The following is a 49,680-nucleotide window of genomic DNA, read 5'->3' on the forward strand; positions in this document are numbered from 1 at the left end:
CAGAGCTGTTCATGCCGCCAATTACGGCGGCATCCTGTCGCTCCCCGTGCGGGAGCGTGGATTGAAACATCACCGCAACATGACCACGCCCGCCCGCCTGTGTCGCTCCCCGTGCGGGAGCGTGGATTGAAACAAACCCTGTCACGGCCACGGGCAAAAACGGCATGTCGCTCCCCGTGCGGGAGCGTGGATTGAAACTGCCTGCGCCAGCACAAATTTTGCCGCAGTTTCGGTCGCTCCCCGTGCGGGAGCGTGGATTGAAACTTTCCGTTGGTCTTCCATGACCACCACTCCTTGCGTCGCTCCCCGTGCGGGAGCGTGGATTGAAACACCAGATGGCCACACAAGGCTTCCTGCTGTCCTGTCGCTCCCCGTGCGGGAGCGTGGATTGAAACAAATCAGCTATGTACCGGGCTGAATATTCTGGGGTCGCTCCCCGTGCGGGAGCGTGGATTGAAACTCCACCGCCAACTTTTGGCGCGCGCTCCACACCAAGTGGATCAGTTGTGCCCCTCTTTGGCCATATCTCGTCGTTCTGGCTGATGATCCAGTTTTATCAATTAATATCGATTAAATTCTTGCATGTTAGCTTGATTAAAAAGGTTGACATGCGAATATTTGCTATATATCAACTTATCCAGATATTGTGATAATAAACGGAAGGCAGTGAGAATCTGCCGCGGGCGCGCCACTGTAACCGGCATTACCTGAGTCAAGGCCACTGTTTGTATTTGCAAATGGGAAGGCCAGACTGCCACAGGCCGGAAGCCAGGAGACGACTTGTCACAATTGCTGCGATTGGTGCAGCACGGCAGTACTGTCTCGCGTACAGGCAAATGCCCGGCCTATCGAATGCTCACGCATGCGATTCTGGACGAACGTGAAATGGACTGCTCTTTCAACATTTATTGAAAGGAGCATCCCTATGAAAACCCACATTCTCGGGTTCCCCTCTATCGGCAGACAAAGAGAGCTGAAACAGGCTCTTGAGTCTTTCTGGAACGGCTCCCGTTCTGCACAATCCCTCATTGCAGTCGCAACTGACCTGAAAATGCAGCACTGGAATATCCAGCGCCATGCTGGCCTTGCCTACGTGACCACTGGGGATTTTTCGTTTTACGACCGCATGCTCGACATCACCTGCATGCTCGGCGCGACGCCAGCGCGTTTTGCTGCAAGCCGTGGCGATTCTCCTCTGGAGAAGTACTTCAGCCTTGCACGCGGCGATGCCCTGCGCAATGTTCCGCCCATGGAAATGACCAAGTGGTTCGACACCAACTACCACTACCTCGTGCCCGAAATTACGGACAACACTCCATGGCAGCCGGGTGAACATCCTGTGCTTGCGGACACTCTCCTTGCACGTGACCTGAGGTTTGCGCCCAAGCCCGCCCTGATTGGTCCGTTTACCTGGCTGGCACTGGCAAAATCTCAGGATGATGACCACAAGTGGTCGCGTCTTGACGGCATTGTAAAAGTGTACGCCGAACTTCTGGCTTCGCTTGCCCCTCTTTGCGAAATCATCCAGATTGAAGAACCCGTGCTCAGCACAGACATGCTGGCCCCTGCTGCGGTCAGCAGCTTTGCGGAAATATACACTACCCTCAACGCCGCCAGCGGCAACAGGCTGATGCTGACAACGTATTGACGTGGGTTCAGAAAGCTTGATGTCGAATTTTTTGCTGCTTCTGTATTTGTTAAGGGCGTCTGCATCCAGCATGTTCTTGCCCCAAATAAGGTCAATCTCGCCCTTTTCCAGCGCCATGATACGGGTCTGATTGTCGGGAATAACCTTTACTATAATGCGCTTGAGCTTGGGTTTTTCACCCCAGTAGTTTTCGTTGCGCTCAAAAATTGCGTATTCGTCTGTTACGGACTGCTTCAAAACCCACGGGCCCGTGCCTATGTAGGCAGCCACGCCGTCCTTGGTCGAACCGTTTTTCATGGCCTTGGGCGAAATCATGGCAAAGGGGCGAGTTACGCCAAGCTCGGTAAGCATGGGGTAGTAGGGCCCGCTCATGACAATACGGAAGGTTTGCGCGTCTGGCGCTTCCACCTTTTGCAGCAGGCGCATCATCTCAAGCCAGCTGTGGCGCTTCTGATTTTCAATAATTGCATCAAAGTTAGCCTTGATGGCATAGGCATCGCAGGGTTCGCCATCGCTGAACTTCACACCCTTGCGAATGGTAAAGGTGTACACCTTGCCATCTGTCGAGATATCCCATTTCTCGGCCAGGCACGGCTTGTACCCGTCGGCGGTTATGTCTATCAGGGTTTCAAACAGCATCTCCTGAGCGTACATTTCACCCGCGTAAAGATGTGGGTTCAGGTCACGGATATCACGAAAATTCACAAAATTAAGCGTGTCGTGATTTTCAGCAGCCTGTATCGCTGGCTGATTGCCCATAAAAATTCCGCTTGCCAACAGGCAGCAAGACAACAGCTTCTTGACTCCAAAAATCTTTTTCATTGAGATCCTCGTCGAATTTGAAATGAAATTTCTTTTTCACATCATTACTCAAAACTCCGTGTCTGGGTCAAATGCTAATAACGCATGGTCGGGTATGCCCAATCGGCATAGTGAAGATAGCAGTTCAAAGGAAGTCGCTTGATAGGCAACACTTATTGCGGTGGCATCTGTAGCGAGGCTCTACCGGCTCTACCGGCTCTACCTCAAAGACGGAGGGAGCAACCCCAAAAACGAAAAACGGGTTACATCTTTCGATGTAACCCGATATTTCTTAATTGGCGTCCCCAAGGGGATTTGAACCCCTGTCGACGGCGTGAAAGGCCGTTGTCCTGGGCCGGCTAGACGATGGGGACGCGCTATGAAGGGTGTATTTACGGCAATGTCCCCCAAGTGTCAAGCATATGTACAAAAAATTCTGAATTTTTTCCATCAGGACCGGTGGGCGGGAGTAAATTAATGTCCCCAGACGCAACATTTTTTTACCTTCTGCCCAGCGCTTACCCCCCACACACATTGCAAGTTTACCCCGGCCTGGGATATAAGCAGCCCATGCAAAAATCTGGCAACACAACTCCCCGTCCCGGCAACGCGGCGCGCTCTTCGGCCAACGCAGACAGCCACCGCGAAGAACAGCTGCGCCTTCTTCTGGACCTTTCCAATGTGGTCAACTCTGCCACTGATGTGGGTGTTGCCTTAAACAAGGCGCTCCAGCTCATGGCAGAGCATCTGCACATGATGCGCGGCGCCATCACGCTCATTTCGCCCAACAGTGGCGAAATCCGCATTGAAGCGGCTTACGGGCTCAAACCCGCCGAGGCCCGCCGTGGCCGTTATGTGCGCGGCGAGGGCATAACCGGGCGCGTTATCGAAACCGGGCGCTCCATGTACATATCCAATGTATCCGAGGAGCCGCTGTTCCTGAACCGCACCCGGTCGCGCGATCTGGGCAAGGAGGGCATCTCGTTCATCTGTGTGCCCATCCGCCTCAACGATCAGGTAGTGGGCGCGCTGTCGGTAGACCATCTGCTGGTGGACGACGCAACGCTTGAAGACGAAATGCGCCTGCTCACCATCATATCCACCCTGCTTGGGCACGCCGCCCTTGAATCCCAGGGCCGCATGGATGAAGAAACATCCTCTCCCCTTCGGCCACGGGGGTTTGTGGGCAATTCAGAAGTGATGCAAAAGGTGTATGCGCAGATTGCGCAGGTAGCCCCATCGAGCACCACGGTTTTTTTGCAAGGCGAATCGGGCACTGGCAAAGAGCTGGCGGCACGATCCATCCACTCTGGCAGCACGCGCGCCAACAAGCCCTTTATCTCGCTCAACTGCGCCGCTTTGCCCGAAAATCTTATTGAAAGCGAGCTGTTCGGCCACGAGCGCGGAGCCTTTACCGGCGCAAACGCCACGCGCAAGGGCCGCTTTGAACTTGCCAACGGCGGCACGCTGTTTTTGGACGAAGTGGGCGAGCTTTCGCTCATGACCCAGGCAAAACTGCTGCGCGTGTTGCAGGAACGCGCCTTTGAACGCCTTGGCGGCATGGAAACCCACTATGTGGACGTGCGCTTTATCACGGCTACAAACCGCGATCTGGAAAAAATGGTCGAGGAAGAAACCTTCCGCCGCGACCTTTTTTATCGCCTCAATGTCTTTCCCATTTTTTTGCCACCGCTGAGCTTCCGCCCAGAAGATATTCTGCCACTGGCCAACCATTTCATAAAAAAGTACGCGCAGGCCAATGGCCGCAGCAATGTGCGCCTCTCCCTTTCTGTTATGGATATGCTGCAACGCTACACATGGCCGGGCAACATCCGCGAGCTGGAAAACGTCATGGAGCGCGCCGTGCTGCTGCTTGGCCGCGAAGGCCTGGTATTGCCGCAGCATCTGCCCCCTGCCCTGCACGGCAGCCGCGCAGTTGTGAGCCCAGGGCACACACCGGGCCTCATCCGGCAGGGGCTTTCCGGCAGCTTGCAGGAGCAGCTGGACGAACTGGAGCGCGCATCCATCACCGAGGCTCTGGAGTTCAGCCAGGGCCAGATGGGCAAGGCCGCAGCCAGCCTTGGTTTGACAGAAAGAATCATGGCCCTGCGCATGAAAAAGTACAACATTACCTACAAGGCATTTCGCCCGGTTTATCGCAAGGGAGAGGATGAGTAGAAAATGATAAATCTACACATCGGTATTTTTTAAAACAAGCCGTTTTGACCAGATTTTTGTAAAATTATAATTTAATTTTGGATAGTTATATAAACAGCTCCGAAAACATACAAAGTAAGGCAGATTATTTCTACGATTATGTATTTTTTTGATTTTTTCATATAACAACCTAAAATTTAACGATATTATAAAAGCCCCTCCGCATGTACTCCTAGAGCGCATACGGAGGGGCTTTTTTTTCAACATAAGCGTAGAAATTATTCAGCCCACCCAAGGGCCTGCAATCATATCCCTTCGCGTGTAAAAATATAAAGTTATTATAAATCAGCATATTGAACGATTTTAATGCTATCTGAAACAGGTTTGGCACACTTCATGCCTATACAGGGCATTGCTGCGGTGCTGTACCGCAGCGGTGGGCATGGCGCCGCCCACGAGGATGAGGTTCTTTTTTAAACGCGGAACGGAACGACGGAGACCCAGCCAGCTGCACTGTGCGGCTCACTGCCTCCCTCGCCGGTCCGACTACGCTGAAGGATGTCCGTATGAACGCCTCGGATACTGCATTTATTCTGATCTGCGCCTCCATGGTCATGCTGATGACCCCGGCGCTAGCCCTCTTTTACGGTGGCCTTGTTCGCTCCCGCAACATTTTGTCCACGCACATGCACAGCTACGGCGCACTGGCGCTCATCTCTGTACTGTGGGCCGTTGTGGGTTACACCCTGGCTTTTGGTGAAGACGTGGGCGGCATAATCGGCGATCTTTCCTACCTCTTCCTCAAAGGTGTAGGCGGCGAGTCGGCTCCTGCGGCCACCCAGCTGCCCCACACGGTATTTATGGGTTATCAGTGCATGTTTGCTGCTCTTACCGTGGCCCTTATTTCAGGTGCTTACGCTGAGCGCATCCGCTTCTCTGCCATGCTTGTGTTCTCTGGCTTGTGGCTGCTCTTTGTTTACTCCCCCATGGCCCACTGGGTGTGGGGCGGCGGCTGGATGAGCAAGATGGGCGCCCTTGACTTTGCTGGCGGCGCAGTTGTTCACATGTCTTCTGGCGCGGCGGCTCTTGCCTGTGCCCAGGCCCTTGGACCGCGGCTTTCCACCGGCAGCTCGCACGCTACGCCCAACAATCTGCCCTTCACCCTGCTTGGCGGCGGCCTGCTGTGGTTCGGCTGGTTCGGCTTCAACGCTGGTAGCGCCCTGGTTTCCGGTCCTCTTGCTGGTCAGGCCCTTGTAACCACCCACATGGCTTCTGCCTGCGGTATTCTTGGCTGGATGCTCGTTGAATGGATTCGTACCGGCAAGCCCACAAGCCTTGGTGCCATCTCTGGTGCGCTGGCCGGCCTTGTGGCCATCACCCCCGGCGCGGGCTATGTGGAAGTGCTGCCCGCCATGCTCATCGGTTTTGCTGGCGGCATCATCTGCTACGGCGGCGTGCTGCTGAAGAACAAGTTTGGCTACGACGACGCCCTTGACGTGGTCGGCATCCATGGCATCGGCGGCACCTGGGGTGCGCTTGCCACCGGCCTGTTCGCCTGCGCCGCCATCAACAACACCGACGGCCTGTTCTACGGCAATCCCGAACAGGCTTGGATCCAGATCGTGTCCATTGTGGCTACCTGGGGTTATTGCTACATTGTTTCCCGAATCATCCTCTATGTGGTTGACGCTGTTGTCGGCCTGCGGGTTACGCCTGAGGAAGAATTCACTGGCCTCGATTTGAGCGAGCACAACGAACGCGGCTACTCCTTGTAGTCAACGGGAAACAGCAAAGGAACGACCTATGAAAAAGCTTGAAATCATCATCCGGCCCAGCATGTTTGACAAGGTTAAGGACGCACTTACCGACATGGGCATCCACGGCATGAACTACGTTGAAATCAAGGGATTTGGTCGTCAGCGTGGGCACACCGAAGTGTATCGCGGCACCACCATGCAGGTAGACTGCCTGCCCAAGATCAAGGTGGAAGTAGTGCTGCACGACGACATGCTGGAAACTGTTCTGAATGCTGTGGTTTCCATCTCCCGCACGGGACAGGTTGGCGACGGTAAAATTTTCATCAGTGATGTTATGGACGCCATCCGCATCCGCACTGGTGAACGAGGCGACGAGGCTCTGTAATCCGGGTATAAGCCTGTGTTAAGCAACAAAATGAGAAAGGAGACGAGGGTATGAGTTCCCCCCGTAAAAAGGCAATCTTCAAGGCAGTGAACACTGCTGCGGTTACCCCCAGCAGTGCAGATGAAGTAGGCCGTAGCGCAGAAGACATCTTTGGCCGTTATGTGTTTGGCATCTCTACCATGCGCAAGCGCCTTCCCAAGGATGTGTTCAAGAAGCTGGCCAAGACCATCCGCGACGGCGAACGTCTGAATCCCGAAATCGCCGACGTTGTTGCCAATGCCATGAAGGATTGGGCCATTGAGAACGGTGCCACGCACTACACCCACTGGTTCCATCCCATGACCGGCCTCACTGCCGAAAAGCACGACGCCTTTCTGTCGCCCACCGTCGATGGTCAGGTCATCAGCGAATTCTCTGGCAAAATGCTGATCAGCGGTGAGCCGGACGCCTCCTCCTTCCCTTCTGGCGGCATCCGCTCCACTTTTGAAGCCCGTGGTTATACCGCGTGGGATCCCTCCGTGCCGGTGTTCATCATCCCCTCTCCCTATGGGGCGGCCCTGCACATTCCGACGTACTTTTACTCGTATTCGGGCGAAGCTCTTGACCGCAAGATTCCGCTCATTCGCTCCATATCGGCCCTGTCGCGTCAGGCCTCGCGTATTCTCAAGCTCTTTGGCAACACCTCGTCCAGCTACGTGCGAGCCAATGTGGGCCCTGAGCAGGAATACTTCCTGGTCGATAAAAACCTGGCCGCCCTGCGTCCCGACCTTCTGCTGGCTGGCCGCACCCTCATCGGTGCCACCTCGCCCAAGGGTCAGGAAATGGAAGACCACTACTTTGGCTCCATTCCTCCCCGCGTGATGAGCTTCATGCAGGATCTGGAAAACGAGCTGCGTTCGCTGGGCATTCCGGCCAAGACCCGCCACAACGAAGTGGCCCCCGGTCAGTTCGAAATCGCCCCGGTGTACGAAGAAGCCAACATTGCCTGCGATCACAACATGCTTTGCATGAACATGATGCGCCACATGGCTGGCAAGCACGGCTTTGTGTGCCTGGTACACGAAAAGCCCTTTGCTGGCGTAAACGGCAGCGGCAAGCACAACAACTGGTCCATCAGCGATTCTGACGGCAACAACCTGCTCAACCCCGGCTCCACCCCGGTGGACAACGCCCAGTTCCTGGTCTTCCTGGCCGCCGTGCTGCGTGGCGTACACATGCACAGCGCAGCCCTGCGCCTGGGTACTGTGGGTGCTGGCAACGATCACCGCCTTGGTGCCAACGAAGCCCCGCCGGCCATCCTGTCCGTCTACCTTGGCGAACAGCTTACCGACGTGCTCGACACCATCATCAACGGCAAGGGCTCCAAGAACAAGAAGAGCGCGGTCATGGAAGTGGGCGTTTCTACCCTGCCTCCCCTGCCCGTGGATCTTTCCGACCGCAACCGTACCAGCCCCTTTGCCTTCACCGGCAACAAGTTTGAGTTCCGCGCCGTGGGCTCCTCGCAGTCCGTTGCTCCGGTCAACATCGCCCTTAACGCGGCCGTGGCCAGCGCTCTGGACGACATTGCCACCGAACTCGAAGCTTCCGTTGCCGCTGGCACCGAGCTGAATGCGGCCCTGCAGGCTCTGCTGCCCCGCCTGTTCAAAGAACACATGCCCATCGTCTTCAATGGCAACGGCTATGCTGAATCCTGGGCCGAAGAAGCCGCTCGTCGCGGCCTGCCCAACTACAACAATACCGTGACCGCCCTTGAGCACTACAGTGATCCCGATGTCATGAACGTGTTCCTGCGTCACGGCATCCTGACCGAACGCGAAATTCTTTCGCGCCAGGATATCTTGCTGGAAAACTACAGCAAGACCGTGTGCATCGAAGGCAACCTCATGGCCGACATGATCCGTGCCTCTGTGCTGCCGCCCAGCCTCACCGCCCAGAACATTGCTGCCGACGCGGTTGTTAAAACCCGTGCAGTGCTTGGCGACAAGGCTGCTGCCAGCGAAGAGGAATACTTTAACGAACTGCGCGGCCACATCGTTGCACTCCAGAAGGGTGTAGTGGTGCTGGAAAAGGCCGTGGAAAAAGCCCTGTGTACCGAAGGTGCGCTGGAACAGGCCAAGGCCGCCCGTGACGGCATTTTGCCCGCCATGAGCGAATGCCGCACCCATGCTGACGCTCTTGAACGTCTGGTGGCTGATGACCTGTGGGTTCTGCCCAAGTACGCAGAACTGCTCTGGGCTCACTAGGTCGTTAAGAAATAGTTGGGGGCAGGGGGTCTCATCCCGGGGGGGAAGATGGTCTCCTTGCCTCCGGCCCCTGCGGTTCAGCCGCAGGGAGCCACAGGCCTCGCCGTTCGCCGCAACGGACGGCGAAGGCCAGTGGTCATCAAGCGGAGAGTCTGGCGGCTCTCCGCTTTTTTTGCGCCCACGGCGCACGAACTTCGATGGATATTGCCGGGCAGATGCGGCAATACGGGTATGCTGCCGGGTGCGCAACCGGCGCTTCTGTAACGGGCAGCCAGACAGAGCATGATGATCTGCACCGGTCAGGCCGCACTGTGTTTACTTTTGCCTTGAATCAGAATAAATACGTAATTGTGATACTGCCAAGATAATCATGGGCAGCCTGTTTCGGCCCCCCGTATGATAAGGAGTATATATGGCTGCAACACTGCGCTTTACAAAAATGCAGGGCATCGGCAACGACTACGTGTATGTGAACGGCTTTGAAGAACGTGTGGAGAACCCCAACGACCTCGCCCGCCAGATCAGCGACAGGCATTTTGGCGTTGGCTCAGACGGTCTTGTGCTTATTTTGCCCTCTGGAACATCGGACGTGCGCATGCGCATGTTCAATTCTGATGGCTCAGAGGCCGAAATGTGCGGCAATGCCATTCGTTGCGTGGGCAAATATGTTCACGACCATGGCATTCTCGCCAAGGATGTTATCCGCGTTGAAACCCGCGCTGGTGAAAAAATCGTTCGGCTGCTGTTTGAAGGCGGCGAGGTGTGCGGTGCAACCGTGGACATGGGCGAACCAGTGCTGACCCCGGCCAACATTCCCGTGCTGGTGGAGGGCGACACAAGCGCCCAGCGCTTTGTGGGCCGCCCGGTAGAAGTTGACGGCGCGGGCTATGAGATTACCGCTGTTTCCATGGGCAACCCGCATGCGGTTGTTTTCATGAAAGGCATAGACGACCTCGATCTGCCCAAGATCGGCCCCAGCTTTGAGCACCACAGGCTTTTTCCGCAGCGCACCAATACCGAATTTGTGGAAGTCATCTCTTCCACCAAGGTGAGAATGCGCGTGTGGGAGCGCGGCGCAGGTGAAACCCTGGCCTGCGGAACCGGCGCGTGCGCCGTGGCCGTGGCCTGCGTGCTCAACAAGCTCACTGGCCGCGAGATCGACGTTGAACTCAAGGGCGGCACACTGCACATCCATTGGGACGAAATTTCCAACCACGTTTATATGACCGGCGGGGCCGTCACCGTCTTCACCGGCACTTACCACATCTGATTCAGAGGAATGTGATGACCAGCGTAAACAGCAATTTTCTCAAGCTGCAAAGCAACTATCTTTTTGCGGAAATAGCCCGCAAGGTCGCCTCCTTCAAGGAAGCAAACCCCGAAAAGCGCGTTATCAGCCTGGGTATCGGCGACGTAACCCGCCCGCTCGTGCCTGCAGTTGTGGCTGCACTGCACAAGGCTGTGGACGACATGGGCGACGCCCCCACCTTCCACGGCTACGGCCCGGAGCAGGGATACGCCTTTTTGCGCGAAACCATTGCCGAGCACGACTACAAGGCACGCGGTGTTGACCTGAGCCCCGACGAAGTGTTTGTGAGCGACGGCGCCAAATCCGACGTGGGCAATTTTCAGGAACTGTTTGCCGCAGAAAGCATCGTGGCCGTCACCGACCCGGTTTATCCCGTCTATGTGGATTCCAATGCCATGGCGGGCCGCTCTGGCGAATTTGAGGGCAAGCAGTGGAACAGGCTCGTGTACCTGCCCTGCCTCAAGGAAAACGACTTTGTGCCGGACTTTCCCAAAACCCGGCCCGACATCATCTATCTGTGCTACCCCAACAACCCCACAGGCACGGTGCTTTCGCGCCAGGCCCTTCAGGGCTGGGTAGATTACGCACGCCGCGAGGGCTGCGTCATTCTGTACGATTCTGCCTACGAGGCCTTTATCACCGACAGCTCCATTCCGCACAGCATTTATGAGCTTGAAGGTGCGCAGGAAGTGGCCGTGGAATTCCGCAGCTTCTCCAAAACCGCAGGCTTTACCGGCCTGCGCTGCGCCTACACGGTAGTGCCCAAGGCCCTGCAAATCAGCGACGGCAAGGGTGGCAAAATTGGCCTCAACGGCCTGTGGAACCGCCGCCAATGCACCAAGTACAACGGCTGCCCCTACATTGTGCAGCGCGCCGCCGCCGCCACCTACAGCCCCGAAGGCCGGGAACAGGTCATGGACGTGATTCGCGGCTATCAGAGCAATGCAGAAAATCTGCGTGCTGCCACCACGGCCATGGGGCTTTCTGTCTACGGTGGCGTCAACGCTCCCTATATCTGGGTGCGTGTGCCCGATGGCATGACCTCGTGGGGCTTCTTTGACCATGTGCTCAACAATACGGCGCTGGTGTGTACGCCCGGTGCAGGTTTTGGCGCTTCCGGCGAGGGCTATGTGCGCCTGACTGCCTTTGGCTCTCCCGCCGATACGGAAGAAGCCATCAAACGTCTGGCCTCACTGAGCTAGCCACCGTAAAAGGGCTGCCCTGCGGCCCCGCAAATACGCAAAAAGCCCGTTTCAGAAAGAATGTTTCTCCATTCATGCTGAAACGGGCTTTTTTATTTTATCAGGCGGGGAGCTGAAACCGAACTTACTGGTTAAAAAGCCCCTGCCGTACCTTTACGTCTGATTCACTCATATTGTATTTTTTCACAACGTCTTTATCGTCAAAAAAGACAATCAGCTCCTTCTTCTTGCCGCTTGAGCTGGCTGCAAAAATACTTACCACAGGAATGAGGCTTGTGGCATCCACACTGATTTTTGACAGCTCATACCGCCATATTTCCATACCACTATCAGTATAGGACGTGGTAAGAGGCGAACCAAACATGCCCTTGATTTCAGCCTTTGTGGTTTCGCCGGGCTTGATCTTGTCCCCTACCGAGGCTTCCGTTTCTTTGCGCAGGCTGTCGTTACCGGCAGTGGCGCAGGCCCCCATAAGGCAGCACAGACACAACAAAAAGCACAGCAAGGGAAGTCTTACAATCTTTCTGATACCCATTATAACTCCAGTTAAACTGATTTTTATTGCAACTATCTAAATATTTGTTGAGCATATAAAATATAATTGCCACACAATTAATGCAGCAATACGCTCAACAAATCATTTTATACAAATGATAATTTCCTGTTGATCTGTTTCAACATCAGTTCAAGCTACACGCATACCGCTTTTCCAGCACCGTGAGGGCAATGCCATTTCTATGCCATGCATGGCATGCGTACGTAACTACATGTATTTACTGAATCATATCAGAAATAACACAAATACATCGATTATCATATACTTATCAGCAACACTGCTCAACGCAGCACTCCGCTGTGAATTAGCTGCACACACACGGTGTTTGTGCCCATCTGCCTGCAAAGGAATTAAGCAACATGTAATATTTTTGCTAGTTACATAATTATTTTGTGCGAATTTAAATTTACCCCTGCCGCGTTGCGCCTGGCTGGCACACATCACAAAAACCCGCCTTGAAGGAAATGTACTGAACATACCTTTTGAAGCCGGATTTTTTACCGATAATAATAGGCAAATCTGGAAAAAATTTATCCATTCCCGGCAAACAGCAAGAAAAAATAGATGATTTTCACGGGGCCACGGCCTGTGCAGGGCGGGCTTGGAGCTAATAAAGGCGGAGCATTTTATGGGCAGAAGAACAAAATTGCAGCCGGAAACAAAAAAAAGGGCTTACGGTGGTTACCGTAAACCCTTGATTTTATTGGTCGGGATGGCGCGATTTGAACGCGCGGCCTCAGCGTCCCGAACGCTGCGCTCTAGCCAAGCTGAGCCACATCCCGTCGAGAAAGGGAACATAAGCAAGACTGAGCACTTTGGCAAGTGATTTTTTATTTGTAAAAAAATAATGCCTGACGTAGCATACTCAAACTAGTGAGAGAATTTTTTGGAGTGAGCCTACCTTATGATTCGTGTCCTTGTGGTTGATGATTCAACCTTTATGCGTACCACCATTACCTCGCTCTTGGAGCAGGATTCTGACATCAAAATTGTGGGCACAGCCCGCAACGGTCAAGAGGCATTACTCAAAGCCGAGGAACTGGACCCCGACGTAATGACCCTTGATGTGGATTTGCCCAGGCTGGACGGCCTGGGGGTTTTGCAGCAGCTCATGAAAAAAACGCCCATCCCTGTGCTGATGGTCAGCTCGCTCACCCAGAGCGGTGCAGAAAGCACACTGAAGGCGCTTGAATACGGTGCTCTTGATTTTATACCCAAAAACATGAGCAGCGACCGCGAAAATTTTGCGGCAGAACTGCAAAAAAAAGTACGGGCCATTGCGAGGCGTAAAACCATTATCAAGCTCAAGTACCGGCGCATAAACCAGATTCAGGTTCCGGTTCCGCGTCCTCAGCCATCGCAGCCCGCCGACTATGTTCAAACCCCCTGCCAGGGGCCAAGAGATTTGGTGGTTATTGGCGTTTCAACCGGCGGCCCGCCGGTTGTGCAAAAAATCCTGTCGGCGCTGCCAGAGGATTTACCCGCCTGCATACTCATTGCGCAGCACATGCCGGCGGCCTTTACAAATCCCTTTGCCAAACGTCTCGACAGCGTGTGCAAAATCGGCGTTACCGAGGCAAGGGATGGCGACAAGTTTAAAACCGGCCACGCATACGTTTGCCCGGGGGGCAAGCACATAGGCATACGCATGCGCGGCCCTCTGCCAGAAATCTTTGTGGCAGAAGAACCCCGCGATGCTCTTTACAAGCCCTCGGCAAACGTGCTTTTTGAAACTGCGGGCAAAGCCATGGGAAGACGCACGCTGGGTGTGATTCTCACCGGTATGGGCTCTGACGGTTGCGAGGGCTCAAAGGTACTGCGCGAAAAAAGCGGCTGCCTTATTGCGCAAAACGAGGCCTCGTGTGTAGTGTACGGCATGCCCAAAGCAGTAGTTGATAACAAGCTTGCCAATCTCATACTTGATGTGGACGATATTGCTAACGCTATCATCACAACGGTCAGAGGCTGACCCCACCGTAGCAGGACATGACTATGAACATGGAAAATCCTCAGCACAAAGCTATTCTTGAAGCCTTGCAATCCGGCGCCAATGACGCGATCCGCGACGCGGCATTCAGCGCGGGCGACCAGGGCATGCAAGATGCCGTTCCCATGCTCTGCGAACACATCAAAAGTCCAAGCGTGGGTGTACAGGAAGCAGCAGAATACGCCCTGCGCAAGATACGCGGCCCCCAGGTAGTAATTGCCCTGCTGCCCCTGCTGCGCAGCGACGAAGCCCCAGTGCGCAACGTGGCCATGGATATTTTGCGCGAAATCGGCTCTGACAGCATTGAGAGCATCCAGCCCTACATGCAGAACGACGACGCAGACCTGCGCATCTTTGTAACCGACATTCTCGGCTACTGCCGCACACACCAGGCCTGTCTGCTGCTGTGCCGCGCGCTGCTCAAAGACCCGGAAGTAAACGTGCGCTATCAGGCCGCTGTAAGCCTTGGCACACTTGCATTTCCCGAGGCTGTCAACTCGTTGTGCCAGGCCATGCACGATGAGGAATGGGTGCAGTTTGCCGTGGTGGAAGCCCTGGCAAAAATCAAGGATTACTCTGCCGTAAGCGCTCTTGTTAAGCTGCTTACACAGGCCTCGCCTCTGGTAAGCTCGGCCATTGTGGATGCCCTGGGCGACATGGGTGATGTCAAATCCATTCCCCTTCTCTTCAGCTCGCTCGAAAACGTGCGCGAGGCTCTGCGCCACAAGATCGTCAAGGCCATTGTGCAGATATTGGGCGGCAAGGGGCTCTCGCTGCTTGCTGGCAAATCGCAGGAACGCATGCGCGCCTACATGCTTGATGCCCTCACCGATAACGATGAAGACATCCTGATGGCATCGCTGCAAGGCCTGAGCGCCATTGGTGCAGAAGAATGCAGCGGCCCCCTCATTGACATGACCGCCGGGCTCGACAAAGACCGGCAGGACGAACTATACGAGGCAGCCATCAAGGCAATTGCGGCCATCGGGTACAACGATGCCGTGCGCGCTGCCCTGATGAGCCAGCAAGACCCCCGCATTCTGCTGGCCATGGAGGCTTGTCACCTCATGGCCGACAGCCGTTGTGTGCCCGACCTCAAGGAACTTTTCTGGAATGTCAGCCCAGAGCTGCAACGCATGGCTGCCGCCGAGCTGGCCATGCTCGGCGACTGTAACGATTCGCCCTTCTTCGTCACCATCATGAATGATTCTGAAGATGCCGAAGTTCTGAAAAGTGCTCTGGTCTTTTTTGGCAATCACCCCACCTGCCCGGATGTGGAAGACCTCGTTTTTGCGCAGATTGACCACAAGTATGTGGACGTTAAGGAAATGGCGCTTGAGGCCTGCATCAACCTGCACAGCCCCAGGCTTAACGATCTGTTCAGGGAGCGCGCCACTAGCGAAGATCCCATGCAGCGCATGATGGCAGTGTACGCCCTTGGGCGCTACAGCATTGCTGAAAATCTGGCAGAAATTTCTGCTGCGCTTGATGACGAATATCCCCGTACCCGTCAGGTGGCTGTTGAGGCATTTTTAAACCTCGGCGAACAGGCAGAAGAATTTTTGCCCCTGCTCTTGCCCCGCCTGGCAGATGAAGACAAGGACGTTCGCCTTGCCGTGGTAGATCTGCTGGGACAAATCGGTTCTCCGACAGTGTTGCCATACATTCTCAATGCGCTTAACGATGAGAATGAATGGGTTCGCATCCGTGCCATAGACGCCTTGGGTATGCACAGGGTGGCAGATGCCGTGCCGGTGCTGGCCCAGATGCTTGAAAGTGCAAGCCCCATGGTTGCCCTCAAAGTTGTTGAGGCCCTTGGCAAAATCGGTGGCAATGTGGCCTTTAGTGTGCTGCTCGGCATGATGAACCACGAAGATTCTGAAATTCAGCATGCGGCGGAAGAAGCCTTGGCAATGATCCAGGCCGAACAGGAGTAGGTATGTCTCAGCCCCCTACGTTATTTCCCAAAAGCCCGCTCGGCTCTGGCCAGAATACTGGCAACGCGTCGACCGGCAGCGCCACGCCTGCAACTCCGGCAGAGCAGCGCCCAAGGTTTGGCACCCCGGCTGCGCCGGGCACTGCGCCAGCCATGCCTGCCAGACCAGCTACTCCTGCGCCTGCTTCGCCCTTTAAGTCAGCTGCCCCGCCTCTTGGCACTCAAGCCCAACCGGCGGGGGCCGCTCCGGCGGGGTCAACATTTCGCCCTACCACGCCCGGTATTGGCCAGAGTGGTATTGGCCAGAGTGGAATGGGCCAGAGTGGTATGGGTATGGGCAGTTCCCCGGCAGGCGCAACGCGGCCTCCGCTTGGCCAAACAGGCCTTGGACAATCAGGGCTTGGGCAATCAGGGCTTGGGCAATCCGGTGTCGGTACCGCCAGACCACCGCTGGGTTCTACCCTGCCACCGCGCACGGGCAGCCCCACACCACCCGCCAGCGGCATGGCAACACCCAGGCCCGCTACCCAGCCCGCTGGCATGGCAGCGACCCGGCCCGCCATGCAGCCCGCCACAAGCGCCCTGCGCCCGCCGCTCACGCCTGCGGCCGCATTTCGCTCACCAACGCAGGCAGCTGACCCAGCGCGCGCGGCATCGCCTTTTCGCAAGGATTTGCAGATTTCTGACGAAGAATTTTTGCAGCTGCGCGACTTTATCTACCAGCAATGCGGTATTTTTATTGCGGAAAACCGAAAGTACCTTGTGGAAAACCGGCTTTCCAACCGCATCAAGGAACTGAACCTTAAGAGCTACAGCGATTATTACAATTTTCTGCGCTTTGACGGCAGCCGCCGCACAGAGCTTAACAAGCTCTTTGAGGTAGTTACCACCAACGAAACAAGCTTTTTCCGCAACCCGCCGCAGCTTGAGGTATTTCAAAAAAGTGTGCTGCCCGATATTCTCGACCAGTGCCGCAAGGCAGGCCGCAAAAAGCTGCGCATCTGGTCGGCGGGCTGCTCCACCGGCGAAGAACCCTACACCCTGGCAATCATTCTGCACGAAGTGCTCAAGGGCGAGATTTCCAGCTGGGACATAAAGATCACCGCCAACGACCTTTCCGAGGCCGTGCTGGCGGCGGCGCGACGTGGCGTGTACAACGACTACGCCCTGCGCACAACACCCAAGGAAATTGCCGACGCCTATTTTATCAAGGAAGACACCCAGTACAAGATCAAACCAGAGCTCAAGGCGCTTATCTCGTTCGGGCAGATCAACCTTAACGACAGAGATCAGCTCAAGCGCGTTGAAAAATCGCAGATCGTCTTTTGCCGCAACGTCATCATCTATTTTGATGACGAGATGAAACGCAAGGTTATCAACGCATTTTACGACAATCTTGAAATAAACGGCGCGCTGCTTATCGGGCATTCCGAATCGCTGCACAATATCAGCCGCGCATTCCAGCTTGAGCACCACAAGGGCACAATTGTTTACAGAAAAATGAGCTGATGCAGACTTCATGTGCGCAAAAGTACTGGCCATTGCCAATCAGAAAGGGGGCGTAGGCAAAACCACCTCGTCCATCACGCTGAGCAGCGCGCTGGCTCGTATGGGCAAAAAGGTTCTTGTGCTCGATCTTGATCCGCATGCCTGTGCCACACTGCATGCGCGCATCTACCCAGAGGGCATTGCGTGCAGCCTGCACGATCTTTTTCTGGCGCAGGAAGAAGCATGGCCAGCCATATGGCCAGAACTGATACACCCGGCTGCCCTGCCAGGGGTGGATGTGGCCCCGGGCAGCATACGGCTTTCGGAACTTGAGGTGGATTTTCGCGAGCGGCAGGCCAAGGGCAGCGTGCTGTTGCGCAGCCTAACGCATGTGCGCGATAATTATGATTATATTATTCTGGATTGCCCGCCCCATGTGGGTATTTTGCTGGTCAACGCCCTGGTGGCCGCAGACCTGCTGATAATACCGATCCAGACAGATTTTCTTGCCTTGCACGGGCTCAAGCTGCTGTTTGACACGCTGCACACGTTGAACAAGGCACTGGGCAGGGCCATCCGCTATCGGGCGGTGCCGACCATGTATGATAAAAGGGCAAAGGCGTGTACACGGGTTCTGGAACTGATGCGACGCAAAATGGGACAGTCCATGTTTTCAACCGTTATTGGCGTAGACACGCATTTTCGCGAGGCAAGCGCCCAGGGTTGCACCATTTATGATATTGACGCCCGTTCCAGGGGAGCCAGTGGTTATGATTCCCTTGCTCAGGAAGTGGTAAAGCTATGGTAAAAACGCCCGAAGAATACTTTGCCGACCAGTGCCTCACCGTGCCTCAGGCTGTGGATTCTGCGCTCAGCCCTGCGGAACAGGCATTTGTGCAAAAATATCTTGGCAGTGATTCGCTACAGAATATGCCGGTGCAGGAGCCGGAGCGGGTTCTTGCCGGTGCTGCAAACGTGGCCCAAGAGCTTGGCACTGCCGAGCACCCCTCTGCCCGCAAGGCCGAAAGCGCCCCATCGTTGCGCACAAAGCTGGCTGCGCAGGATCAGGTGCAGATGGTTTCGTTTTACATACGTGAACAGGTATTTCTGCTGCCTGTTTCGGTAATTGTTGAGGTGCTGCGCTACATGCCGCTAACCCGGCTGCCCATGGCACCGCCCTTTATTGCAGGTGTGGTCAATCTGCGCGGCAAGGTAACCCCCCTGCTGCACCTTGATGCCTTGCTGACCACAGACCAATCAATGCGCTACACCGAAAAAAGTTTTATCATTGTTTGTGGAACCGACGACATGCAGCTTGGCCTGATCATAGACAAGGTGCATACCATGTATATGGTTTCAAAAGACAGTATCAGCTGGAATATCGAGGCGCAGCTGGGCGAAGGGGCCGACTTTTTGTGTGGCCTTGCAGATATCGGCGAGCGGCTCCACGGTATCATTGACCCGGAACTGATCGTAGACAAGCTTATAGAAGTATAAACCACCGCGCAGTTGGCGCGTTTACACTATCAACTTGCCAACAATCTGAATAATCTCTAGAGTTCGGTGAATTTTTATACGGCAGCCAACATCAGACGGACAGGATCACACAAATGAAAAAACATATTATGGTCGTAGACGACTCCAAAACTATCCGTAACCTGGTGGCTTTTGTTCTGAAAGGCGAAGGCTTCAAGGTAAGCACTGCCGAGGACGGCATGGACGCTATTGAAAAGCTCTACAGCCTTGAGCCTGTGGATCTTATCGTTTCAGACGTAAACATGCCCCGCATGGATGGCTTTACGTTTATCAGAACAATTCGCGCTCAGGATGCCTATAAGGACATTCCCATTATTGTGCTTTCCACAGAAGGTCAGGAAAAGGACATTCAGACAGGCATGAGCCTTGGTGCCAACCTTTACATGGTTAAGCCGGCCCAGCCTGAAAAAATGGTTCGTAATATAAAGATGCTTCTGGGCTAGCCGATAAGAAAGACAGTATATGTCCAATTCGGGCAATAGTGTGCTTTCAGCCATATAAAGGTATAGGTTATGAGCCAGGAATTTTTTGATCCGGAACTTTTCGCCGACTTTATCGCGGAAGCCAAAGAACATCTCGAAACCATCGAGCCGAATCTTCTTGAGCTTGAAAAAGCTCCGGACAACCTTGCCCTGCTGAATGATATCTTTCGCCCGATGCACTCTCTCAAGGGCGCATCGGGTTTTCTTGGGCTGAACCGTATCAACCAGCTTGCGCATAAGTCAGAAAACATTCTGGACGAGCTGCGCAAGGGTACAATGGTTGTGACTTCGGAAATCATGGATGTCATTCTGGCATCCACCGATGCCCTGCGCCAGATGATCGACAATCTTGAATCCACCAACGCCGAAGGCGACGTGGAAATTGACCATATCAAGGCGCAGATTGACGCCATCATGGCAGGCGAAACCGCGCCGCAGATGGTGGTTGAGGCTGAAGCGGCCCCAGAGGCTGATGACGCGCCCCAGGCTGACGAAATTTCTGCTCAAGAAACCATAGAGGCAGAATCACCGGCAGAGACTGCCTACGAAGCCGCTCCCGTTGATGACACAGATGCCACAGATGTCGCAGATGTCGTAGATGCCGCAGATGCCACTGACGAACCGAGCAATGGTGGCGGGTCAATAAAGAATTCGGCTGGCCCTGCCATATCTGGCAAGGAATGGGTGCTCACCCTGCCCGAAATTCCGGCATACTCGCTCACGGCCTTTGGCGAAGGCCACCTGAAAGATTTTATTGATGAATCCAACGATACCATCGAAAATCTTACCAATGCCCTGCTGGATCTGGAAGAAAATCCCATTGGCCGCGATGAACTGGTCAACGATATCTTCCGCTTTTTCCATAACATGAAGGGCAACAGTGGCATTATCGGCTACCCCGAACTTAATGCCCTTACCCACGAAGCAGAAACTCTGCTCAACAATGTTCGTCAGGGCAAGATTACGCCCACCCACGAGCTTATCGACCTGTTGCTGCTTGTGGTGGACGTGCTCGAAGCGCTGGTACAGCGAATCAATATAGAAGCAGGCACGGCCACGCCCTTTATTATTGCCCCAGTGGTCAAGCAGTTGCAGCTGGCGCAGACCGGTGGCCCCATATCTCTGCCCAAGGAGCTGCTTGAAGCTCAGGCCAGCCAGAACGGCGCTGCCGAGCAGAAAGCGGACGATGCTGCCGAACAGAAGGCGCATGCCCCCGTTGAGGTGGTCATGCCCACCATCATCGCCGTTGGCACTGAAAACGACGATCTTGACGCTTTTCGCGCTACCGTGCGCCAGCAGCTCGAAATCGTGCATGCCGCCCTTGAAACGCTCAAGAAAGACGGCAGCCACAAAGAATCCATCGACGCCCTCTTCCGCTGCCTTATGGCGGTCAAAAATGCCTGCGCCTTCATGGATTTTGAAGAAATCAAGGTCTACGCCGAGCGCACGGCGGGCATTGTGGACAAGGGACGCAGCACCGGCATTGATTTTGAACTTATGGTTGGCCTGCTGGAACAGGAAGTTGCCATCATCAAGGATATGATCCAGCAGAAGATTGATGAAGCGGCACACCCCTCGGCTCAGGCGGCCCCTGGGGCCGATGCCAGGCAAGCCCCTGAACAGCCGCAGGCGAGTGCAGAAAACAACTCTGCTGCCAAGACCCCTGCCGAACCGGCCACAACGCCAGCTGCCGAGCCAGAGACTGAAAAAGCAGAGGCTGAAAAGCCACAGCAGGCAGCCACGGCAGAACCCGCCGCTGCAACGCCTGCCCCGCAGGAAAAGCCCGCTGAGTCTGCCAAGCCTGCCGCTCCGGCGGCAGCAAAGCCAGCTGCTCCGGCGGCAGCAAAGCCCGCTGCTCCAGCAGCGGCAAAGCCCGCTGCTCCAGCAGCAGCAAAGCCTGCCGCTCCAGCGGCATCGGCTGCGGCAAAGCCTGCTGCTCCGGCGGCAGCAAAGCCCGCAGCTGCGGCGGCGGCCCCTGCCCAGGAAAATCACAAGGGGTCTTCTACCATTCGCGTTGACCATGAGCGCCTCGACCATCTCATGAACCTGATCGGCGAGCTCATCATCAACCGTAACAGGTACACCCTTATCGCCCGCTCACTTGAAGACAGCGGGCACGATGTGGATATTTCGCAGGTTGCCCAAAGTCTCTCTGAAACCACCTATGCCATGGCGCGCATTTCTGATGATCTGCAAGACACCATCATGAAGGTGCGCATGGTTCCGGTTTCTTCCGTTTTTTCACGCTTCCCCAGGCTGGTGCGCGACCTTTCGCGCAAAAGCGACAAGGAAGTGGACCTGATCATGGAAGGTGAAGAAACAGAGCTGGATAAAAGCGTGGTGGAAGTTATCGGCGACCCCCTCGTTCACCTTATCCGCAACTCTGTTGACCACGGTATCGAGCCCGAAGAACAGCGTCTTGCAGCTGGCAAGCCCGCCAAGGGCAAGGTGGTGCTGCGCGCCTTCCACAAGGGCAACTCTGTCGCCATTGAAATTGAGGACGACGGCAAGGGCATCGACCCCGCAAAGATGCGCGAGATTGCCGTGCGCAAGGGAGTTGTCACCCCCGAAGAAGCCGCGCAGCTTGATGACCGCGAATCGCTTGAGCTCATCTTTGCCCCCGGTTTTTCCTCGGCAGAAAAGATCACTGATATTTCTGGCCGTGGCGTGGGCATGGACGTGGTGCGTACCAACATCAAAAACCTCAAGGGCAGCGTCAACACCTACTCCGAGGTGGGCAAGGGCACGCGTTTTACACTGAGCCTGCCCCTCACCCTGGCAATTATTGACGCACTTATGGTCAATGTTTCCGGTCAGATGTACGCCATTCCCCTTGATGCCGTTTCTGAAACCACCAAGATCGAAGCTGTGCGCCTCACAGATGTCAAAGGGCGCAAGGCCGTTACCCTTCGCGGTGAAGTGCTTGGCGTTGTTGAACTTTCTGAAATGCTGGGCCTACCCCGCACCGATCCTCTGCCCGATGTGCTCTCAGTTGTGGTCATTCATGACAATGAACGCCGTTTGGGCCTTGTGGTCGACCGGCTGCTGGAGCGCCAGGAAATAGTTATCAAGCCCCTGGGCGCGTACCTTGGTGATCTCAAGGGCATTTCTGGTGCAACAATCATGGGCGACGGTTCGGTCATTCTGATTCTAGACCCGCACGAAATATATTCACTGGCCACGTCCAAGGCCTCATCCATGGGATCAGGCGAACAGGGCAAACAGGCAATATCTGCCAGAATGTAAAGATAAAGGGGGCTACGGCCCCCTTTCTGCATTTCAGTCTTCCATCTAGTGAGGTTCCCATGATCGAACTGTTGAGCAACCGCCGCAGCATTCGTAAATTTACGGCACAGGCAGTGAGCGATGAGCACCTTGAAAAGCTTCTTGCCGCTGCTCTGCTGGCCCCTTCTTCCAAGGACACCCGGCCCGTTGAGCTTGTGGCTGTGCGCGACAAGACCACAATCGAAACCCTGGCAGCCTGCCGGGATTCTGGCACCATGCCCCTGCGCACGGCAGCCCTGGTGCTGGCTGTAACGGCAGATACGCTCAAGGCCGACGTGTGGGTCGAAAATGCCTCTATCGCAGCCATACTGGTGCAGCTTGAGGCAGAACGGCTGGGTCTGGGATCCACATGGGTGCAAATGCGCCTGCGCACCAACGGCGACAGATCCGCCGAGGCCGAGGTTCGCAAAACCCTTGGCATTCCAGAAAATTATGGGGTATTGTGTCTTCTGGCTATCGGGCACAAGGATGAAATCAAGCAACCCCGCCAGCTTGATGCCGCAGACTGGGCCCGTACACACAAGGAACGGTTTTAGCCGCAGCCTGTGAAATTGCGGGGTTTACACACGGTATTGCCCTGCCATGGCGGCAATACACAAGGCTTGGAACATGGCCGATGAGCAATTTCAGACCGCTACGATGGCAAGGCGTGCAGTCTGGCAACCTTTTTTTGAGAAAATTTCTTGCCTTTCCATAGTGCATGAGCTATATGACCTTTTCGCGCGGTTACGCCCATTTGCAGCGCTGTCATTTTTTTCGGCGCGGGCCTAGTTTTATGCCGCATTTGAAACGAACTGTTTTTTTGCATATACGGAGGAAAGTATGAGCAAGGAATGCATCTTTTGCGGCAAAAAGCCCCAGGTCGGCAATCTTGTGAGCCACTCCAACATCAAGACCAAGCGCCGCTTCAACCCCAATTTGCAGCGCGTGCGTCACCAGTTCCCCGACGGCAGCGTTCGCACCCTTTCGGTGTGCACCCGTTGCCTGCGCTCTGGCGTTGTGGTTAAGCCCACGGTGCGTAAGCAGGCCTAATCGCCCGTCTTTTGCAGCTTTTAGCCCCGACAGGTTTCTGCCGGGGCTTTTTTGCTTATGCGCACACAACCAAGAGCATTTGCCTTTTCGCGCTACTGGCGCTTGCGGCGCAGGCCCAACAGCCTGCCCCTCGACTGGCGCCCTGTTGCCAGTACCCAGGGTACAACCCGGTACACACGCTTTCGAGAGTGGCTCTTGGTGCTCAATGCCTGCGGCATACCTCACCAGACCATCCAGTTGAGCGGCAGGGAATACATCTATGTGCCCGCACTGCTGGAAAACAATGCCCTGATTGAACTGGGAGCCTTTGTAAAAGAAAGCACCTCTCCCGCTCCGCAACCGCCGCCCCTCCCGGTCTATCCACACGCCTTTCTGGTCGCCCTGGCCCTGCTGCCCAGCATACTGTGGCACGGCTGGCGCGTGGGCTGGTGGCATACGCCCCTGTGGCTGCCAGCAGCAGAAACGTGGAATGCGGCGGGCATTCTTGATGCCGTGCGGGTTCGCGTTTTCAACGAGTGGTACAGAACTGTCACCGCGCTTACCCTGCACGCCAGCCTTACCCACCTGTGCGGCAATGTGGCCTTTGGCTCCATATTTCTCACGCTTCTGGCGCGGCTTACGGGCATTGGCAGGGCCTTGTGGCTTACCCTGCTTGGCGGCGCTTTGGGCAACGGCCTTACGGTATTGCTGCGCCCGCGCCCTGTGCTCAGCCTGGGTTTTTCAACCGCGCTTTTTGCCAGCATTGGCGCTGTTTCTGGCTATATGGCCTGCCAGCAACAAGGCAGGCGCAAGGCCATGTTGCCCGTTGCCGCCGCCGCTGCGTTGCTGGCAATGCTTGGCACAGAAGGCGATAACACCGATTATGCAGCCCACCTGGCCGGGCTTGGCTGCGGGCTGGTACTGGGAGCCTTTGAGGCCTGGCGGGTACGCAACAACCGGGCAGGGCTTGGTCAATGGTGGGCTGGGGCCGCCACAGCCCTGATTGTGGCCGTGGCCTGGTGGCGGGCTTTTTCTGCCATCGGGGGCTGACCACATCTGGCCAACCAGCATAATCAGCGTCACCAGCATACACGACAAAACAGCCCCAACGTGCTCGCGCACATCGGGGCTGTGGTTCTTTGTACGCGGCCTATCAGCAAGCCGTTTCGGGCGCTGACAGGCCGTAATCTGCCGTACTGCGGCGCAATCCGCGCCATCCCACCCTACACGGTTTTGCTGTTCTGGCTCAGCCTGTGCAGCGTGCGCCCCAGCGGGGCCTCACGGTGAAAGAGCAGCAAGGGCAGTATGGCCCCGATTGCCAGAGCACACATGATAAAAAAGGCCGTCAGCCCGTTATAGACCACGCTCACCAGCACAGCCTCTCCCTGCGTAGTACCGGCAGTGTTGAGAAACTTGAGCGTAGCCAGAATGGCCTTGTAGGCAAACATGCCGGGAATCATGGGCAACAGAGCGGGAAACACAAACATCTCAGCCGGGGTATGACACCGCCGGGCAATGGGCATGCTGCAAAAAGAAATTATCAGCCCGGCACACAACGAAGCGCTGGCAATGCCCACATGGGCCTGCAAAAGCAGGAACCGGCTCATATGCCCGGCAGCGGCCAGCAGCCCGGCCATCACGGCAATGCGCTTTGTGGGCCGCGATATGGCAGCAAACCCCACGGCGGCAACCGCCGCCAAAAAGCCATCGGTAAGGCAATCCACCAGCATCATAGCGAGTCCACTCCCATAAGCAGCATGGTTGTGGCCAACCCCAGGGCAATGCAGATGATCAGCGTGCTTGCCTGAATAAGCCGTGAAACGCCCATGAGCACATGGCCGTCAAGAATATCCAGCATGGCGTTGATAAGCGGGATACCGGGGATAAGAAAGAGCACACTGGCTGCAATGGCGGTTTGCGGTGTGCTGCCCAGTTGCAGCACAACACCCAGCGACGCCAGCAGCGATGCCGCAAATGAACACAAAAAAAAGGTTACCTTGTGATCAAGGCCGCAGTGCAACAGCTTTTGCCGCAGATAAAAGCCCAGCAGGGTTGCAATAAAGACCAGGCCCATGGCGGGCAGATCACCGTTAAACAATCCGCAAAATGCCGCATTGGCGCAGGCCACAAGAAAACGCAGCAGCACGGGGTTGAGAGTGGGCACGGCGCAGATGGCGCTGAAACGCTGACGCGCATCGTCAAGGCTGAGGCCCTCGTCGGCTATGCTCCAGCTCAAGGCGGTGAGCGCGGCTACCCGCTGAAAGTTTGGCGCACCCGAAACAATGGAGCTCACCGCAGTACGCCGTTCCGCAGGAATGCCCCCCTCGGCGGGCTTGATAACCGAGAGCATGAGGTGCTTGGGAAAAATCGCCAGTTCCACCTCAAAGCCATAGGCCCGTGCTATGCGGCAGGCGGTACGGTCCACACGCGTGGTCTGCCCGCCTGCCCCAAGCAAGGTAGAAGAAAAAACCTGAATAAACTCAATCAGTTCTTTGGCGGTGAGCACGGTTCCCACAGCCCCGAAGGCGGCATTGCCGCCCTCACCCGGATTTGAAGTTCCGTTGTTGTTACAAACCGCCGCAAATGCCGGCAGACCGTTAAAACTGTCCTGCCTGTTGATCAAACCCATAAACTAGATCCCGCTTTCATTATCAAGAAACACCCAGTGCAACATACGTTTGTGTACCCGCAAGCGGTATTCTGCCTGCTGCACCAGCAGAGAGGCCTTGCTTGCAAGTATGGAATCATCCACGCCAATGGCCGCCACCGGCGAAGCGCTCAGCATCAGGCGCACATCTCCCGCCGCTTTGGCAAGCAGTGCGGGTTCCACACGCCAGTGGTCGCGTTCTTCATCGGTCAGGCCGCTGCGGCAGCCCGCAAAAACATAGTTGGCCCCGCGCACGGCTTCTTCAGGGGTTTCAACAAAGGTAACAGATGTACCAAGCCGGGCCACAGCCTCCCTGAGCGGCGCAATATCTGTATGCGAAGGCACAGCCACACGCAAGGCAAAAGGAAACCACGCCGTTGCTTCAATAAGCGAATGCAGCGTGCCGTTGACGCAGCCAATCCAGGCGCAGGTGACGCCATCAAGATAGCGGGAATTGCGCAACATGCAGGCAATATCGGCCAGGGCGTGCGCAGGGTGCGCATCGGGGCTGCCCGCATTGATCAGCGGAAAGCGCAGGCACGAGGCCTCCATGTCCCAGCCGCCCACGGGCAGGCCATACATGTACAGGCAGTCGATGTAATAGCTGAACACCGGCAGCAGCTGCTCCTGGTAATCGCTCATTTCGGTGCGCCAGCTGCCACGGTTGCCTTCGTACACAACTGCGCCGCCCATTTGCCGCACCGCCGCCGACACACACAGCCGCTCTGGCAGCGAATGCTGCGAAAACATCAGCAAGGCCACACGCTGGGCCATAAAATCAGTTTGCAGCTTTGGTTCTGGCATTCCCAGAGCCTGCTGCACAAGTAACCAGGAAGCCTTTTCACCAAGACCTTTGATACTCAAAATATGTCTTGCCATAGATCCTCCGTGACGGGCGTCACATACAGTGTCTTTTGCCCGTGATAGTGTTCTATCAATGGGTGAAATTTCTGTCCAGCTATGGAAAAACAGCAGTTTGTTGCCAAAATTGCATTCCACGGCCCATACGAGAGGTTTTTAACACATTGAAAATATTACACATGGCTATTTTTGTCGCATAAATACCCATTGTGTACTTGTGATTTAATACACTTTTCAGCTAATGTACGTGGACCCGCTTGCAGGGCCCACAGGAGCAAACATGAGAGCTTTTCTTTTTGATCTGGACGGAACGCTGGTTGACAGCCTGGAAGACATTGGCCAGGCCTGCAACGATGTTCTTGCCAGCCACGGTTACCCCGTCCACGCCCTGTCAAAGTACAGGTTCTACGTGGGACGAGGCTTTCACAAGCTTGTTGGAGATGCCCTGCCCGATGGGGAAGCCGCCAGACTTTCTTCTGGCGATCTCGCTGCGCTGATTGCCGAGGCCCGCGCCCAGTATGGCAACAACATGTGCGTGCGCACAAAGCCCTACAAAGGCATTACCGAGGCCCTGCATGCCCTGGCCAGTCAAGGTCACGCCCTGGCGGTGCTTTCAAACAAGCCCGACGATCTCACGGTTGAGCTGGTTCGCCGTTACTTTCCCGACGTGCCTTTTGCCCTTGTGCGCGGAGGCCGCGAGGGTGTTCCTCTCAAACCAGAGGCCGCTGCCCCCCTTGACATGCTGCGCCAGATGGCCGTTTTGCCTTCGGCAGGCTTTTATGTTGGTGACAGCAATGTGGACATATTCACCGCCCGCAACGCGGGTATGACCTCAATCGGTGTTGCTTGGGGTTTTCGCGGTGCAGAAGAACTGCGCGCGGCCCAGGCAGATCATGTCATCGAAACGCCAGAGGCGCTGACACGCCTTGCAATGGAGGCATAGCATGAAACGTCCCATCATCGAGATCGACGAAGAAAAGTGCAACGGCTGCGGAAAGTGCGTGCTCGACTGTGCCGAGGGCGCTCTTGCCATCATTGACGGCAAGGCCAAGCTTATCAGCGATGTGTTTTGCGATGGCCTGGGGGCCTGTCTCAACTGTCCCGAAGGCGCACTGCGCCTTGTGGAAAGGGATGCCCCCGAATTTGACGAAGAAGCGGCGCTGGCCGCCAAGGCCAAGCGCGAGGGCGCTGCCGCACCCCACCGGCCCCACGGCGGTTGCCCCGGCAGCATGGCACGCACGCTCACGCCGCTCGTGGGTGGCCCTGCCACTGCTGGCGCTGGTGGAGATTTGCGGGCGCAGGTTCCCACCTGGCCCATACAGCTGCGCTTGCTGCCGCCTACCGCACCATTTTTGAAGGGTGCAAACATTTTGCTGGCCGCCCACTGCGCAGGCTTTGCCCTGCCCAACCTGCACACTGAGTGGATGCGTGGGCGCGTGCCCGTTATTGCCTGCCCCAAGCTTGAAGACAATGAAGTGCTGAAAGAAAAGCTGACAGCCATTATCAAAAACGGCGGCATTGCGGGCATTACCGTTCTGCGCATGAGCGTACCCTGCTGCGGCGGGCTTGAACGCCTTGTTCACAGCGCCATTGAGGCCGCAGGAAGCACCTTGACGCCGGAGACGCATATTGTACAATTGTAATCAGCAATCTGATTTTCGCTGTGGGCGCTCTTTGCCCATGTAAAAAAATGATTGAGCCCGCCTTGACAAAACATAGTGTAGTGCTATGTTTTTAGGGCGGGCTTAAATTAACCTAAGTGCCCATAAACCTTAGCCCACAGCAGGGACGTGATGGGCAGTGAAAAAGCGCTGCCAAAAGACTGCTTTTCTGTAAAGGATCATAAACATGCCTATCAAGATTCCTGCGGATCTTCCCGCCTGTGCAGCGCTTGAGAGCGAAAATATTTTTGTGATGACGGAAGACCGCGCCGTCCAGCAGGACATTCGCCCGCTGGAAATCGCCATAGTCAACCTCATGCCCACCAAGATCGCCACAGAAACGCAACTGCTGCGTCTTTTGAGTAATTCGCCCTTGCAGGTCAACATTACCCTGCTGCGCACCGAAGCCCACGAATCAAAAAACACGCCGGCCCAGCACCTTGAGCGTTTTTACAAAACCTTTGCCGAAATTCGCCACGGCAGTTTTGACGGCATGATCGTGACCGGCGCACCCGTTGAACATCTGCCGTTTGAAGATGTGGACTACTGGCACGAACTGCTGGACATCATGGCCTTTGCGCAAAGCCGCGTGTACTCTACCCTGTACATCTGCTGGGCGGCGCAGGCGGCCCTGTACCATTTTTACGGTATTCCCAAATACACCTTGCCTGCCAAGGTTTCGGGGGTGTTTGAGCACGAAATTTTGCAGCCCGGTTGCCGTCTGTTCCGGGGTTTTGACGATTCGTTCACGGCCCCCCATTCCCGCCACACAGAGGTGCGCGCCAATGATCTGCTCAAGCAGCCCGGATTGCGTATTCTTGCCGAATCGCCAGAAGCGGGCCTGGCCCTTGCCGAAAGCCATGACCACTCACAGGTCTTCATGACCGGCCACCTGGAGTACGACAGGGACACCCTGGATGCGGAATTCAGACGCGACCAGGAGCGGGGCATGAACCCCATCCCCCCCAGCCACTACTACCCCGGCAATGATCCTGCCAATCTGCCGCGCGTTAACTGGCGGGCACACGCACATTTGTTTTATTGCAACTGGCTCAACTACTACGTCTATCAGGAAACTCCATTCAGCCTCACCGCCATTGGCCGCACCCGGCAGGGCCAGTAAGAAAAACACCTTCCTGAACTAAAGGATACACGAGGATGCCTATGCGATTTTCTACCAGAACCCGTTACGGATTGCGCTTTTTGCTGCGTCTGGCGGCCCAGCCCCAAGGCTCTCTTTTGCAACTGGGGCAGGTGGCCCGCGAAGAAAACATTTCTTCGGGCTATCTGGAACAGATAGTGCGGGCTCTGCGCCCCATGGGCATTCTCAGGGCTGTGCGTGGTTCTGGTGGCGGCTACTCACTTGCCAAATCACCGGCAGACATTAACATAGAAGATGTCTTTCAGCACCTTGAGGGAGAGATCTCCCCAGTGCGTTGCCTGAGCAAGGGGCGCCACTGTCAGCGCGAGGCCAACTGTTCTACACGGGGCTTCTGGACAGAGCTTGATGCTCACATACGCTCATTTCTGCAAAAGCGCACCTTGCAGGAAATAATTGAATCAGAGAAATGCTCCGTAACGGGAGGCAATCATGTGGAATTACACTAAAGAAGTTCACGACCACTTTCTGCATCCGCACAATGTGGGCCCCCTTGAAGGTGCCAATGCCATCGGCGAAGTGGGCAGCCTTACCTGTGGTGACGCCCTCAAGCTATATCTCAAGATCAATGATCAGCAGATTATTGAAGAAGCCAGCTTTGAAACCTTTGGCTGCGCCAGCGCCATTGCCTCCAGCTCTGTACTCACAGATATGGTAAAGGGCATGTCGGTGGAAGACGCCCTCAAAATCACCAACAAGGACATTACCAATGCCCTTGGCGGTCTGCCCAAACAGAAAATGCACTGCTCCGTCATGGGGCAAGAGGCGCTTGAAGCCGCAATCCGTCAGTGGAAGGGCGAGCCCCCCGTGCCGCACGCCCATGAAGAAGGCAAGCTTGTGTGCAAGTGCTTTGGCATTACCGATGCACAGATCATACGCGCCATCACAGAAAACGGCCTCAAGACCGTTGAGGAAATTACCAACTACACCAAGGCTGGCGGCGCTTGCGGCGAATGCCTTGACGAAATTGGCGAAATCCTGGCCGCACAGCTCAAGCAAAAGCCCCTGGTAGAGCTCAAGCCCAAGCCGCGCCTCACCAATGTGCAGCGCATGCAGCTGGTGCTCAAGACCATTGATGAAGAAATTCGCCCGCAGCTCGCTGCTGACGGCGGCGATATTGAACTGGTGGATGTGGACGGCCTGCGCATTGTGGTTGCCCTCAAGGGGCGTTGCGCGCACTGCCGTTCGAGCGAGGTTACTATCCGCGATCTGGTGCAGCGTCTGCTGCGCGAGCATGTTGAAGCCGACATCGTGGTTGAGGAGGCCTAACCGCCATGAAGACCATCTATTTTGACAACAATGCCACAACGGCCATAGCGCCTGAAGTTCGCGAAGCCATATTGCCCTATCTTGGCGAATTTTATGGCAACCCTTCAAGCATGCACACCTTTGGCGGGCAAGTGGCGGACGCGGTTGAAACCGCGCGCGAAACCATGGCGAATCTGCTGGGGGCCAGCCCGGACGAAATAATCTTTACCTCGTGCGGGTCAGAAAGCGACAATGCCGCCATCTGGTCGGCCATCCAGACCCAGCCCGAAAAGCGCCACCTTATCACCACACGGGTGGAACATCCGGCCATTCTCAGCGTCATGCAGCACTGGGAACGCCAGGGCTACCGCGTTACCTATCTTGGGGTAGACAACAAGGGCCGCCTTGATCTGGACGAATACGCGGCTGCCCTCACGCCCGACACGGCGCTGGCATCAATCATGTTTGCCAACAACGAGGTGGGCAATATCTATCCCATCCAGCGCATGGCAGAAATGGCAAAAGAAAAGGGCGTACTGTTCCACACAGACGCCGTGCAGGCCGTGGGCAAAACCCCCATTGACCTTGCCCATCTGCCCGCAGACATGCTTTCGCTCTCTGGCCACAAGCTGCATGCACCCAAGGGTATTGGCGTGCTCTATGTACGCAAGGGTGTGCGCTTCCGCCCCTTCCTGCGGGGAGGGCATCAGGAAAAAGGCCGCCGGGCTGGCACTGAAAACGTGCCCTACATTGTTGGCCTTGGCGCTGCGGCCAAGCTTGCCGCCGACCATATGCAGGAAGAACGCGTCAACGTGGCCATGCTGCGTGACAGGCTTGAAAAAGGCCTGCTGGAGCGGATTTCTGATTGCATGGTCAACGGCGACGTGGAAAACCGCCTGCCCAATACCACCAATATCGCCTTTAAGAATGTGGAAGGCGAAGCCATACTGCTGATGCTTGACCGGCTTGGTGTGTGCGCCAGCTCTGGCTCTGCCTGCACATCGGGCAGCCTTGAGCCCTCGCACGTACTGCGCGCCATGGGCGTGCCCTTTACCTACGCGCACGGCTCCATCCGCCTTTCGCTTTCGCGCTACTCCACGCAGGAAGAAGTTGATTTTGTTATCGAAAACTTCCCCGATGTCATCAAAACCCTGCGCATGATTTCGCCCTTCAAGGATTAGAGCGCCCAAGCCACATTGGCTAAACAGGCTGCAATACATGAAAAGGCAGTGCCGTAGCCCACGGGTGCGGCGCTGCCTTTTTGAGCCGCTCGGCAGCTGTCACAGATAGACCAGCCCAGCATCTTTCCATCCGCGGCACGAGGAAATTTTCCCCAAATGGATTTTTTTGTTTTCGTGGTGCCACAGTAGCGCAAAGGCTATTGCTTCCGAAGACAGAATGACCTATCTTTTTACTTTGATTAGCTGCTCAGTTTTGGGAGACAGTTTTGCATGCGTTCGATTCGCCTTTTCGATCTTCTTATGGGGTTTTCCCGCGCGCTTGATATGGTTTCGCCTGTTCTTGCGGGGCATCACCTGCGTGTTGCCTTTTTGGGTCAGGCTCTTGCCGAACGCCTGCGTCTCTCTCACTCCACACGCAAATACATGCTCATGGCCAGCATGCTGCACGATATTGGCGCCATACCGCTAAAAAGCGATACACGCGATCTTATATTCGAGCACAACAAGGGCCAGCACTGCCGGGCTGGCTGGGCCTTTTGCAAAACCGCCGGTCTGCCCCGCCCTGTCTGCGACATGGTGTTGCACCACCACACTGAATGGTGCAGCTACGATAATGACAGCCAGAATGCCCTGCCTGCCAACTGCATATATCTGGCCGACAGGCTAGATGTTGCCCTGCGCACGAGAAATGCTCCCGATCTGCGCCATATCTGCGCCTCACTTCAGGCCAAACAGCGCGAATACGCGCCCGCCTGCCTAGCTGCCCTGAACAGCCTTGCCGACGATGCGGATCTTGTTGCCCGCCTGAACAGCCCACAACGCATGCAGGAGCATCTGGCGTCAATTTTTGGTTCAGTAATTCTTGGCCCGGTGCAGCTTGTTGACCTGTGCGGCCTGTTTTCGCAAACCATCGACTCCAAAAGCCCCTTTACGGCCACACATTCTCTTGGTGTGGCGCACACGGCACGCATGCTGCTCAAACTCAGCCGCATGGCCGACACAGATGATCTCACAACCATGTTTATTGCCGGGCTGCTGCACGATATTGGCAAGCTTGCCATTCCGCTTGAAATTCTGGAAAAACCATCGGCCCTCGACCCCGAAGAACTCGCGCAGATCCAGCAACATGCAGAAACAAGCCTTGATCTGCTAGGCTCCATACCCGGATTTACCTGCGTATGTGAATGGGGCGGCAGGCACCACGAGCGCCTTGATGGCACGGGGTATCCCCACGGCATACGTGCGGCCAGCCTGAGCCTGCCCATGCGCATTATTGCCGTGGCAGACGTTTTTACTGCCCTGACAGAAGACCGCCCTTACCGTGCGGGCATGCCCCTGGCCGAGGCCATGAGAATCATCGAATCCATGGCCGAGCTCAGCTACCTTGATGTCAACGTGGTGGCATTGCTTGCCGACAACGTGGTGCGGGTCAACAGAGCCCGCATTCGCGCCCAGCGCCGGGCCGCTGCAAACTTTGTTGTCATGCGCAGATTATGCAACGAATCTGCCGGAGCTGCCTAAAACTCCAACAGGGCCAACACTGCTGCGCCCTCACAAGGAGCACCTATGGGCGTTCCAATCATTTTTTTAATCATAGCCCCCCTCGCTGGCATTATTGCCCTGCAACTTACGCCGCCCTTCTCGAATGCTGCGGTTGTCCTTTCGCTCGTCTTTTCTGCCTGCGGCCTGGGCCTGCTCTACAAATACCTGTTACGGCCCCTGCGCACGCTGACCACAGCAGTATCCCGCACGGGCTGCACCGATATTCCTGCTATTGGAGCTTCGTGCGATATTGTGCGCGCACTCGAAGACAGCCTGCGTGCGCATGAAGTGGCTTTGCAGCACGATGCCAGCGAAGCGCAGGATGCCCGTAAAAAACTGCTGCACGAGATACAGGAATTGCGCGAGAACCGCGCTGTAACATTGCAGGCGCAACAGGCTGCCCTAGAAGTGCTGCGCAAGGCGCAGACTCAGCTGATCGGGCTGGCCACATCGGTTGCAGACCAAGGCCACAGCAGCTCAAGGCAGATGCATGACCCGCAATTATTTATAAAGCTGGCGGCAGAGCTGCACCGAAGCGAATGCGCCCTGCTGCACGCGGGGCAGTTCTGGGGCAATGCCGTGCAGGCCGACAATCCAGAATCTGCGCTACCGGAGGTTTTTCTGTGGAAGGATTGCTACAACACGAGTATTCCCGTCATTGACGGCCAGCACAAACTGCTTGTCTCCTACATCAACAAGCTGCACCGTGGCATGCAGAATGGTTGCGACAAAAATCTGCTGCTAGAGATTCTTGACGAACTCACGGGGTATGCCTTTACCCATTTTGCGACCGAAGAAATGTATTTCACCCGCTCGACCTATCCGCTGGCAGACAAGCACCTCGAAGAACACCAGCAGTTCCGCAAAACAGTCACCCAGCTTCGTGATGCCGTACTTGACGGCAAGGCTTTTATTGATATCGCCCTGCTGGAATACCTCAAAACATGGCTTGTGGAACATATTCAGCGCATGGATGCGGGCATTGCTCCCTATGTGACCAGGGCGGAAATCTGCTGTAAATAGCCTTGCCTCAGCACAGGGCAAGGCATTTGGGCTACGGCAGCGACACCGTACATTGTGCCGTGTGGCTCCCTTACCGCTTCTGCCCCCTACCCCTCCTCTCGCAGAATTTTCTACGCCTTCTCGCGCTACAAACAAAAAAGCCCCGCACAAGCGGGGTTGATAGGGCGCAGCCTGCGCGGGCTTTAAGCAGTATCGCAGCGTTAGCGGCCGTAGAATGCAGCCGCCAGCTTTTCTCTTTCGGCGCGGTCAAGAAGGCGCTGGTTTGCGCTGCCCCTGAACTGCAATTCGAGATCACGCAGTTCTTCCCTGTACGGGCCATCCACAAGAATATCCGTCAATTCCAGCAACCGGTTTGTCCAGGGATCGTTGCGGGCCAGCAAGTCCTCAAAAACATAGCCAGTGTAGGTCATCACGCTTTTGCCCAGGGCCTTTGCGCCTTGGGCCAGGGCACAGAGTGCCTCGGCCTGCTCAAAGGGCTCGCCGCCAGAAAGCGTAATGCCAGACAGCAGGGGATTTTCCTGCAACTGGTCAAGGGCGGCCTCTGCCGATAGCAGAAAGCCGCCCTCAAAACTGTGCGTCTGCGGGTTGTGGCACCCCTTACAGTGGTGCGGACAACCCTGCGTAAACACTACATACCGCAGCCCCGGCCCGTCCACTATGGATTCATCCACAATGCCCGAAACCCGCATAAGCGCGGTTTTGCCTGCTTCAGGCATGCTTGACGCGGTCACGCTCTTCAGAGCGTTTGGCATTGTTGAAACGGTCAAGCGTTCCCACAAGGTAACCAGTGATGCGGCGGGTGCGTTCAAAACCCACATCCTGCCCAACAAGTTTCTGTGCGGGCTTGGTTTCCTCGAACAGACGCGATTTCATCAGCATGTGCTCTCTCCTTACTAAAATGCAAAAGTTGTTAAAAAAATGTATGCGACCGCTAGTCCCACTTGGGGGTGTGCGGGAATTTTTTACGTAATTCGTCAAGCAGTTCGGCGCTTACGCCCTCGCCTTCCCTGCGTCCACAGCGGGGGCAGGCACCGTTTATCACGCCCACATAACCGCAGACCGGGTCGCGGTCGAGCGGATGGTTGATGGAGCCGTAGCCAACGCCATTGTCATGCATGTAGCGAATAATGCTTTCAAAGGCCTCAAGGTTCTTGCAGGTGTCACCGTCCAGCTCCACATAGGTAATGTGGCCTGCATTGGTCAGGGCGTGGTACGGGGCCTCGATCTGTATCTTTTTAAAAGCCTTGATGGGGCAGTACACAGGCACATGGAAGGAATTTGTGTAATAGTCCTTGTCGGTAATGCCGGGGATGCAGCCGAACTTGGCCTTGTCGAGATTCACAAAACGGCCACTGAGGCTTTCTGCCGGGGTGGCAATAAGTGAAAAATTGAGGCCGGTTTTCTCTGCTTCGTCGTCGCAGCGCTTACGCAGATGCGTAACGATTTCAATACCCAGCTTCTGGGCTTCTTCGCTCTCGCCGTGGTGCTTGCCCACAAGAGCCTTGAGCGTTTCGGCCAGACCAATAAAGCCCACGGTCAGCGTGCCGTGCTTGAGCACTTCTTCAATGCTGTCGTCCCACCCAAGCTTGCCAGAATCAAGCCAGATGCCCTCGCCCATGAGGAAGGGATAGTTGCGCACCTTTTTGGCGCTCTGAATCTTGAGCCTGTGCAGCAACTGGCGAAATACCAGATCAATCTTGTCGTCCAGCTGGGCGTAAAAACGGTCAAGATCACCGCGCGCGTCCAGGCCCAGACGCGGCAGATTGATGGACGTGAAGCTCAGGTTGCCACGGCCACAGGTTACCTGCCGATCCTTGTCGTACACGTTGCCAAGCACGCGGGTGCGGCAACCCATGTAGGCCACCTCGGTATTATAGTCGCCTTCGCGGTAATACTGAAGGTTGTAGGGCGCATCGAGAAAGCTGAAATTGGGGAAAAGCCGCATGGCCGAGACGTCCATGGCCTGCTTGAAAAGGTCGTAGTTGGGGTCTTCGGGGTTATAGTTGACCCCGGCCTTGACCTTGAAAATCTGCACGGGAAAAATGGAGGTTTCACCATTGCCAAGCCCTGCCTTGGTGGCGCGCAGCAGGTTTTTGACCACCATACGGCCCTCGGCAGAAATATCGGTGCCGTAGTTGATGGAGCTGAAGGGAACCTGAGCGCCCGCACGCGAATTCATGGTATTCAGGTTATGGATCAGTGCTTCCATGGCCTGATAGGTGCGGCGCTCGGTGTATTTGAGGGCTTCGCCCGCTGCATAGGCGTGGGCGCGCTGCACCATGGAGCGCTGCGCCTCGTCAACGGCAGCCACCAGGGCCGTGCCAAAGGCATCGCACGTGCCAAGGCGCGGGCCTTCGGGCAACAAACCGATATGGGCTCTGGCAGCGTCTATGGCAGCCTGTTCATCAAGGTTGTCGGCAATGCGCAAAAAGGCGGCAAAGGCGCGTTCGTATTCCTTGCGATAGGTCTTTATGACGCCCTCAGCCATGGCAAAATCAAAGTGCGGCACGCTCTGGCCGCCGTGCATTTCATTCTGGTTGGCCTGAATGGCAATGCAGGCAAGGGCAGAATAGCTCTCGATGGAATTGGGCTCGCGCAAATGCCCATGCCCCGTGGAAAAACCGTTTTTGAACAGCGGGATAAGGTCAATCTGGCAGCACGTTTCCGTGAGCATGTAAAAATCTTTGTCATGAATGTGGATGTCGCCGTTGAGGTGTGCGGCAGAGGCATCCTTGGGCAAAATGTAGTTATCAATAAAAAACTTGGAGCCTTCAGAACCGTACTTGAGCATGGTTCCCATGGCCGTATCGCCGTCTATGTTGGCGTTTTCGCGCTTTATGTCTTCCTGAAGAGCAGGCGAATAGGTAAGTTTTTTATAAATATCCATGAGATACGATTCCGCGTTGCGGATTTTCGTATGCTCTGCGCGGTAAAGAATGTAGGCCTTGGCGCTCTTGGCGTAGTCGTACTGAATCAGGGTTTCTTCAACAATATCCTGAATCTCTTCCACATGCTTCAAATTGCGCGACTCCAGCTTTTTGCACACCTTTTCAGTGACAAAAAGCAGGTCGGTGGGGGACATGTCTTCACCGCCAACAGCCTGGTTGGCCTTGGTGATGGCATTAAGAATCTTGACCGAATCAAAAGGCACTTCCGTGCCATCGCGCTTTATAATGCTGGCGAGCATGTGCTGTTGGCTCCAACTTGTGGGCTATGAACAAAAAGGCCGCCCGAAATCACGTGCGGACAGGCCATATCTGGCCCATTTGTGGCGGTTCTTCTGCAAAAGCCCGTTGCAGACGATCCTTTTCTAAGAACGGTTGAAAGCAGGTCTTCCGGCTTTGCCTGCCACGTTTCGGCCTTCCCGGTTTTACCCAGTGGCGCGAGATGAAACGCGGTTGTTAAAAGGCATACGGCGGCGGGTCCGCTCCCGATTTTCACGGGAATTCCCTATTAAGCTCATGGCGCTTTCAATGTCTAGAAAATCTCAAAAGAATTGCACCCTGTCAATGAATGCACTAAAAAAACATGTCCAAGGCTCAAAACAACAGCCTGTTTTAATTAAATAAATTTCTTAATTGCCCATTTTTTCACTGCCCGCAGGCCGCAAAACAGAGAGGGCATGAACAAAATTGTTCGCCCTTGCTGGCTGCCAGATCAGGCACACGATCCGCAACTTCTGTGGCGTGATTGGTACTTATGAAACATTTCGCCATGCCCCAGGGCACAAGCCCACACGGCGCTGCCGCCTCAGACCACAGCACTGCGAATGCAGCCGAAGCCTGCGCGAGCCCTCAGTAGAGGGCAGCTCCATAAGCGCAGGGAAGAACCTACTCTACCCCTGCCCTCTTTTCAAGATGGCACCCATACCGCTTGGGTACTTAGGGCAGTCTTGACATTTTTATTTGCCCGCTAACTGCCGAAAAATTCGCCCGCAAAAACTTTTTTTGTATGAGAAACCGGGGGTTGTGCAAATATGCCCTACCGATAGGGCAAAAGTCCGTATCGGCGCGGCCCGCCTTTCTGCCAATGCCAGAAAGGCATACGCGGCCTGCCGATACGGACTTTTTACACACCAGATATTCTGCCTAGGGCAGCAGAATCATGTTGTACAGGTTCTTTTCATCCAGATATTTTTGCGCCACAGCCTGAATTTCTGCCGGGGTGAGCTTGGCGGCCTTGTCGATAAGCGATTTGCTAAAATCGCGCGGCAGGCCAAGCACAGAATCTGTGGCGGCTACGCCAGCCCTGGCATCCAGGCTCTGCTTGTCACGATAGTACTCGCCCAGCAGGCGGTTGGCCCCGCTCTCCAGCAGTTCTGCGGGCAGGGGTTTTGCCTTGATATCGGCAATAATTTTGGCAAAACCCTCACGCGACTGGTCAACCTTGTCGGGCGTTGTGCCAATGTAAAAGGCCATCATGCCCGCCTGGGGCATGGCCCGGTAAAAAGCCGTAACCGTGTAGCCAAGGCCTTCCTCGTCACGCATTTTGCTGAACAAAAGCCCGCTCTGGCCAGAAAGCACCGACTGCAAAAGCATGAGCGCCGGGGCATCTGGGTGCGTATAGGGCACGGCCTTGAAAACCTGAAGCACATGCGCCTGATTGCGGCCCGGCAGGTGCAGATCAAGATTGCGGGCATCCCCCCACGAGGGAGCTGCCAGCGCAAATCCCTTGCCATCGGGCGTGGGCAGGCTGCGGGCAAAGGCAAGCACGGCCTCGCGGTCAAAATCGCCAGCCACCGCAAGCACCCAGGGCTGCACGATCTGCCTGTCCCAGAAGCCGCGCACATCCTTGGGCGCAAACTTGCCAAGATTGGCCTCTGTGCCCAGCGAATCATAGCCGTAGGCCTGGCCGCCAGGGAAGAGGAAGGGATTTACCCGCGAGAACAGGTACGAGGTGGGCCGGTCGGCACGCTGGCGAATGGCCGCCTTCATGTTTTCTGCCTCGCGCTTGATCTCCTTGGCCTCAAAACGGGGTTTGCCGAGTACATCGCCCAGCATGGAAAAATAATCGGCATTAAAGCGCGCAGGGCCGGTCAGCGATATGGTAAAGGTTTGCAGGCCCGCCTTGGCGCTCAACGAGGCGGCGCGGTCGGCAAAGTATTTTTCAACAGCCTGCGCGTCCAGCTTGCCGCAGCCGTCGCCAAGGGTACTGGCAGTGAGCTCGGCCAGCCCCTGCTGATCGGGCTTGAGCAGGGCATTGCCGCCAGGCAGCATCATATCCATGGCCACGTAGGGCACGGTTGCGTCGGGAATAAGAATAACCGTGCGCCCCTGGCCAAGATCGACCACTTCCTGCTGCCCTGCCGCTGCTGTAGCCTGCCTTGCAGCCGAGGCCGATGCGCTGGCGGGCCAGTTTTTCTGCAAAATGGCCTCAAAATCAGGCAGTTTGGCGTTTTGCGGCGCAAGCACACGCACACGCACAAGGCTGGGATCAAGCCACAGATCAATGGCCTGCTGCACCTGAGCCTGCGACACATTGCGCTGCGTGAAACGCAGATTTTGTTCTGCCTGGTCACCGCCCAGCTCGAACTGCACAGAACCAAGCCACGAAGCAAGACCATTGAGCGTTTCCGCCGAGCGGTCCATGCTGTCCTCAAGATTGTAGCGGGCGCGTTTCAGGGCCTCTGGCTTGAAGTCAGCGGCCTTGAGTTTGGCAAGATCTGCGGTGAGGCCCTGCCAGAAGGCATCGAGTTTTTCGGGGGCCAGATTGGCGGTCACGTACAGCATGCCCGCACGGTCAAGGCTCATGTTGCCCACATTCAGGCCGTCCACAAGCTGCTTTTCGTACTCGTACTTGCGGGTCAGCAGAGAGGTTCCGTCGCCGCCAAGCAGATAGCTCAGCACATCAAGATCCACCGAGCGCAGATCGCGCAGTGCGGGCGCGGGAAAGGCCAGCCCAAGGTAAATCTTGTTCCAGGGGCCGCGCACCACCTCCACACGGGGGCCGCCGGGGGCATTGCGCAGATCAACAGCGGGCGGAGCGACAAAATCGTTGGTATTGGCCATGCCGCCAAAAAGTTCCTGCGCGTGCTGCATCACAGCCTGCGGATCAATATCGCCCGCAACCAGCAACATCATGTTTTGCGGCTGATACCAGCGCTGCACATAGGCGCGCAGGTCGTCGGCGGTAATGGCCCGCACGGTTTCCTTGAAACCGATGATGGGGCGTCCGTACACAGTATTCTGAAGGGTGGAAACTTGCAGACTTTCAAACAGCCTGCTCATGGGCGAATCCTGGTCGCGCTCAAGCTCGGAAATCACCACTTCCTTTTCCGATTCCAGTTCCTTGGGATCCAGAGAGGCCTGAAAGGCCATTTCCTTCACCACATCCATGCCCATGCGCCAGTGCGCGGCGGGCATGTCTGTCATGTACCAGGTTTTGTCAAAGCTGGTGGCGGCGTTAAGATACCCGCCCAGAGCCTCCACATCACGCGCCACCTGTCCTTTGGGGCGGTGCTCTGTACCCTTGAAAACCATGTGTTCAAGCAGATGGCTGATACCAGCCTGCTTGGCGTCTTCGTTCACCGAGCCAGTACGCACATAGAGGCGGGTGGCCACAAGCGGAAAACGGCTGTCCTTGATGATATACACAGAAAGCCCGTTGGGCAGACGCGTCAAAACCCGCTGCTCTCCGGGCGCGGCAAAAGCCGCACCAGCCAGCAAAGCCAGCAGCAAGGGCAATAACAGTAGAATGCGTTGCATGTTTGCTCCTGAAAATAGATTGCAGATCCACAGATTCGCGGCAGACAAAAAAACGGCAAGGCCTTTCCTTGGCCGCGAGGCGGATTGCTTATACGCCAACATGAATACTAATACCGTCGGCACAGCTATGCAAGCCGATGCGGGCCGTGATTTTTTGCATGGCTGCCCTGCCTGACCTCAGGGGTCACCGTTTTGCGCAACTTTCTTTAGTGTCGGGGCTCTGGCGCACCGCAACGGCGCAGCCATGGCAAGCGGCCATAAAAAAACCGGCAGCCAAAAGACCGCCGGTCATGAAATAACAACCCAAATGCTCCAATGAAACACGGTGCGACACCAAGACTAGCCGCCGAGGTACGCTTCCTTGACCTTGGGGTTTTCGAGCAGCTCGCGGCCAGGGCCTTCAAGCACAACCCGGCCAACCTCAAGAATGTACGCATAGTGCGCCACAGAAAGGGCCGCAAAGGCATTCTGCTCAACCAGAAGCACGGTTTTGCCTTCTTCGTTGATGCGTTTGACGATGTCGAAAATTTCACGCACCAGCAGGGGCGCAAGGCCCAATGAAGGTTCGTCGAGCATGAGCAGATCGGGGCGGCTCATAAGCGCACGGCCCACTGCCAGCATTTGTTGTTCGCCGCCCGAAAGTGTGCCGCCCTTCTGCCAGCTGCGTTCCTTCAACCGGGGAAAAAGGCTGTAAACCCACTCAATGTCGTGGGCGATTTCGTCCTTGTCGCTGCGCGAATACGCACCCAGATGCAGATTTTCTTCCACAGTCAGATGGGGCAGAATACGCCGCCCTTCTGGCGAAAGAGAAATACCCTTGCGCACCATGTCTTCGGGCTTGAGCCCCATGAGCGAAACCGGAGCATCGCCCTCGTGACGGGTGAGCAGAATATCACCGCTGATGGTTTTATTCAGGCCGGCTATGGAGCGGATGATACTGCTCTTGCCCGCGCCGTTGGCCCCGATAAGCGTTACAATGCTGCCGCGCGGGATATTCAGGCTTATGCCCTGGACGGCCTGAATGCCGCCGTAGCGCACATGGAGATTACGAATTTCAAGCATGATGCACCCTGTCCATATCTGTCGGTCTGCTGCGGGATCAGATTCCCGCTGCCTGTCTTTTTTGCTGCGCATTGCCGCCGGTCAGGCTTGTCGCACTGATCCGCGCCCAGGCGCAGCCGATTGCGGGCATGCGGGGCTGCACGCCCCGCCGCCCGGCCCACGGCTAGATAACTTTTTCAAGCGTGGCGTCTTCACCCAGATAGGCGCGGATAACCACGGGGTTATTACGGATGGCTTCCGGGCCGCCCTCGGCGATCAGCGCGCCATACTCCATAACCCAAATGTACTGGCACACGCCCATGACCACCTTCATATCGTGCTCGATAAGCAGGATAGTGAGGTCGAATTCGTCGCGGATATGGCCGATAAAGTGCATGAGATCAAGGCTTTCCTGGGGATTCATGCCAGCGGCCGGTTCATCAAGCAACAAAAGTTTTGGCTCGGTTGCGAGAGCACGGGCAATTTCAAGCCTGCGCTGCGCGCCGTAAGGCAAACTGCCAGCCTGATCATCCAGGTTTGCGCTCAGGTTCACCCTTTCGGCCAGCTGCTTGCTCTTTTCGATGATGGCGGCTTCTTCTTTATAGAAGGCAGGAATACCCAGCGGGGCCATCCACCAGGGGCAGCGCCTGCGCACATGACAGCCAACCATGATGTTTTCGAGCACGGTCATCTGCTGCGAAAGGCGGATATTCTGGAAGGTGCGGGCCATGCCCAGATTGCAGATTTCTGAGGGGCCAAGACCTTTTACACTCTTGCCGCCAAAAATCACGTCGCCTTCCTGCGGGGTGTAAAAACCGCTCAGCACGTTGAAAGCCGTGGTTTTACCAGCGCCGTTGGGGCCGATAATACCCGCAATGGCACCCTTGGGCAAAGCAATGGAAAGATCGCTCACCGCCGTAACGCCGCCGAAACGCATGGTTACGTCCTTGGCCAGCAGCAACGCACCCTCGTAATTGGGAGCCTTGGGCAGAATAAACTCGCTCATGCCTTGCCCCTCCTCAAGAATGCGCCAATAGTCTTCCAGGTTATTTCCCTGGTTCCCATGATGCCCTCACGCCGGTAAAGAATAATGGCCAGCAGCACCAGCGAAAACACCACCATGCGCATGCCGGGAATGCCGGGTATTTCGACAAATCCCAGATCCATGGGTTCTTCAATGGCACGCAGCCACTCAAGCAGAATGGTGATGACCGTTGCGCCCAGCAGGCTGCCCGACAACGAACCAAGACCGCCAGCCACAACGAACATCAGCACGTTGAAGGTCAGCAGAAAGTTGAACATCTTGGGGTCGATGGTGGAAAGGTGGGAACCCAGCAGCGCACCGCCCACACCGGCAAAAAACGCGCCGATGCAAAACGAGAGCACCTTGTAGCGGAACACGTTGATGCCCATGACCCTGGCGGCGATTTCATTATCACGGATACAGCGCATCACATTGCCGTAATTGCTGAACAAGAGCCGCCATAACACTATGAGCGTAAAGAGCGTCCAGATGTAACACGACAGCAGGCTGGCGTGACCGGGAATACCCTTGATGCCCAGCGAACCGTTGGTCACGCACGTGGCGTTGACGATGATGACGCGGATGATTTCGGCAAAACCGAGGGTGGCAATGCCAAGATAGTCGTCACCCAGGCGCAGCACGGGCACGGCGATGATAAAGGCAAAGATGGTGGCAACCAGCCCGCCAGCCAGCGCAGAAACCCAGAAAGGAGTGAACAGATCAGAAAAAGGCCAGATGATGGGCTCAAGAATCCACATCATCTCTTTTTGCTCTGGGGTCAGAATGCACAGGGCCGAAACATAGGCACCAATGGCAATAAAACCCGCATGCCCAAGCGAAAACAGGCCGGTAAAACCGTAGATGAGATTGAGTGAGAGAGCCAGAATGGCGTTGATGAAGATCAGTTTGGCAATGTAAATCTGATAATCACCGAGAAAACTTTCTGCCTGGGAGAGCACAAGGCCAAACAGCAGCATGACCATGATGCTCAGAAGTGTGCTTCTGTTCAGGCGCATTAGATTTTCTCCTCCATTCGCTCGCCCAGCAGACCCGTGGGCTTGAACAGCAGCACGAGCACCAGCAGCACAAAGGCAAAGGCGTCGCGGTAACCAGAAAGCTCAGGCATGAAGGCAACGGTCATAATTTCCACAAAACCCAGGGCAACACCGCCGATAACTGCCCCCTGGATGGAGCCGATACCGCCAAATACTGCGGCGATAAAGGCTTTGAGGCCGGGCATAATGCCCATGTAGGGGTGAACCTGCGGGTAGCGCAGGGCCCACATAATGCCCGATGCCGCAGCGAGTGCAGAACCGATACCAAAGGTAAGGGCAATAATGTTGTCTACGCGCACGCCCAGGAGCCGTGTTGTTTCAATGTCTTTTGAGATGGCGCGCATGGCCAGGCCGGGCTTGGTGCGGTAGACCACGTACAAAAGAATACCCACAAGCACAATGGTCATGACGGGCACAAAGGCGGTGAGGGGCAAAATACGGATGCCGCCAAGCTGCCACTCGGAAACCAGCCATTCGGGCTGTAACACAGGGCGAGGCTGACCGGTAAAGATAACCACCGCGAGGCTTTCAATAAAAAAGGATACGGCAATGGCGCTGATAAGCGCCGAAATTCGGGGAGCATCGCGCAGGGGCCGGTAGGCTATTCTTTCCACAAGAATGCCGAGCACGCTGGCGCCCAAAACGGCGACCACAGCGGCCACGCCCCAGGGCCAGCCAAAGGCGAACGTACCGAAAAATACAAAATACGCGCCCAGCATCAAAATATCGCCGTGGGCGAAGTTGATCAGGCGCAGAATGCCGTAAACCATGGTGTAGCCGATGGCAATAAGCGCATACAGCGAACCCAGGGTCAGGGCGTTGAAACAGTGCTGCAAAAACATGTCAAGGCTCATGGGCCACCTCAGCGCCTCGCAACGGACAAAAGGCCACACAGGCCCCCTCCGCCCGAACAGCGGCAAAAAAATGAAAAAAGCGCCCCGCAGCGAATGCCGCCGCGGGGCTGATCAGATGGAAACTTATTTGGGGGTTACTTCGCCCACGTAAGCGCGCTTGCCATCTTTGTATTCAATGATGCCCACGGGCATTTCTGCGTCATGGGTCTGGTTGATGGTCAGCAGGCCCAGAGCGGTGGGCAGATCCTTGGTTTCGGCCAGAGCCTTGGCAATGGCCTTGGGATCAGCGGAATTGGCGCGCTTGATGGCGTCAAGGATCAGGAAATAGGTGTTGTAACCAAGGGCACCGTTAACGTTGGTTTCCTTGTCAGGATAGGCGGCCTTCCAGGCTTCGGTGAAGCGCTTGGCAACGGGGCTCATGTTGGGCATGGCCGGGTCGTAGGGGAAGGTGGTGTGCATGAAGCCTTCGGCAGCCTTGCCACCCAGCTTGAGGGTGTCGGGGTTGTCCATGGCGTCGCCGCCCATGAGGCGGAACTTGGCGCCCAGTTCACGGGCCTGCTTCATGATGATGGCGCCTTCGGCGAAGTACGCGGGCATGAAGACGATGTCAGGCTTTTTGGCGATCAGTTCGGTCAGCTGGGCGGTGAAGTCCTGGTCGCCCGAGCTGTACTTGAGGGAGGCAACAATTTCGCCGCCAAGCTTCTTGAAGTCGCGGGTAAAGAAGCTGGAGAGGCCCACAGCGTAGTCGCTGGTCATGTCCATGAGCACGGCGGCCTTGCGGAAGCCGAGGGTTTCATAGGCATAGGAGGCGGCAGCAGCACCCTGGTAGGGGTCGATAAAGCAGGCGCGGAAGTAGTACTTCTTGCCCTGGGTCACGAGGGGGTTGGTGCACGAGGTGCCAACGCCGGGCACGGCGGCCTTTTCGGCCACTTCAGCGCCAGCCATGGCCAGCGAAGAACCGTAGGTACCGATCAGGGCCACGACTTTGTCGCGTTCGATAAGGCGCTTGACGGCATTGGCCGACTCGACCTTGTCAGACTTGTTGTCAACCACCACCAGTTCAACGGGGCGGTCGAGCACCTTGGGCATTTCCTTCTGGGCGAGACGCACGCCCTCAAGTTCGAGCTGGCCGCCAAAGGCATTCTGCCCGGTCAGGGGAAGGTACACGCCGATTTTGATGGGACCGGCATCGGCGGCAAGCGCCTGCCCGGCAACGCCGAAGGTCAGCGCCAGACCAGCCAGCGCGGCAAGAAATTTACCCAGTTTCATCCTAACCCTCCAGAGGTTGTGCGTTCAGAGCGGCCATTCCACATCCAGGCCGGTCGCTCTCTACTATAGCCGAGTTGCCTTCAGGCTGCAATTGCAATTAGCTGGCCCTGCGGCAACTCATAAACAACACGCGGCATAACGCGCAAAAAGGCGCGCGTCGGGCCTTGAGAATCTGTCCCATTCCGCTGTAAGGGCCAGGCCGGGAACAATGGCTCTGACCACGGGAATGTCAAAATCCTTTCTGGTCAAATCCACATACAGAGGACTTCTGCCGTGCGCCGCAAGCACCGCCTCAAGCAGGCGGCGATTGGCGCGGGGGGAGGGCAGGCTGTAATCCGGCAAATCCTCTAACACACGAATGGGCAGTCCGGCTAGTCCTGATCCTGAAGGAACTGGGGGCTTTGTTTGCGATGTTGAATACGGCCAGGGTGTTTCAGTCAGCGCCGCAAGCGCCGCCCGCGCACCGCACAGGTTTGCGCCAGTGGCGCGCGCTACCCGCCCGTCGCGCCCGGTAACAAAGCACTGGTACACCGGCAGGCCCAGTTCTGTTGTCAGATCCTGAAACTGCACGCGTATACCGCAGGCTGCGTAATCGTCCAGCAGTGACTGCACCATTTTGTCTGTGCTGCGCAACGTAAAACAGCGGGTGCGGCTGTAGGGCGTGGTAGCCTCGGCATCCCGCTCGGCTATTTCTGTCAGCGCAGCCACCACCGCCTCATCCATTATGTTGCCAGAGGCAAGCCCCGTGGAGCCGCCCGCCAGAAACAGAGCCTGTTCATCTAGATTGCAAAAAAGAAACACCGCCTGCGCTGGCACAAGCACGCTCGCCCCGGCCACATCGCTGGCAGGCAGCCAGTGCAGGGGCGCATCGCGGTATGGGGCCTCGAGGGGCAGCATATTGGGATCAAGGGCCGCCCTGCCCTGCTCTACAAGCTCGGAATACCGGGCCAGAACCAGCGGCAGATCTGTCTTGCGGTTTAAAACCACGCCCGCATGGTCAGCGGCATCACAGGTTCCAACGCTCACATAGCTGCTGGCCCGCTCCACAATTTCCATGGCATACGAGGCCCTGGCCCCGGCCAGCGAAAGCCCGCGCCCGTAGGCAGTGGCCTTGCCCTGAAGCGTATGGCGCACGGAACCGCTGTTTACGGCAATATCTACCTGCCAGCCGCGCAACAGCGCAATGGGCGAAAGCGAAGCCTCGTGCCGCATTTCCGGCCCGTCCACAACGCCGTTTTCCATCAGCGCATCAAGGGCGCGCAGATAGGTTTCCTGAGCGGGGGGGCGCTGCCAGGGCTCCCAATCATCACATTTGAGCCTGGCATGCTGAAGGGCCAGCTCATCGGCATGGCTGGCCATGCGCCGGGCTGCGGCACTAATGGCATCGGCACTGAAAAGCGGGGCTATACCCGTTTCATCCGGGCGCGGCAGGGAGTGGTGGTCGCAGATATTGGCGCGAAAAAGCGCGCTCCAGGCGGCTGCGGTGGCATGGTCCGGCAGGCTGGCTGCCCGCAGATATATGGATGGGCTGTAAGACGTAAGACGCACTGCGGCATCGGCAGGAAACACCGTATGCACACCATCCCCCTGAAGCAGATCACTGACCAGCAGAGTACACTCGACCAGCAGCGCGGCCAGTACAGGACGGGTAAAGGTATCGCGCCCAGCATCGTAGCTGTCTGCGGCAAGGGCTCGCAGTTCGCTTTGCGGTTTGCCCGCCAGCAGTTGCAGGAGATGCAGATGCAAAAAATCGTCCATGGGTGCGGCTTCAAGCCGGGCTAAAGCCTGCTCAAAGCTCAGGTCAGCCGGTGGCACGCACGAAAAATAGCCCGTTGTGGCCTGCGTTTGCTCGTGAGTATAGACATAATCCAGCACGGGCAGATCAGGCTGCAGCCTTGCCGGATGCACGGAATCATTGTCCTTCATGATAACTCCACTGGGGTGGCCTTGGCCGAAGAGGTCTGCCCGAACCATTTGGCCCAGGCAAATGTAGCAAAAAACAGACTTTGCCAGGCCAAACAGCTCTTGCTTTCATACAAAATAACTCAGTAACTCCGCCAAAAAAAAGCGGGCCGACATGCGACCCGCCAAAAAAAAACGGAAGCCCTCCCAAGAGGGCTTCCGTAAAGGCATATTAACGCTTGGAGTACTGGTACCGGGCGCGGGCAGCGCGCAGACCGTACTTTTTACGTTCTTTCTTGCGGGCATCGCGGGTAAGGAAGCCAGCTTTTTTAAGAATGGGGCGCAGGGCCGGGTCAACCAGCAGCAGCGCACGGGAAATACCGTGACGCACGGCTTCGGCCTGACCGGTAACGCCGCCACCGGCAACGTTAACGCGAATGTCAAATTTGTCGGCCAGCTTGGCAAGAACCAGGGGCTGACGAATGATCATTTGCAGGGTCTTACGAGGAAAATAATCCTCGAAGGAGCGCCCGTTGACCGTGATGCCGCCGGAACCGGCGTAAATGCGGGTACGGGCCGTGGCAGTCTTGCGGCGGCCGGTGCCGTATTCAAATTTCTCGCTCATGGCTCTTTACTCCTTAATGCGGCAGCGTCAGCGGCTGGGGATTCTGGGCCGTATGCGGATGTTCGGACCCGGCGTAAATCTTCAGTTTCTTCAGCATGGCG

40 protein-coding genes, 2 tRNA genes, 2 pseudogenes, 1 CRISPR repeat array and 2 riboswitches are annotated in these 49,680 nt (G+C 56.2%); of the genes and pseudogenes, 25 read left to right on the forward strand and 19 right to left on the reverse strand.

The window, feature by feature from the left end:
- Positions 1 to 36: 36 nt before the first annotated feature.
- Positions 37 to 460: direct repeats of the CRISPR family, unit length 32 nt; unit sequence GTCGCTCCCCGTGCGGGAGCGTGGATTGAAAC.
- A gap of 153 nt (positions 461 to 613) precedes the next feature.
- A riboswitch (cobalamin riboswitch) is annotated at positions 614 to 799 on the forward strand.
- A 126-nt stretch (positions 800 to 925) separates the two neighbouring features.
- Complete coding sequence (locus tag ACE3NW_RS10280) at positions 926 to 1,648, forward strand: hypothetical protein (RefSeq protein ID WP_374283128.1); 723 nt, start codon at positions 926 to 928, stop codon at positions 1,646 to 1,648.
- A 96-nt stretch (positions 1,649 to 1,744) separates the two neighbouring features.
- On the opposite strand, the pseudogene ACE3NW_RS10285 reads toward ACE3NW_RS10280, so the two are convergent.
- Together ACE3NW_RS10285 and ACE3NW_RS10290 are read right to left on the reverse strand one after the other, a co-directional pair.
- Positions 1,745 to 2,470, reverse strand: a pseudogene (locus tag ACE3NW_RS10285) (ABC transporter substrate-binding protein); the annotation flags it as partial.
- 276 nt (positions 2,471 to 2,746) lie between these two features.
- A tRNA-Glu gene (locus ACE3NW_RS10290) sits at positions 2,747 to 2,823 on the reverse strand.
- A gap of 196 nt (positions 2,824 to 3,019) precedes the next feature.
- Between ACE3NW_RS10290 and ACE3NW_RS10295 the strand changes: the two genes are divergently transcribed.
- From ACE3NW_RS10295 to ACE3NW_RS10320, 6 genes are all read left to right on the forward strand, one after another.
- Positions 3,020 to 4,627, forward strand: coding sequence for a sigma-54 interaction domain-containing protein (locus tag ACE3NW_RS10295; protein WP_374283054.1), 1,608 nt, complete (start codon positions 3,020 to 3,022; stop codon positions 4,625 to 4,627).
- A 545-nt stretch (positions 4,628 to 5,172) separates the two neighbouring features.
- Positions 5,173 to 6,381, forward strand: a complete 1,209-nt coding sequence (locus ACE3NW_RS10300) for an ammonium transporter (RefSeq protein WP_374283056.1) — start codon at positions 5,173 to 5,175, stop codon at positions 6,379 to 6,381.
- A 28-nt stretch (positions 6,382 to 6,409) separates the two neighbouring features.
- The gene (locus ACE3NW_RS10305; RefSeq protein WP_374283058.1) at positions 6,410 to 6,748 is read left to right on the forward strand and encodes a P-II family nitrogen regulator; all 339 of its coding nucleotides are present in this window, start codon (positions 6,410 to 6,412) and stop codon (positions 6,746 to 6,748) included.
- A 50-nt stretch (positions 6,749 to 6,798) separates the two neighbouring features.
- Entirely contained in the window at positions 6,799 to 8,991 is a 2,193-nt protein-coding gene (locus ACE3NW_RS10310) for a glutamine synthetase III (protein ID WP_374283060.1), read from the forward strand.
- Positions 8,992 to 9,403: 412 nt separating this feature from the next.
- Positions 9,404 to 10,261, forward strand: a complete 858-nt coding sequence (gene dapF / locus ACE3NW_RS10315) for a diaminopimelate epimerase (protein ID WP_374283062.1) — start codon at positions 9,404 to 9,406, stop codon at positions 10,259 to 10,261.
- Between the two features lie 14 nt (positions 10,262 to 10,275).
- Positions 10,276 to 11,502, forward strand: coding sequence for an LL-diaminopimelate aminotransferase (locus ACE3NW_RS10320; RefSeq protein WP_374283064.1), 1,227 nt, complete (start codon positions 10,276 to 10,278; stop codon positions 11,500 to 11,502).
- A 124-nt stretch (positions 11,503 to 11,626) separates the two neighbouring features.
- Here ACE3NW_RS10320 and ACE3NW_RS10325 read toward each other — a convergent pair whose 3' ends face one another.
- Positions 11,627 to 12,037 (reverse strand): hypothetical protein, encoded by a 411-nt coding sequence (locus ACE3NW_RS10325; protein ID WP_374283066.1) that lies wholly within the window; start codon positions 12,035 to 12,037, stop codon positions 11,627 to 11,629.
- A gap of 725 nt (positions 12,038 to 12,762) precedes the next feature.
- A tRNA-Pro gene (locus tag ACE3NW_RS10330) sits at positions 12,763 to 12,840 on the reverse strand.
- Positions 12,841 to 12,962: 122 nt separating this feature from the next.
- Here ACE3NW_RS10330 and ACE3NW_RS10335 point away from each other — a divergent pair.
- From ACE3NW_RS10335 to ACE3NW_RS10380, 10 genes are all read left to right on the forward strand, one after another.
- Positions 12,963 to 14,027: a chemotaxis response regulator protein-glutamate methylesterase gene (locus tag ACE3NW_RS10335; protein ID WP_374283069.1), complete on the forward strand. Its 1,065-nt coding sequence runs from the start codon at positions 12,963 to 12,965 to the stop codon at positions 14,025 to 14,027.
- Between the two features lie 23 nt (positions 14,028 to 14,050).
- On the forward strand, positions 14,051 to 15,982 hold the full coding sequence (locus ACE3NW_RS10340; RefSeq protein WP_374283071.1) for a HEAT repeat domain-containing protein: 1,932 nt from the start codon (positions 14,051 to 14,053) through the stop codon (positions 15,980 to 15,982).
- 671 nt (positions 15,983 to 16,653) lie between these two features.
- Positions 16,654 to 17,490: a protein-glutamate O-methyltransferase CheR gene (locus ACE3NW_RS10345; protein ID WP_374283130.1), complete on the forward strand. Its 837-nt coding sequence runs from the start codon at positions 16,654 to 16,656 to the stop codon at positions 17,488 to 17,490.
- A gap of 10 nt (positions 17,491 to 17,500) precedes the next feature.
- A complete protein-coding gene (locus tag ACE3NW_RS10350; protein WP_374283073.1) occupies positions 17,501 to 18,277 on the forward strand; it encodes a ParA family protein in 777 nt (258 codons plus the stop codon).
- On the forward strand, positions 18,271 to 18,966 hold the full coding sequence (locus tag ACE3NW_RS10355) for a chemotaxis protein CheW (protein ID WP_374283075.1): 696 nt from the start codon (positions 18,271 to 18,273) through the stop codon (positions 18,964 to 18,966). Before ACE3NW_RS10350 ends, ACE3NW_RS10355 begins: the two co-directional genes overlap by 7 nt.
- A gap of 113 nt (positions 18,967 to 19,079) precedes the next feature.
- Positions 19,080 to 19,448, forward strand: a complete 369-nt coding sequence (locus ACE3NW_RS10360) for a response regulator (RefSeq protein WP_291332335.1) — start codon at positions 19,080 to 19,082, stop codon at positions 19,446 to 19,448.
- Positions 19,449 to 19,517: 69 nt separating this feature from the next.
- A complete protein-coding gene (locus ACE3NW_RS10365) occupies positions 19,518 to 22,733 on the forward strand; it encodes an Hpt domain-containing protein (protein ID WP_374283078.1) in 3,216 nt (1,071 codons plus the stop codon).
- 59 nt (positions 22,734 to 22,792) lie between these two features.
- Positions 22,793 to 23,308 carry a nitroreductase family protein gene (locus tag ACE3NW_RS10370; RefSeq protein ID WP_374283081.1) on the forward strand — a complete coding sequence of 172 codons (516 nt, stop codon included), beginning with the start codon at positions 22,793 to 22,795 and terminating at the stop codon, positions 23,306 to 23,308.
- A gap of 286 nt (positions 23,309 to 23,594) precedes the next feature.
- Positions 23,595 to 23,804 carry a 50S ribosomal protein L28 gene (gene rpmB / locus ACE3NW_RS10375; protein WP_027180796.1) on the forward strand — a complete coding sequence of 70 codons (210 nt, stop codon included), beginning with the start codon at positions 23,595 to 23,597 and terminating at the stop codon, positions 23,802 to 23,804.
- A 57-nt stretch (positions 23,805 to 23,861) separates the two neighbouring features.
- Positions 23,862 to 24,833: a rhomboid family intramembrane serine protease gene (locus ACE3NW_RS10380; protein WP_374283084.1), complete on the forward strand. Its 972-nt coding sequence runs from the start codon at positions 23,862 to 23,864 to the stop codon at positions 24,831 to 24,833.
- 173 nt (positions 24,834 to 25,006) lie between these two features.
- Here the strand turns inward: ACE3NW_RS10380 and ACE3NW_RS10385 are convergent, their stop codons facing one another.
- The 3 genes from ACE3NW_RS10385 to ACE3NW_RS10395 are packed head-to-tail and all read right to left on the reverse strand — an operon-like array spanning position 25,007 to position 27,309.
- Positions 25,007 to 25,516, reverse strand: coding sequence for a threonine/serine exporter family protein (locus ACE3NW_RS10385; RefSeq protein WP_374283086.1), 510 nt, complete (start codon positions 25,514 to 25,516; stop codon positions 25,007 to 25,009).
- On the reverse strand, positions 25,513 to 26,412 hold the full coding sequence (locus ACE3NW_RS10390; protein WP_374283088.1) for a threonine/serine exporter family protein: 900 nt from the start codon (positions 26,410 to 26,412) through the stop codon (positions 25,513 to 25,515). The genes ACE3NW_RS10385 and ACE3NW_RS10390 overlap by 4 nt, the downstream gene beginning before the upstream one ends.
- A 3-nt stretch (positions 26,413 to 26,415) precedes the next feature.
- A complete protein-coding gene (locus tag ACE3NW_RS10395) occupies positions 26,416 to 27,309 on the reverse strand; it encodes an ornithine carbamoyltransferase (RefSeq protein WP_374283090.1) in 894 nt (297 codons plus the stop codon).
- Positions 27,310 to 27,571: 262 nt separating this feature from the next.
- On the opposite strand from ACE3NW_RS10395, the gene ACE3NW_RS10400 reads away from it, so the two are divergent.
- The 8 genes from ACE3NW_RS10400 to ACE3NW_RS10435 all read left to right on the forward strand — a co-directional run bounded on the left by ACE3NW_RS10400 (position 27,572) and on the right by ACE3NW_RS10435 (position 35,105).
- Positions 27,572 to 28,234, forward strand: a complete 663-nt coding sequence (locus tag ACE3NW_RS10400) for an HAD family hydrolase (protein WP_374283092.1) — start codon at positions 27,572 to 27,574, stop codon at positions 28,232 to 28,234.
- 1 nt (position 28,235) lies between these two features.
- Positions 28,236 to 28,934 (forward strand): ATP-binding protein, encoded by a 699-nt coding sequence (locus ACE3NW_RS10405; RefSeq protein WP_374283094.1) that lies wholly within the window; start codon positions 28,236 to 28,238, stop codon positions 28,932 to 28,934.
- A 205-nt stretch (positions 28,935 to 29,139) separates the two neighbouring features.
- Positions 29,140 to 30,075: a homoserine O-succinyltransferase gene (gene metA, locus ACE3NW_RS10410; RefSeq protein ID WP_374283096.1), complete on the forward strand. Its 936-nt coding sequence runs from the start codon at positions 29,140 to 29,142 to the stop codon at positions 30,073 to 30,075.
- Between the two features lie 41 nt (positions 30,076 to 30,116).
- Entirely contained in the window at positions 30,117 to 30,560 is a 444-nt protein-coding gene (locus ACE3NW_RS10415; RefSeq protein WP_374283098.1) for an Rrf2 family transcriptional regulator, read from the forward strand.
- Entirely contained in the window at positions 30,544 to 31,380 is an 837-nt protein-coding gene (gene nifU / locus ACE3NW_RS10420; protein ID WP_374283100.1) for a Fe-S cluster assembly protein NifU, read from the forward strand. Before ACE3NW_RS10415 ends, nifU begins: the two co-directional genes overlap by 17 nt.
- A gap of 5 nt (positions 31,381 to 31,385) precedes the next feature.
- On the forward strand, positions 31,386 to 32,540 hold the full coding sequence (gene nifS / locus ACE3NW_RS10425) for a cysteine desulfurase NifS (protein WP_374283103.1): 1,155 nt from the start codon (positions 31,386 to 31,388) through the stop codon (positions 32,538 to 32,540).
- 270 nt (positions 32,541 to 32,810) lie between these two features.
- Positions 32,811 to 34,061, forward strand: coding sequence for an HD-GYP domain-containing protein (locus tag ACE3NW_RS10430; RefSeq protein WP_374283105.1), 1,251 nt, complete (start codon positions 32,811 to 32,813; stop codon positions 34,059 to 34,061).
- Between the two features lie 45 nt (positions 34,062 to 34,106).
- Positions 34,107 to 35,105 (forward strand): bacteriohemerythrin, encoded by a 999-nt coding sequence (locus ACE3NW_RS10435; RefSeq protein WP_374283107.1) that lies wholly within the window; start codon positions 34,107 to 34,109, stop codon positions 35,103 to 35,105.
- Between the two features lie 200 nt (positions 35,106 to 35,305).
- Here ACE3NW_RS10435 and nrdG read toward each other — a convergent pair whose 3' ends face one another.
- From nrdG to ACE3NW_RS10495, 12 genes and pseudogenes are all read right to left on the reverse strand, one after another.
- Positions 35,306 to 35,821, reverse strand: a complete 516-nt coding sequence (gene nrdG / locus ACE3NW_RS10440; protein WP_374283109.1) for an anaerobic ribonucleoside-triphosphate reductase activating protein — start codon at positions 35,819 to 35,821, stop codon at positions 35,306 to 35,308.
- Positions 35,814 to 35,984, reverse strand: a complete 171-nt coding sequence (gene nrdD, locus ACE3NW_RS10445) for an anaerobic ribonucleoside-triphosphate reductase (protein WP_034605181.1) — start codon at positions 35,982 to 35,984, stop codon at positions 35,814 to 35,816. Before nrdD ends, nrdG begins: the two co-directional genes overlap by 8 nt.
- Before the next feature lie 52 nt (positions 35,985 to 36,036).
- A complete protein-coding gene (locus tag ACE3NW_RS10450; protein ID WP_374283112.1) occupies positions 36,037 to 38,292 on the reverse strand; it encodes an anaerobic ribonucleoside triphosphate reductase in 2,256 nt (751 codons plus the stop codon).
- A 120-nt stretch (positions 38,293 to 38,412) separates the two neighbouring features.
- Positions 38,413 to 38,592, reverse strand: a riboswitch (cobalamin riboswitch).
- Positions 38,593 to 39,193: 601 nt separating this feature from the next.
- Positions 39,194 to 41,809: a M16 family metallopeptidase gene (locus ACE3NW_RS10455; RefSeq protein ID WP_374283114.1), complete on the reverse strand. Its 2,616-nt coding sequence runs from the start codon at positions 41,807 to 41,809 to the stop codon at positions 39,194 to 39,196.
- Positions 41,810 to 42,148: 339 nt separating this feature from the next.
- Entirely contained in the window at positions 42,149 to 42,871 is a 723-nt protein-coding gene (locus ACE3NW_RS10460; protein WP_374283132.1) for an ABC transporter ATP-binding protein, read from the reverse strand.
- 163 nt (positions 42,872 to 43,034) lie between these two features.
- Positions 43,035 to 43,856, reverse strand: coding sequence for an ABC transporter ATP-binding protein (locus ACE3NW_RS10465; protein WP_374283116.1), 822 nt, complete (start codon positions 43,854 to 43,856; stop codon positions 43,035 to 43,037).
- Positions 43,853 to 44,890 (reverse strand): branched-chain amino acid ABC transporter permease, encoded by a 1,038-nt coding sequence (locus tag ACE3NW_RS10470; protein ID WP_374283119.1) that lies wholly within the window; start codon positions 44,888 to 44,890, stop codon positions 43,853 to 43,855. Before ACE3NW_RS10470 ends, ACE3NW_RS10465 begins: the two co-directional genes overlap by 4 nt.
- Positions 44,890 to 45,783: a branched-chain amino acid ABC transporter permease gene (locus ACE3NW_RS10475; protein ID WP_374283121.1), complete on the reverse strand. Its 894-nt coding sequence runs from the start codon at positions 45,781 to 45,783 to the stop codon at positions 44,890 to 44,892. Before ACE3NW_RS10475 ends, ACE3NW_RS10470 begins: the two co-directional genes overlap by 1 nt.
- A 123-nt stretch (positions 45,784 to 45,906) precedes the next feature.
- Positions 45,907 to 47,052, reverse strand: coding sequence for an ABC transporter substrate-binding protein (locus tag ACE3NW_RS10480; protein ID WP_374283123.1), 1,146 nt, complete (start codon positions 47,050 to 47,052; stop codon positions 45,907 to 45,909).
- A gap of 117 nt (positions 47,053 to 47,169) precedes the next feature.
- Positions 47,170 to 48,978, reverse strand: coding sequence for a YcaO-like family protein (locus ACE3NW_RS10485; RefSeq protein WP_374283125.1), 1,809 nt, complete (start codon positions 48,976 to 48,978; stop codon positions 47,170 to 47,172).
- A 208-nt stretch (positions 48,979 to 49,186) separates the two neighbouring features.
- Positions 49,187 to 49,579 (reverse strand): 30S ribosomal protein S9, encoded by a 393-nt coding sequence (gene rpsI / locus ACE3NW_RS10490; protein ID WP_291332361.1) that lies wholly within the window; start codon positions 49,577 to 49,579, stop codon positions 49,187 to 49,189.
- A gap of 13 nt (positions 49,580 to 49,592) precedes the next feature.
- Positions 49,593 to 49,680, reverse strand: a pseudogene (locus tag ACE3NW_RS10495) (50S ribosomal protein L13); the annotation flags it as partial.

The organism is Desulfovibrio sp. (assembly GCF_041907885.1).
Lineage (GTDB): Bacteria > Desulfobacterota > Desulfovibrionia > Desulfovibrionales > Desulfovibrionaceae > Desulfovibrio.

Excerpts from the sequence above, each read along its gene's own strand:
- ACE3NW_RS10280 (WP_374283128.1), top strand. The coding sequence starts at position 926 with ATGAAAACCCACATTCTCGGGTTCCCCTCTATCGGCAGACAAAGAGAG.
- ACE3NW_RS10295 (WP_374283054.1), top strand. The coding sequence starts at position 3,020 with ATGCAAAAATCTGGCAACACAACTCCCCGTCCCGGCAACGCGGCGCGC.
- ACE3NW_RS10300 (WP_374283056.1), top strand. The coding sequence starts at position 5,173 with ATGAACGCCTCGGATACTGCATTTATTCTGATCTGCGCCTCCATGGTC.
- ACE3NW_RS10305 (WP_374283058.1), top strand. The coding sequence starts at position 6,410 with ATGAAAAAGCTTGAAATCATCATCCGGCCCAGCATGTTTGACAAGGTT.
- ACE3NW_RS10310 (WP_374283060.1), top strand. The coding sequence starts at position 6,799 with ATGAGTTCCCCCCGTAAAAAGGCAATCTTCAAGGCAGTGAACACTGCT.
- dapF (WP_374283062.1), top strand. The coding sequence starts at position 9,404 with ATGGCTGCAACACTGCGCTTTACAAAAATGCAGGGCATCGGCAACGAC.
- ACE3NW_RS10320 (WP_374283064.1), top strand. The coding sequence starts at position 10,276 with ATGACCAGCGTAAACAGCAATTTTCTCAAGCTGCAAAGCAACTATCTT.
- ACE3NW_RS10325 (WP_374283066.1), bottom strand. The coding sequence starts at position 12,037 with ATGGGTATCAGAAAGATTGTAAGACTTCCCTTGCTGTGCTTTTTGTTG.
- ACE3NW_RS10335 (WP_374283069.1), top strand. The coding sequence starts at position 12,963 with ATGATTCGTGTCCTTGTGGTTGATGATTCAACCTTTATGCGTACCACC.
- ACE3NW_RS10340 (WP_374283071.1), top strand. The coding sequence starts at position 14,051 with ATGAACATGGAAAATCCTCAGCACAAAGCTATTCTTGAAGCCTTGCAA.
- ACE3NW_RS10350 (WP_374283073.1), top strand. The coding sequence starts at position 17,501 with ATGTGCGCAAAAGTACTGGCCATTGCCAATCAGAAAGGGGGCGTAGGC.
- ACE3NW_RS10355 (WP_374283075.1), top strand. The coding sequence starts at position 18,271 with ATGGTAAAAACGCCCGAAGAATACTTTGCCGACCAGTGCCTCACCGTG.
- ACE3NW_RS10360 (WP_291332335.1), top strand. The coding sequence starts at position 19,080 with ATGAAAAAACATATTATGGTCGTAGACGACTCCAAAACTATCCGTAAC.
- ACE3NW_RS10365 (WP_374283078.1), top strand. The coding sequence starts at position 19,518 with ATGAGCCAGGAATTTTTTGATCCGGAACTTTTCGCCGACTTTATCGCG.
- ACE3NW_RS10370 (WP_374283081.1), top strand. The coding sequence starts at position 22,793 with ATGATCGAACTGTTGAGCAACCGCCGCAGCATTCGTAAATTTACGGCA.
- rpmB (WP_027180796.1), top strand. The coding sequence starts at position 23,595 with ATGAGCAAGGAATGCATCTTTTGCGGCAAAAAGCCCCAGGTCGGCAAT.
- ACE3NW_RS10380 (WP_374283084.1), top strand. The coding sequence starts at position 23,862 with ATGCGCACACAACCAAGAGCATTTGCCTTTTCGCGCTACTGGCGCTTG.
- ACE3NW_RS10385 (WP_374283086.1), bottom strand. The coding sequence starts at position 25,516 with ATGATGCTGGTGGATTGCCTTACCGATGGCTTTTTGGCGGCGGTTGCC.
- ACE3NW_RS10390 (WP_374283088.1), bottom strand. The coding sequence starts at position 26,412 with ATGGGTTTGATCAACAGGCAGGACAGTTTTAACGGTCTGCCGGCATTT.
- ACE3NW_RS10395 (WP_374283090.1), bottom strand. The coding sequence starts at position 27,309 with ATGGCAAGACATATTTTGAGTATCAAAGGTCTTGGTGAAAAGGCTTCC.
- ACE3NW_RS10400 (WP_374283092.1), top strand. The coding sequence starts at position 27,572 with ATGAGAGCTTTTCTTTTTGATCTGGACGGAACGCTGGTTGACAGCCTG.
- ACE3NW_RS10405 (WP_374283094.1), top strand. The coding sequence starts at position 28,236 with ATGAAACGTCCCATCATCGAGATCGACGAAGAAAAGTGCAACGGCTGC.
- metA (WP_374283096.1), top strand. The coding sequence starts at position 29,140 with ATGCCTATCAAGATTCCTGCGGATCTTCCCGCCTGTGCAGCGCTTGAG.
- ACE3NW_RS10415 (WP_374283098.1), top strand. The coding sequence starts at position 30,117 with ATGCGATTTTCTACCAGAACCCGTTACGGATTGCGCTTTTTGCTGCGT.
- nifU (WP_374283100.1), top strand. The coding sequence starts at position 30,544 with ATGTGGAATTACACTAAAGAAGTTCACGACCACTTTCTGCATCCGCAC.
- nifS (WP_374283103.1), top strand. The coding sequence starts at position 31,386 with ATGAAGACCATCTATTTTGACAACAATGCCACAACGGCCATAGCGCCT.
- ACE3NW_RS10430 (WP_374283105.1), top strand. The coding sequence starts at position 32,811 with ATGCGTTCGATTCGCCTTTTCGATCTTCTTATGGGGTTTTCCCGCGCG.
- ACE3NW_RS10435 (WP_374283107.1), top strand. The coding sequence starts at position 34,107 with ATGGGCGTTCCAATCATTTTTTTAATCATAGCCCCCCTCGCTGGCATT.
- nrdG (WP_374283109.1), bottom strand. The coding sequence starts at position 35,821 with ATGCCTGAAGCAGGCAAAACCGCGCTTATGCGGGTTTCGGGCATTGTG.
- nrdD (WP_034605181.1), bottom strand. The coding sequence starts at position 35,984 with ATGCTGATGAAATCGCGTCTGTTCGAGGAAACCAAGCCCGCACAGAAA.
- ACE3NW_RS10450 (WP_374283112.1), bottom strand. The coding sequence starts at position 38,292 with ATGCTCGCCAGCATTATAAAGCGCGATGGCACGGAAGTGCCTTTTGAT.
- ACE3NW_RS10455 (WP_374283114.1), bottom strand. The coding sequence starts at position 41,809 with ATGCAACGCATTCTACTGTTATTGCCCTTGCTGCTGGCTTTGCTGGCT.
- ACE3NW_RS10460 (WP_374283132.1), bottom strand. The coding sequence starts at position 42,871 with ATGCTTGAAATTCGTAATCTCCATGTGCGCTACGGCGGCATTCAGGCC.
- ACE3NW_RS10465 (WP_374283116.1), bottom strand. The coding sequence starts at position 43,856 with ATGAGCGAGTTTATTCTGCCCAAGGCTCCCAATTACGAGGGTGCGTTG.
- ACE3NW_RS10470 (WP_374283119.1), bottom strand. The coding sequence starts at position 44,890 with ATGCGCCTGAACAGAAGCACACTTCTGAGCATCATGGTCATGCTGCTG.
- ACE3NW_RS10475 (WP_374283121.1), bottom strand. The coding sequence starts at position 45,783 with ATGAGCCTTGACATGTTTTTGCAGCACTGTTTCAACGCCCTGACCCTG.
- ACE3NW_RS10480 (WP_374283123.1), bottom strand. The coding sequence starts at position 47,052 with ATGAAACTGGGTAAATTTCTTGCCGCGCTGGCTGGTCTGGCGCTGACC.
- ACE3NW_RS10485 (WP_374283125.1), bottom strand. The coding sequence starts at position 48,978 with ATGAAGGACAATGATTCCGTGCATCCGGCAAGGCTGCAGCCTGATCTG.
- rpsI (WP_291332361.1), bottom strand. The coding sequence starts at position 49,579 with ATGAGCGAGAAATTTGAATACGGCACCGGCCGCCGCAAGACTGCCACG.